Below are 56,374 nucleotides of genomic sequence, written 5' to 3'. Positions count from 1 at the left end.
CCGCCGCCCGCGGTCGTGATCGCGCCGGGCTGGTACGGCGATCGTTACTACGATGGTCGTCGCTATTGGGAGCGTCGCGAGTGGGAACGTCACCACGACGAATGGCGCGATGCACGCGGGCCGCATCGCGACTGGCACGACAACGACTGGCACGACAACGGCTGGCACGGTCACGGGCATGACCATTGATGGAAGCCAGGTGACGTTAATCGCGCCACCATGCCGCGCTTGCATTCGCGCCACCCCTTTGACAGGAGCGACGACGTGCTACGCAATGATCCGAGACGAGTAAGCGCGCAGGTCGACGGTGCGCACATCTGCGCCGAATACAGCGAGCTGACCGGCCAGCTGTGCCTGCGCCAGGACGGCACGCTCGTGCGCGAATGGTTTCCACCGCATTCGTGGATAGCGATCGCGTCGGTGGCCGGCGCGCGCCACTGGGGCACGCGGCCGACCGACGACGAATTGCTCGCGCTGCTGCACAACGAAATGGCGTTGCTGCGCGCGACCTGAGCGGTCGCGCATTGTTCGAGCGTAGCGGCGCCCGACGCCGGACTTCACTCGATCGCTATCGCGCTGACGTTGTCATCGACCGATGCGTGATCGAGCGGCTCGCGCCGCATCATCAGCACCACCCCGCCCGCCGCGATCACGGCCGGCACCGCGAGCAGGCTAAACACCGCGCCGAACTGCCAGCCGAGCCCCATCAACGCCGCGCCGACGAGCGCGCCCGCCACGCCGCCGACCCGGCCGATTCCCAGCATCCACGCCACGCCCGTCGCGCGCGCCCGGGTCGGGTAGAAACTCGCCGCGAGCGCCGACATCGACGTCACCGCGCTGGTCGCGACCGTGCCGGTCAGGAAGATCAGCGTGCCGAGCCAGACCTGATGGCCGACGCCCCGCCCGACCAGCAGCACGAGCGCGCCGACGAGCACATATGTGAACGCGATCACGCGATGGCCGGCGAAGCGATCCATCACCCAGCCGACGCACAGATTGCCGAGGATGCCGCCGAGCGGAAATAGCGACGTCATCAACGCGGCCTTTTCACCGGAGAAGCCGGTGTCCTTGAACAGCGTCGGCAGCCAGTTGGTCAGCAGGTAGTAAATCAGCAGCCCCATGAAATAGGCGAGCCACAGCATCAGCGTGCCGAAACGGTAGCGCGCCGACAGGATGATCGCGAGCGCCCACTGCGAGCGCGAGTCGGCGCTATTGCGGCGCACGTCGACCGCGAAGAAGCGGCATCCGTCGAAGCGGTCGTGAGGCGCGATGCGTTGCAGGATTCGCGCGATCCGTTGATCGGCCCGCTTGCGCACCGCGAGGAATTGCGCCGATTCCGGCAGCAGCAGAATCAGCAGCACGCTCAGCACGAGCGGGCCGATGCCGCCCGCGACCAGCACGCTCGGCCAGCCGAGATTCGGAATCAGCCATGCGGACGCGAAGCCACCGAGCGCGAGCCCGCCCGAAAAACCGCAGAACATCGCATTGACCGCGACCGCGCGAATCCGCGCGGGTGCGTACTCGGACATCAGCGTGACCGCGTTGGGCATTGCCGCGCCGAGACCGAGGCCGGTGAAAAAGCGCAGCGCGGTCAACGATTCGATCGACGTCGCGCGGGCCGCCGCGAGACTCCACAGCCCGAAGAAGAACACCGACAGCACCAGCACCGTCTTGCGTCCGATGCGGTCCGCGAACGGGCCGGCCGCGAGCGCGCCGATGCCCAGTCCGACCAGCGCCGCGCTCATCACCGGGCCGAGCGCGCTGCGCGCGATGCCCCACTGCTGCACGAGCGACGGCGCGATAAAGCCGACCGCGGCGGTGTCGAAACCATCGGCCGCGACGACCAGAAAACACAGCACCAGAATCGTCCACTGAAACGGCGAGAAACGCTGTCCGTCGATGAAGGCCTGCACATCTACACTGCGTTCGGAGCGGCTCATGTGCGTGCTCCTTTCTGCTTGGTCATTGCTATGTCTCCTTGAGATGAAGAGATATTTTCTTGTTGTTCGAATTGCCTGGTCGCCTGCCGCGCCGTAGGCGTGCGAGCTGCCATCGACGCTCGGGACCGCGCCCGTGATATGGCTGGCCGCGTCCGACATGAGAAAGCCGTTCGCATTGGCGATTGCTTCGGGATGCGCGAGGCGTTGCATCGGCGTGCGCTTCTCTGGATCATGCCGCGCGGACGGCATTCGGCCGCGTCTTCGATGGAAAAAAGTATAGCCACGCGCTTCGGCACGAAATTGGACAAAGGCAGCGCATCGCAGGACAATTCGAACATAGGAGACCAAACTGCATGAGAAATATCCCTAACTACGATCTGTACGGAGAGTCCGCGCGGCCGCCGTGGTACGACGCGTTCAATTTCGAATGGATCGTCGAGCGCAGTCGGCCGAACGACTGGCATATCTCCGCGCACCGGCACGATGCGTTGCTGCAGATTCTCTATATCCGCAGCGGTTCGGGCTACGTGCTGATCGAGAGCGAAAAGCTCACGATCAAAGCGCCATGCCTGATCCTGCTTCCGGCGCAAACGGTGCATGGTTTCGTGTTTTCGCCGGAGATCGACGGGCTCGTGATTACCGCCGCACAGCGCGCGTTGGAGACGATTTCGAAAGCGGTGTCGCCGGGCCTCATGCCGGTGCTGCAACGGCCCGCGCTGATTCCCGTGCGGGCCGCCATCGGCGAGCGCACGTTGATGCCGTTGTTCGGTTTGCTGGAGCAGGAATTTCGGGGCAGCGCGCGCGGCCATATCGCCGCGGGCATGTCGCTGATGATTGCACTTTTTGTGCAGGTCGCGCGTCTGACCGATGCCGCGTTAAGCGCGGGTGCGACCGTCAATGACCGGCGCGCCGCGCAGATCAAACGGCTGCGCGAACTGATCGCCGCGCACGTGCGCGAGCATCTGCCAATCGATTTTTATGCCGGAAAGTTGGGGGTGACCGCGGCGCAACTGGGCCGCATCTGTCGTGAGGAGCTTGGCCATTCGCCGCTGTCGCTCGTCAACGACCAGTTGATACGCGAGGCGCAACGCGACCTGGTTTACTCGGGTTCGAGTATCAAACAGATCGCGCATGCGCTCGGTTTCGAAGACGCGGCCTATTTCAGCCGCTATTTCCGCAAGCAGACCGGTGTCACGCCCAAGGAGTTTCAGGCGGCCGCGCATCGGGATCTGTCGATCAATTAGCGATCCAGATCATCGCGCGGTGCTTGCAGTGGCATTTACAGATTCGCCTGCATCTGCGCGCCCGCGGCGCCTACGTAGTTCTCCGCCAGTACCGTCGCGGCCGTGCGCGACGTCGTCACGTACTCGAGCTCGGCAACCTGCAACTGCTGCTCGAACGCCGAAGCGCCTTCGATACGGTGCAGCATGCTGGTCATCCAGTACGAGAAGTGCTCGGCGCGCCAGATGCGCTTGAGCGCGGTTTCGCTATAACGGTCGAGCAGATCGGTGCGGTTTTCCTTGTAGAACGCGTCGAGCGCCTTGCTGAGCACGTTCACGTCGGCGACCGCGAGGTTCAGGCCCTTCGCGCCGGTCGGCGGCACAATATGCGCGGCGTCGCCAGCGAGGAACAGGCGGCCGTACTGCATCGTCGTCGACACGAAGCTGCGCATACCGACGATATTCTTCTGGAAGATCTTGCCGTCGATGAGCTTATGGCCTTCGTCCGAATCGGCGCGCGCATGCAGTTCCGCCCAGATGCGATCGTCGGACCAATTGTCGACCGAGTCCTTCGGATCGCACTGGAAATACATGCGCTGCACGTTCGGCGAGCGCGTGCTGATCAGCGCGAAGCCGCGCTCGTGGCGTGCGTAGATCAGTTCGTCCGACGACGGCGGCCCTTCGCACAGAATGCCGAACCAGCCAAACGGATAGACGCGCTCGAAATCCTTGCGCAGCGCCTGCGGAATAGCCTGGCGCGACACGCCTTGCGAGCCGTCGCAGCCGATCACGAAGTCGCATTGCAGTTCGTGCTCCGCGCCTTCGTGGCGATAGCGGATCGACGGCTTATCGGTATCGATGCCGTGCACCGACGTATCCGACACGCCGAAACGCAGTTCGGCGCCCGCGGCGACACGCGCCGCGACGAGATCCTTGATCACTTCGTGCTGGGCATAAACCGTGATCGCCTGACCGGTGAGATCGGTGAGATCGATGCGGCGGCGCTTGCCGTCGAACGCGAGTTCGAAACCGTGATGCAGCGCGCCTTCGGCTTTCATGCGTTCGCCGACGCCGGTTTGCGTCAGCAGGTCCATCGTGCCCTGCTCGAGCACGCCGGCGCGGATCGTCGATTCGATCTGATCGCGGGTGCGCGTTTCTAGCACGACCGAGTCGATACCGCGCAGATAAAGCAGATGGGAAAGAAACAGGCCGGCAGGCCCTGCACCGATGATGCCAACTTGGGTGCGCATAGATGTCTCCTGAATGCGGTGATGAAATTTGCGGTCAGTGTGACGATCGTGACACCTATCCCGCAACGCGATATGGCGGATAGGCCGTATCGCGCTGCGCGATAGAAGGTGTGAGGCAGGAGCCGGTGCAGTGTCGCTGTATCGGCCGTAAACGCAAGAGTGGCGTGGCTTTCCGGGGATTTGGACGACACCCTGCTGGTTCTGCCGGCGGGGCACCCACTCAGGTAAACCCCGATCCGCTAAACAAGCTTCGACTAGCCGAGAAACAGTCGGTAGACAGGATTTTTCGTTTCTTCCCAGCACGGATAGCCGAGCGTTTCGATGAAGCGCTCGAACGCCGCGTGGTCGCTTTCGGGCACCTGAATGCCGATCAGAATCGAACTGTAGTCCGCACCCTGGTTGCGATAGTGGAACAGGCTGATGTTCCAGTTCGGCGCCATCGACGACAGGAATTTCATCAGCGCGCCCGGACGCTCGGGAAACTCGAAGCGGAACAGACGTTCATCGCGCGCGAGCGGCGAGCGGCCGCCGACCATGTAGCGGATGTGCTGCTTCGACAGTTCGTCGAAGGTCAGATCGACGGTCGCGAAGCCGTGCGCTTCGAATGCGCCGGCGATCTGCGCCGGTTCGCTGCGGTTGCGGATCTGCACGCCGACGAAGATATGCGCCGAGTTCGCGTCGGCGATCCGGTAGTTGAATTCGGTGACGCTGCGCGTGCCGACCAGTTCGCAGAAGCGCCTGAAGCTGCCGCGCTCTTCGGGGATCGTCACCGCGAAAACCGCCTCGCGGGCTTCGCCCACTTCGGCGCGTTCGGCGACGAAGCGCATGCGGTCGAAGTTCATGTTCGCGCCCGACGTGATCGCGATCAGCGTCTGGTTCTCGATGCCTTCCCGTTCGGCGTACTGCTTCGCGCCCGCCACCGCGAGCGAGCCCGCCGGTTCGAGCACGCTGCGCGTGTCCTGGAACACGTCCTTGATCGCCGCGCACAGCGCATCGGTGTTCACGAGCAGCACTTCGTCGAGATATTCGCTGCACAGGCGGAAGGTTTCCTCGCCGACGAGCTTCACCGCGGTGCCGTCGGAGAACAGGCCCACTTCGTTCAGCGTCACGCGCTCGCCCGCCTTCAGCGACGCGGCCATCGCGCACGAATCATCGGTCTGCACGCCGATCACCTTGATCTCCGGGCGCACCGACTTCACGTATGCGGCGACACCGGCCGCGAGACCGCCGCCGCCGATCGGCACGAAGATCGCGTGAATCGGCCCCTGGTGCTGGCTCAGGATTTCCATCGCGACGGTGCCCTGGCCGGCGATCACGTACGGATCATCGAACGGATGCACGAAGGTCAGGCCGCGCTCCTCCTGCAACTTGACCGCGTGACCGTAGGCATCGCTATACGATTCGCCGAACTGCACGACCTCGACGGTCGGCCCGCCATGCGTGCGGATCGCGTCGACCTTGACCTGCGGGGTTGTCACCGGCACGACGATGATCGCCTTCACGCCCATGCGTGCGGCCGACAACGCGACGCCCTGCGCATGATTGCCCGCCGACGCGGTGATCACGCCGCGACTGAGCGCTTCGGCCGGAATATGCGCCATCTTGTTGTACGCGCCGCGCAGCTTGAACGAGAACACCGGCTGGTTGTCCTCGCGCTTCAGATAAACCGGATTGCGCAGCCGCGCCGACAGGTTCGGCGCGCGTTCGAGTTCGGTCTCGCGCGCCACGTCGTAGACGCGCGCGGTCAGGGTCTTTTTCAGGTAGTCGTGAGACGGCGCGACGCGCCCGGCCGCTGCGGCGGCCTGTTCGAGTTCGGTTAACAGCACGGCAAGCTCCTGGGTGGCAACGTTCGATGCAACAACGAATCAACCGCGATCGACATCCATCGATGGCAATCGCAGCATGTTCGCCAGGAGGCAGATAGAGAATGAACCTGAAAGCGGACATAAAAAAACCCGCCTCGTTTGGCGGGTTATGTGTCACTGCAAGTCGACGCGCGCTAACCCACCATTCGATGAATGATGCTAATAATCAGCGCAATACGGATGTCGAGGCAGTTCATGCCGACGATCTTCGTCGACTTGGCAGGCTTTGTCAATCTCCGCGGACCACGGTTCCGGCCAGAACGGACCAGCAAAAAAACGGGGCGCGCCGTCAAGCGCGCCCCGCTGATACAGCCAACGCCGCAATCAATCGCGCACGCCGCTCTGCTTCTTGAATGCCGCGAGAATGCGTCGCTCCAGCGCGTTGTAATCGCGGCCGAAGTGATGGTCGCCGGAGGTGCGGATGACTTCTACACCGCTCTTGTCGAGCGCCGGACACAGCGTGTCGGTCTCGCTCTCGCCATAAAAGCATTGAACGATCGACGGCGGCACATGCGTCAACTCGGGCCGCACGTTCAGCGCCTTGTCACTCGCGGGCATGCCGAGCCAGCCGCCGACGCGGATCTGGAAGTCGGCGTCGGGCGCGAAGCCGAGCAGCGACATCAGCGACACCTTATCGCGCTGCGCCTGCGGCAGACGGTTATACGCAAACGGCATCACATCGGCGCCGAACGAATAGCCGATCAGCGCAACGTGCTGCGCGTGCCAGCGCTCGCCATAGGTTTGCATCACGCGCGCGAGATCGCGGCTCGTTTGCGCGGGCGGCTTCTCGCTCCAGAAATAGCGCAGGCTGTCCCAGCCGACCACCGACACGCCATCTTTCTGCAACGCCTGCGCGATCGTCTTATCGAGATCGCGCCAGCCGCCATCGCCGGAAATCACGATCGCCATCAGGCCGTTCGGATGCGCGGCCGGCAACTCGATCAGCGGCAGGTCGGAGACGTCGTCGGCACTCGTCGAGAGCGGCTGCAGATGCGGCGTCAGCAAAGCGACCAGACGCGCGCGATCGGCGTTGCCCGTGCTCGCCTTTTCGACGAAGCCCGGCACCTTGTCGCGGATCACGGTCGGGTCGGGCGGACACGGCTCGAAGCGCGCGTCGAGCGTGCGGTCGGCGTCGACCGACACCGCGCCCGCGATCGTATTGGACGGCGCCTGCTCGAGCACGTGCATCGCCAGCGTTGCGCCCTGCCCCGTACCCGCGACGATCGGCGCGAAGTAGCGGCTCGACTGCGATTGTCGTTCGAGCTGATGGCTAAGCGCCTCGGCATCGCCCACCAGTTGATGGCAGGTTTCTTTTTTCGCGGCAAGGTTGGCCTCGTAGCGCGCGGTATCGACGCCGACCGTCATTGCGCCCGCTTTCGCGAGCGCATCGGCGCTCTGCTGATCGGCCGCGCTCCAGCCGCTCGCCTGTGAATACAGTACGACGAAGCCGCGCAGCGGCCCCTCGGGCTGCGTGACGCGCACGTCGCCATAGCGGCCGCCCGGTACGGTGGTGGTGGCCGCGTGCGCGAGCGCGCCGCAACTCAGAACGCTCGCCGCGACGGCGAGCCGGAACAACGGATGCAATGTCATGAACGCCGGCCTCCTGCCAGCAGCGACAGGTCCGCGAGCGTGAAGAACACGCCCGAACCGGATGCCGCGAGATAACGCGGCTCCCAGCGCGGTTGGAACTTGCTCTTGAAAGCACGCAGTCCGCGGAAGTTATAGAAGCGGCCGCCGAAGCGCCACACGATGCCGGCCAGCCGATGCCAGCGCGACGCGAGCGGAGTCGGCTGCACGCCGGAGAGCGGCGCAATGCCGAGACTGAGCGAGCGGAAGCCCGCCTGCTTCAGATGCAGCGCGAGTTGCGTGAACAGATATTCCATCGCGTACGGCGACGCGCTTTCGACGTGACGCATCACGCCGACGGTCGCCTCGGTATTCATATCGGTCGTCATGAAGGTGACGAACGCGACCGGTTCGCCGTTCTGGCGCACCAGCATCACCGACTGCGCGGCGAGGTATTCGTCGTGGAAAGCGGCGACCGAGAAACTCTTCTCGCGCGCATCGTGGCTGCCGAGCCAGCCATCGGAAATGCCGCGCAGCGTTTCGAGCGACGCCGGCACGCGCGCCTGATCGATCACTTCGACGCTAAAGCCGTCGCGCTCGCCGCGCTTGAGCGCATAGCGCAGATGCGCGCGGTGCGAGCCCTTCAGATCGAAGTCGTCGAGCACGACGTGCGCTTCCTCGCCGAGCTTCATCAGCGTGAGGCCGGCGTCGAGATACAGCGGGAGCGCATTCGCGCGCACCTGGTAGAACGCGGCGCGACCGCCGTGCGCATGCGCGAGCGCGACGAACTTTTTGATGAGACCCGCCCACTCTTCGCGCGGCCCCACCGGATCGTGCAACGCGGCCCACGTGCGGCCGTATTTCGCGTACATCAGGAACGCCTCGCGCGATTCCGAAAACAGGAAGCTCTTGTCGCCCATCAACGCGAGACCGGCATCGCTGCGTTCCTGCGCGCGCACGATGCGCGCGGCGTCGAGCAGATCTTCGGGCGCCGGCTTCACGAAGCGGCCCGGCGCCGGACGTAGCAATTGCCAGAACGAAAAGGTCGCGGCGAACACGCTGGCGGCGAGCGTCGCGCGCAGCGCGCGCGGCGCGCGCTCGTCGAACGCGAATTGCCACCACAGGTCGCGCGTGTACGGCACGTCACGGAAAGCGAACAGCATGACCCACGTCGCGAACATCAGCACCATCGCGATCGACACGAGCCAGCCGGCCGTGAAACGCTCGGCGAACAGCGACGAATGACGGTTGAAACGCTTGCGCGTCGCGAGCAGCAGCACGATCAGCATGCCAAGCACACCAGCTTCGACGAATGCGAGACCCTTGGTCAGCGACAGCGCAAGGCTCAGCAATGCGAGCGCGAGCGTCATCCACCATGCCGCATCGAGCCGCCGCAGCAGCCCACGCGCGACGAACAACAGCAGCACGCCGAGCACGCTGCACAGCATCGCCGAGCTTTCGAGCACCCACAGCGGTACCACGTCGCGCAGCACATGAATGCGCTGCCAGAACGCCGGCGTCGCGCTCGAGATGACCAGCATGCCGCCGACCACGAACGTAACGAGGCTCAGAAACAGCGGCGCGAGTTCCGACACGCGCTGCGCCTGCAGCATCGACAGACGGTTCTTCAGCGCGCGCCCCTCGAAGCCCGCGAGCAGCGCCGCGGAGACGATCAGCGGCACGCCGAAATAGATCGCGCGATACGCGAGCAGCGCGGCGACCATCTGATGCATCGGCACGCTGCCGCTCAGCGTGAACACCATCGCCGCCTCGAACACGCCGACCCCGCCAGGCGTATGGCCGATCAGGCCGAGCAGCATCGCGGCCGCGTAGACGGTGATGAAGCCGATGAAGCTCACGTTCGCATGCGGCAGCAATGCCCACAGCGCGAGACCTGCGGCGACCACGTCGAGCACCGCCAGCGCGACCTGCGCGAGCAGATCACGGCGCGCGGGAATATCGAACGAGAGCCACTGCCAGCGCGTGCGAATCGGCCGCGTTTCGCGGCGGCACGCGGCGGCGGCGAGCGCCAGCGCGATCAGCAGCGCAGCGCCGCTCCAGCGCAGCGCGACCGGCGACAGATGCAGCATCGGCGCGAGCTGTGCGGCCATGCCGAGCATGCCCAGCGCGGTCATCAATACCAGGGCGAGTGCGAGCGACACGCTCGTGAACACGGTCATGCGGCCGATCTGCGCGGGCGTGATGTTCGCGACGCCGTACACGCGCGCGCGCACCGCTCCGCCCGTCAGCGCGCCGAAACCGGTCGCATTGCCGAGCGCCGAGCCGGCCGTCGCGCCGACCCACAGCGCCGCGCGCGGCACGCTCGCGCCGAGATAGCGCAGGCCGACCGCGTCGCGCCCGACCAGCGCGACGTAGCTAAGCGCGGTCGCGCCGAGCGCGCCGATCCACTCGCGCGGCGACAGCTCGCGCAGTTCGCGCATCACCGAACGGTAATTCACCGCCTCCGACAGATGCTGCAGCACGACCAACAGCAGCCCGCAAATAACGAGCGCGAGCACGGGCGACAGAAGTCCCCGGCTGCCAAGCACTTTCGCTGCACGGCCGGGCAGCGCGCGCAGGCGCTCGAAACTGTGTTGAAGTCGGTGGAACATGGTCAATGCGGGCCTTGCGAGAGCGGTCGCGGCGACGGGTGCGTCACGCGCGGTATCGCCTGTGGCGGCGATTACAAAGTGATAACGGCAAAACGTGCAAAAGGTTGACAGCAATAGCAATTTTGCTGTCAATTCACCTACGCGTCGCGCGTCAAAAGCGCGCGAGCGATATCTGGAAGGGAAACGGCGATGGCGGGCCAGAACTGGCCCGATGGGAGGGCTACTCTTTGGGGACTGATGTCGACGGCGCGGATGACGCGCTGAACGCGCCCTGCCTGGCGGGGCCAGAAAGCACAATGCCCGCTACGCGAGCGGGCATCGACACGGTTGGCGGGTCTTGCGCGGCCCGCGCGCGCAATACGCGCTTATTGCGGGCGACGATACGCTTCGGCGATCACCGCGCAGTTCTGCAGATGCAGGTTCAGCGCATGCAGCGCCAGCGCACGCAGCTTGCCGAAGAACGTGGTGGCGGCGGGGGTGGAACGGACGACAGTCGATGCGGTGTTCATGGCGGCTCCTGACTAAGGGTTTATACCTAAGCGATAACCCGATTATAGCCATCTCGTGCCGCAGCGCAACAAAAATCAATATTTATTGGCGGTGTCGCACCGCCGCCGTCGCGTGCCGGATACAGAAATAGGTGAAGGGGCGGCATCGGCCGCGCAGGTATTAACAATCCGCACCGTACAGGTGCAATAATGCCCCCTTTGCCTGCGACGCTTCGCCGCAGCCTCGCCGCCATGACCGTCGCCCAGACTCAGAAAGCTCTGATTGCGCCCCTTATCGTCGCGTGCGCGATGTTCATGGAAAGCGTCGACGCGAATGTGATCGTCACCGCGCTGCCGGCCATGGCGCGCGATTTCGCCCGCGACCCGGTCACGCTGAAAATCGCGGTCACGAGCTACGTGCTCGGGCTCGGCGTGTTCATCCCGGTCTGCGGCTGGCTCGCCGACAAGTTCGGCGCCCGCACGGTGTTCCGCACGGCGATCGGCATCTTCGTCACGGGCTCGCTGTTGTGCGCGGCGTCGAACTCGCTTGCCACTTTCACGGTTGCGCGTTTCATTCAGGGCGTTGGCGGCGCGATGATGGTGCCGGTCGGGCGGATCATCATCTTTCGCGTGGTGGAAAAAGCCGACTTCATCCGCGCGATGAATTATCTGAGCGTGCCCGCGATGCTCGGCCCCGCTGCCGGTCCGCTGCTCGGCGGCTTCATCACCACGTATCTGCACTGGCGTCTGATCTTCTTCATCAACGTGCCGATCGGCATTCTCGGCATTTATCTGACCAATCGCTATATCGCCAATACGCGAGAACCGGACCCCGGCCCGCTCGACTGGATCGGCTTCCTGCTGTCGGCGGCGGGCGCGGTGCTGCTGCTGCTCGGTTTGTCGCTGGTCGGCGGCGAACTGATTTCGAATACCGACGCGTTCGGCATGTGCGCGCTCGGTGCGATGCTGCTCGCGATCTACGTCGTGTACGCGCAGCGCGTCGCGCTGCCGCTGCTCGACCTGCGCTTTTTCAAGGTGCCGACTTTCCAGGCGAGCGTGCTCGGCGGCTCGCTGTTTCGCATCGGTCTCGGCGCGCTGCCGTTCCTGCTGCCGCTGCTGCTGCAGGAAGGCCACGGCATGAGCGCGTTCCAATCGGGGCTGATCACCTGCGCGTCCGCGTTCGGCGGCATGTTCATGCGCACGATCGCCTCCACCGTGCTGCGCCGCTTCGGCTTTCGCCAGGTGCTCGTGTTCAACGCGGCGCTATCGGGCATTTCGATCGCCGCGTGCGGACTCTTTTTCCCGCACACGCCGACGTGGATCATCTGGGTCGTCGTGCTGCTCGGCGGCTTCTTCCCTGCATTGCAATTCACCAGCCTCAATTCGCTCACCTACGCGGAGATTGCGAGCCGCGACATCGGCCGCGCGACGAGTCTCGGCAGCGTCGTGCAGCAGATGTCGCTCGGTCTCGGCGTGACGGTCGGCGGGATCGTGCTGCAGATTTCGCGCGCACTGAATGGGCATCCGAGCATCACGTGGTCGGATTTCTGGCCCGCGTTTCTGGTGGTCGGGCTGTGCTCGTTCGCGTCGATTCCCGTCACGCTGCGCTTGCCGCGCGGCGCGGGCTCGGAGATTTCGCGAGGCGGGCGCGGCTGAGCCGCGCGTCGAGCCCTTATAGCCCGCCCGCACAAACGCCCCGCCCTTCCCGCGTTCAGGCGCTCACTCGCGCTTGCGTATCACGCTCACCTCGCCATTGCGTTCGAGGATCGCGGCGGCCACGTTGTCCATCGAGCGCGAGCCGGTTTTCTGCCGCACGCTTTCCTCGATGTCGGTGCGCGTGATGAGCGCCGCGTGCATTTCGTTCGCGTGGAACTTGCCGTCGCTGAACACCTCGCGCTCGACGCCGCACACCAGCAGCTCGAAGCGGCGCGAACGTATGAACGCCCACGCGAGCACCCGGTGACATACGACGATCACCAGCGACGCGACCACGGTCGCGATGAACGGCGACGCCCCGACAATCGCGCGGCTCAGCATCGCGCCGAGCAGAATCACGACGACCAGATCGAACGGCGTGCGCTGACCGAACGAGCGCCGCCCCGATACGCGAATCAGCACGATCGCGATCACGAACACGACGATCGAGCGCAGCCCCATCTGCAACGGGTCGAGTTCCCTGCCCTGGCCGAATAGAACGAAAAGCGCGTCCATCATGTTCGTCCTCCCCGCGGCGTATTGCCGTGCCAATGCTCCGGTATCCGGATGGTTGCGAGCGAGACCAGCTCGCGGCGCAGCGCCGTCGCTCAGGCCAGCGCGCCATCCGTCGCCCATGCAATGAGCGTGTCGCCGAAACCGCCGCGCGCGCGGGCCGCGGTACGCGCGCTCGTGGTCACGCGCGGCGCGGCGCTCCACGCGATGCGCGCGCCCGTCGCGATCAGGCGATCGACGAGCGCAACGTCCTCGCTGCACTTGAGCGGCGGAAAGCCGCCCGCGCGCCGATAGGCTTGCGCGGATACGCCGAGATTCGCGCCGTGCACGTGACGATGTCCGTCGGCGTCGATATAGGTCTTGCGAAAATATTCGCGCACGCTGTGCGGATGCGCGCTCCAGTCGTCGACGGCGATCGAGCCGCACACCGCATCGGCGCCCAGCGCCAATTGCGCAGCGAGCCAATCCGGCGACACGCGGCTGTCGGCATCGGTAAACGCGAGCCAGCGCGCGCCGAGCGCGAGCAGCAGCGAGGCGCCCAGCGCCCGTGCGATCCCGACGTTGCGCGCCTTCAGCGTCAGCGTCTGCACGCCGTAAGCGCGCGCGATCGCTCCGCTGAAATCGCTGCACGCGTCGAGCGCGACGACGATCCGCACCTCTTCGCCGGCGAGCGCTTCATGTCGCGACGCTTCGAGCAAGGCCGCGAGGCACCCCGCGATCAACGCCTCTTCGTTATGCGCCGGGACGATCACGCCGATCATAGAAGCCCCTCTCGCTGCGCGACCGAACGTGCGTCGCGCGACCACACGTCGATCAGCAAGTCGGCTTCGTCGTGATGCGCGAGACGTGCGAGGCCGCAGCGCGAATCGAATAGCGCGTGCGCGCGGTCGGCCGATTCGCGCGCTTCGGCGAACGGCCGGCGCCAATGGCAGGCGAGCAGCGTGCCGTCGGTCGTCAGCGAACCAGCGATGCGCGCGGCCAGCGTTTCGAGCTCGGCCGCGTCGAGGTAGTACGCAAACTCGCTGATCACGATCAGATCGAACGGCCCGTGCTCCGTCGGCCATTCGCACGGCACGCTGCGCTGTTGGATCCGCACGTTCGGTGCGCCCGCGACGCGTTCGCGCGCGAGCTCGACGGCGCGCGGGTGCAGATCGGCAGCGAGCAGTGCGTCGCAGCGCGTCGCGAGCCCGGCCGTCAACTCGCCGTTCGCGCAGCCCGGTTCGAAGCCGTTGCGATAGCGCGGCCGCGGCAGCAGCGCGAGCGTCAGCGAACGCTTGCGGCGTTCGTACCAGCCTTCGCGCAAACGCCACGGGTCGTCGCTGCGTCGGTAAAGTTCATCGAAGTACGGCATCGGCGAGCTCATCGCAGCGATCCTCCGAAGGCTGGGGAATAAAGGTCATAGCGTCCACGATGTGAGTGTTTGCGACGACGCGTGATCCGATGCCGGCACTGCGGTCGTGTCAGCGCGCGCAACGAGCCGTTCGCCAAGCGCGGCGAGATCGCGTTGCGCGTGGCTTTGCCGCAGAAACACCGGCAGGTCGGCGAGCGCTCGCGCGAAGCGCGCGTCGCGGCACAACGGACCCGCGCCAAGCGCGCGCGTCGCATGATCGATGACGGCGCTCGCGGCCTGCTCGACGGCCAGACGCGCGCGCAACACGCGCGTCTGCGCATCATCCGAAGGTCGCGCGTCGATCCACGCGGCGGTTTCACGCAACACCGCGGCGGCCGACCGCAACGCGACATCGGTCGCGCCGAGATGAGCCAGCCGATGCGCATCCGCGCGCCGCGCGCACGCGTCGCGCAGCGTGCGGCCGATCTGCGCGGCCGCGCCGTACCAGCACGCGGCGATACCGGCGCCGCCATGCCAGAAGCCCGCGCGCCGCAGATATTCATGCGGCGCGCCGACGAGCGTCGCCACGGTGTCGTTGAACGTCACATCGGCGCTCGCGGTCGCCCTCATGCCGACGGCCTGCCACTTCGATGTGTCGATCGAGATCGAGTTCTGGTCCAGCGCGACGGCCGCGAGCACCGGCTCGTCATCGCGCCATGCGGTCACGAGCGCATGGGTGAGCGCCTGCGCGCCGGAGCACCAGGCTTTGGTACCGGACAGGCGCACCTGAGCGCCCTCGCCGGAAGCGTTCTGGATTCCTTCATTGACTGCGCGCACTCGCGCGTCCGGCGCTTCGGCTGCCCACACGCCCCAGCGGCTTGCCGGCGGCGGCAGCGGCCCGTTCAGCTCGGCGAGAATCGCGAGCGCATCGGTATGGCCTTCGAACAGTTTGACGAGACCGAGGTCGCACGCGGCAACGGCGGCCAGCGCGCGCCAGCGCACCAGCGTCTCGCCATGCCCCGGCAACGGCAAGCTCGGCACGCGATCGTAGCCGCGCTCGATAAGATCAGCGAGCAGTGCTCCGAGAGCAGCGGGATCGTTCGCATCGAAGCGCGCGTCGCGCAGGAAATCGTCGAGCGGCGGTGCGCGGCCGCCGTGTTGATTCGAGATCTGCCGTGACTGGGCCTTGAAGCTGGCCGCGTGGTCGCGCGTGTCGAGCATCGTGCCTCCCTGCACCGATTCGATCCGCGGCCCGCCGAGCGGCGGCGGACCGGAACGTATGCAGAGTCACAGCAAACATCGTGCCCCAGCTCACGGGGCAGCCGCGCAGCGAAAAAGCGCCTACGTCCCCCCGCTTCCGCTCAGTCGACCATCGGCCTTCGTGAGCAACGCGTCGAGGACCGCCATCTCGACCGGCTTCACCAGGTGCGCATGGAAACCCGCGCTGCGAGTGCGATCGAGATCGCTCGCATGACCGAAGCCCGTCATCGCCGCGTACATCGTGCGAGCCATCTCGGGCAGCGCGCGCATCGCCGCGAGCGTCGCATAGCCATCCATCTTCGGCATCGCCAGATCGATCAGCGCGAGATGCGGTGAGAAGCGCGGCGCGATCTGCAGCGCCTGCTCGCCCTCGTAGGCGATACGCACCTCGTGGCCCTTCAGTTCAAGCAGCATCGCGAGGCTGTCGGCCGAATCGCGATTGTCGTCGATGAGCAGAATCCGCAGCGGCTGCACGTGTGGCGCGGCATTGATCGCGCCGCTCTCCGCGGTGTCGGACTGCGCCGAGAGCGGCAGACTCAGAGTGAACGTGCTGCCGAGCCCCGGTCCTTCGCTGCTCGCGACGATGCTGCCACCATGCATTTCGACGAGCGACTTGCACAGCGTCAGGCCGATCCCAAGACCGCCCTCGCCGAAACTTTGCCCTTCCTTCTCCTGCGCGAACAGCTCGAAGATCTTGTCGAGCGAGCGCACCGGAATACCGCAGCCGGCGTCGCGCACTTCGAGCACCGCCATGCGAAAGTCGACACGTCCACGCATCTCGATCACGCTGCCGTGCGGGGAAAATTTCGACGCGTTGTGCAGCAGGTTTTGCAGCACCTGCACGAGCCGCGTCATGTCGCCGCGAATGCTCACGGGGGCGTTGGTCACCTGCGCGACCACGCGCTGCTCGCGCGAGTCGGTGAACGGCCGCGCCGCTTCGATCGCACGCGTGACGAGTTCGGTGAGGTCGACGCGCGCAATCCGCAGTTCGACCTTGTCGGACATAATTCGGCCGATATCGAGCAGATCGTCGACGAGTCGCGTCAGGTGCGTGACCTGGCGATCGATCAGATCGCGCGCACGCGCGACCACCGGGCTCAGATTGGCTTCCATCTGCATCGTGCCGACCGCGTTGCGCACCGGCGCGAGCGGATTGCGCAGTTCGTGCGCGAGCATCGCGAGAAATTCGCGCATGCGCTCACCGGAGCGCTCGAGCTCCTCGCGCCGGCGCCGCTCGGTCAGATCGCGCGTGACCTTGGCGAAGCCGCGCAAGCGTCGGGATTCGTCATAGACGGCCGTGATGATCACGTTGGCCCAGAACGTCGAGCCGTCCTTGCGCACGCGCCAGCCTTCGTCTTCGACGGTGCCGATCTGCCGCGCGATCGCGAGCTCGCGCGCGGGCTTGCCGGCCGCGGCCTCCTCGGGAACATAGAACTGCGAGAAGTGCCGGCCGACGATTTCATCGTGCGTATAGCCCTTGATGCGCGCGGCGCCCGAGTTCCAACTGACGACGAAGCCTTGCGGATCGAGCATGAAGATCGCGTAGTCCTTCACGCTATCGACCAGCAGACGGAAGCGCTCCTCGCTCTGGCGCAGCGCTTCGAGATATTCGCGCTGCGCGGTCAGATCGCGCGTGATCTTCGCGAAGCCGGTGACCTCGCCCTGCCCGTTGCGTATCGCGGTGATCACGACGTTCGACCAGAACGTCGTGCCGTCCTTGCGCACGCGCCAGTCCTCGATCTCGAAGCGGCCGGTGAGCGCCGCCTGTTCCAGCTCGTAGCCTGGCCAGCCGCGCGCGACGGCTTCCTCGGTGTAGAAGCGCGAAAAATGCTGGCCGACGATCTCGTTTTCCGTGTAGCCCTTCAGCTTCTGCGCGCCGGCATTCCAGCTCACGACGTGGCCTTTCGCGTCGAGCAGAAAGATCGCGTAGTCCGAGATCGCCTGCACGAGCGACCAATAATCGACGCCGACGAGCGCCGACGGCGCGGCCTCGGCCTCGGCCTGCACTCGAGCGGGCTCGCCGTGGACGCGGAGAGTAGAAGCATCAAGCTGGGTCATGGCGGACACGTAATTGGAATTGTTGTGTTTAGCAAGCCTCGCGCCTGGCCGGCGCCGAAGCCTTCGCGAAAACGGTTGCGCGGCCCACGCATGGGTCGGGATGCGTCGCGAAGGGCGCTCGCGCGCCGGCTCACAAAGCGCAAAGCTTATAACGGCAGGCCCCGCGATTGCTAGTCGGTCATCACGGAAAGCGTCGCCGCGCGGCGGTTTCGGCTTTCCGTTTTGCCCTTCGATAGCAAAAACAGGAGTGTCAATTGAAAAAGGTATTCACGACTTTCGCCATGAACTTCGCGGCCCCGTGTGCCCTCGCCGCCGCATTGAGCTTCGCATCCAGCGTCGTGCAGGCCGAAGGCTGCGCCAAAGGCGCGGTCGTGGGCGGGGTGACCGGGCACGTTGCTGGACATCATGGGACGGCGGGTGCGGCCGCGGGCTGCGCGATCGGCCACCATGAGGCGAAGAAGAAAGACAAGGCCGCGAGCGCCGCAGCCGCCGCGAGTCAGCCCGCTGGAAAATGATGCCAATGGCCGGTCCGGCTCGACATCGCTGCGCTTGCGCGCACGCCGTCAACCGGCCGCGCCGATCTTTTCCGCGAGCTTCGTGTCGTAGCTCGAATGGACATGCACGCGTTTCTTGTCGGGATACGCGTATGCATACGCCTTGCGCAGCGCGAGCGACGCCTCGTGAAAGCCTGACAGGATCAGCTTCTGCTTGTTCGAATAGTTCGCGATGTCGCCGACGGCGAAGATGCCCGGCCGCGAGCTTTCGTAGTTCGAGGTATCGACATCGATACGCCCGCCGTGAATCTTCAGTCCCCACTGCGCGATCGGGCCGAGATCCGCGACGAGTCCATACAGCGCGATCAGGTGTTCGGCTTCGAGCTGGGTCTCGCCATGGATCTGCCGCAGCGTCAGCGAACGCAGCGCGCCGTCTTCCACCTCGAGCGCCGCGATCGCGCCGATGATGAAGTCCATCTCACCCGCCTCGACCGCGCGCCGCATCAGCTCGACGCTCGAATCGGCCGCGCTGAAGCCGGCGCGCCGATGCACGAGGGTCACCCGCCGCGCGACCTTGCGCAATGCCAGCGCCCAGTCGAGCGCCGAATCGCCGCCGCCCGCGACGACCACGTTCTTGTCGGCGAAATCGGCGAGGCGCGCCACGCTGTAGTGCACATAGCGCTTTTCCAGCGGCACGGCCTCGGGGAGCCCGAGCTTTTGCGGGACGAACGCGCCATTGCCGGCGGCGAGCAGGATCGCCGCGACGTCGAACACGAGGCCGCGCTGGGTGCGCACGGTCCAGCGGCCGTCGTCGCGTTGATCGACCGTATCGACGCGCTGTTCGAGATGAATCGGCACATCGAACGGCTTGCATTGCGCGACCAGTCGCTCGACCAGTTCGCGCGAGGTGCATGACGGAATCGCAGGGATATCGTAGATCGGCTTGTCGGGATACAGCTCGATGCACTGGCCCCCGACCCTTCCGAGTATGTCGACGATCTGGCAGGTGAGGCCGATCACACCGGCCTCGAATGCCGCGAACAGTCCCACGGGACCGGCGCCGACGATCAGGACATCGGTGCGGATCGGCGAGGTGGACACAGAGGATGGGTCGGCGGCAACGGTCATGAGGCAGGTCTCCGGGTCACGGTGAAAGGCGCAAAGCAAGCGTCGATGACTCACCTTACCGAATCGGCCCGCACGCGGCAACGATGCCATCGTCGGCGGTAAGGATGCTATGCGGACCCGCTCAACGCCCCAAAGTGGCTACCTGAAAATACCTGGAATCGGCCATTTTGATGATCCAGATGACGGACTAAGCTAACACCTGTCCGATCCATCGCAGCGTCCCATCCACCCAGGAGCCCATCATGGAACAACGTCTCGACTTCTACAAAGCCAACCCTGCCGCGATCAAATCGCTGCTCGGCGTCGAAGAGCGCATCGGCAAGTCGGCGCTCGAAAAATCGCTGACCGAACTGGTGCGGCTGCGCGCGTCGCAGATCAACGGCTGCGCGTATTGCGTCGACATGCATACGAGCGACGCGCGCAAGGGCGGCGAAACCGAGCGGCGTCTCGCGACCGTCGTCGTGTGGCGCGAAACGCCGTTCTTCACGGACCGCGAACGCGCCGCGCTCGAGTGGACCGAAGCGGTGACGCTGGTGTCGCACGATCACGTGCCCGACGCGGTATGGCAGGCGGTGCGCCCGCACTTCAGCGACGAGGAACTGGTCGACCTGACACTGCTCATCTCGGCGATCAATGCCTGGAACCGCTTCGCGATTTCGTTCCGGAAGATGCCGGCCTGAGTGGCGGCATAAGCGGCGGCATGAGGTGATGCACTGCCCGCCTCACTCGCCGATCCACGACCCGCGCAGATCGCTGTCATGCAGCAACTGCAGCAGCGTGCCCGCCGGGCGGCTCAAGCGCTTCGCCGCCAGCGCAATGAATTCCACCGACGGCAACGTCGGCAACCCGGCCGCATTCAACGGCGGCGCGAGCCCGCGTGCGGCCAGATATTGTGGCCGCACGGTGATGCCGAGTCCGCCGCGCGCAGCCGCGATACAGCCGGAATGACTGCTGCTCGTGCAGACGATCTGCCAGCTCGCGCCGGCTTCGGCGAGCGCATCGAGCACGACCGCGCGCGTCACGCTCGGCTCGGCGACCAGAATCAGTGGCAGCGGCTGGCTCAGATCGACGAGCGTGCCGGTCCGCGCGAGCCATTCGAGCCGCCCGGTGAAAAGCGGCACGCCGCGCCGGTCGCCGAGCCGGCGCTTGCCGACCAGCAGATCGATCGCACCCGCGTCGAGCAGCTCGTAGAGCCTGCCGGTCATGCCGATCGTGATTTCGAGCTCGACGTCGGGATGCGCATTGCGAAACGCCGCCAGCACGGTGGGCAGCGGGCCGAGCGCGATGTCGTCCGACGAGCCGAGCCGCACGCGCCCCTTCAGACGCGGCGCGCGAAATTGCGACTCCGCGCGCGATAACGCCTGCAGGATCACGCTTGCATGCGCGAGCATCGCTTCGCCGTCGGGCGTCATCGCGAGCGAATGGGTGTCGCGCACGAACAGGCGCCGGCCCACGCTCTGTTCGAGGCGCCGGATATGTTCGCTGACGCTCGACTGCGTCAGGTCGAGCCGCCGCCCCGCCTCGGTGAAGCTATGGCAGGCTGCGACGGTCGAGAAGGTCTTCAGCCAGATCGGATTTAGCATGCGTGATTGTCGCGCTGCTTATCGGCATTGTCGATAACAGTCAGCGAGCTTAGTGGGGTTCCCGATTGACGGGGATGCCAATAAGATGACGGAATTCCGCCTGTCCCCGCTTCGGTGGCGCTTTGCCGCCGCGCCCGCTGTCGAAAACATGACCAAGCATTCGTCTCAAACCGCTCTACTGTGGATCGTCGCCGCCGGCTTCTTCATGCAGTCGCTCGATACGACGATCGTCAACACCGCGCTGCCGTCGATCGCGAACAGCCTGCACGTCGCGCCGCTCGCGATGCAACCGGTCGTCGTCGCCTACACGCTGACGATGGCGATGCTGACGCCCGCCTCCGGCTGGCTTGCCGACCGCTTCGGCACCCGCCGCGTCTATTTCGCCGCGATTCTCGTGTTCGTGCTCGGCTCAGTCTGCTGCGCGAGCGCGCACACGCTCGGCGAGCTCGTGATGGCGCGGGTGCTGCAAGGCCTCGGCGGCTCGATGCTGCTGCCGATCGGACGTCTCGCGGTGCTGCGCAGCGTGTCGGGCGAGCAATATGTATCGGCGCTCGCCTTCATTTCGATCGCGGGCCAGCTCGGGCCGATCGCCGGGCCGACGCTCGGCGGCTGGTTCGTGCAGGCGATCACATGGCACTGGATCTTTCTGATCAACGTGCCGATCGGCGCGCTCGGCCTGTACGCGGTGCACCGCTTTCTGCCGTCGCATGACGAGACGCAGGCGCCGCCCTTCGATGTGATCGGCTGCGCGCTGCTGTCGCTGTGCATGATCGCGTTTTCGCTCGCGATCGACGCGCCGGTCCCGTCGCATCGCGCGGCGTGGTCGGCGGGGCTGTTCGCGTTGGCGGTCGCCTGCGCGCTCGCCTACATTCCGTACGCGAGAAACCGCGGCAATCCGCTATTCAGGCTGTCGCTGTTCGGCGAGCCGAATTTCAGCGTCGGCCTGATCGGCAACCTCGTATGCCGGGTCGGTTCGAGCGCGGTGCCGTTCCTCGTGCCGCTCCTGCTGCAGTTGCAGCTCGGCTACTCGCCGCTGCACTCCGGTCTGATGATGCTGCCCGCGGCGCTCGCCGGCACGCTCGCGAAACGCTGGATCGCGCCGCTCGTGCGCCGCTACGGCTACGACACGTTCCTGCTGGTCAACACGATCATCGTCGGCTCTGCGATCGTCGCGTTCTCGCTGATTTCGCGCGGCACACCGCTCGTGGTCGAAATCGCGATTCTCGCGGTGTTCGGCGCGGCCAACTCGATGCAGTACGCGGCGATGAATAGCATCACGCTGAAGGACCTGTCGCACGAAGACGCGGGCATGGGCAATAGCCTGTTCTCGATGGTGCAGATGCTGGCGATCGGGCTCGGCGTGTCGATCGGCGGCGGGCTCGTCAATCTGTTCGCGGATCAATGGGGCTCGGCGGAACTCGGCTTCCGGCTCGCTTTCGTGTGCGTCGGCGTGATCACGCTGGTGTCCGCGTGGATCTTCCGTCATCTCGACGCCCCGTACGGTACGCGCGTGATTCGCGGCCAGGCTGCGCAGAGCGCGGGGCGTTGACCCGCGACGCGTTTGCTCGCGTGTCAACGCATGAATTCGAAAGGTCTTCGCGTTAGCATGTCTGGCATCCATGGCTACCCGGCAGGTACCCCCGATGCCATTCGATGAGCGCGTGCTGAACGGCATGGGCGTGCTGATGGCGATCGTCGATTGCGGCAGTTTCGCGGCCGCGGGCGAAGCGCTCGACATGTCGCAATCGGGCGTAAGCCGCTCGGTTGCCCGGCTCGAAGCACGCCTCGGCATTCGCCTGTTCGACCGCACCACGCGCTCGGTTACGCTGACCGACGAAGGCCTGAGCGCAGAATTGCTGTTTGCCGGCCGCCGGGGTCCGCATCTTGCTATCGGAGCCTTGTCTTCCCTCCAGGAGAGCAGCGATGAGCAAGACGACGGAAAAACCCCAAGGCGAAACCAAAAACCCGGGCGAAAACGAAACGAAAAGCGAGGCCGGCACGCAGACCGAGGATTTAGCGCATCCGCACCACGCCGTGCATAGCGACAATGCGAAGAGCAAGATGCCCGAGCGCCACGGCGAGGGCCACAAGCAGTCCCCGGCGGACCGTCCGGGCAAACAGCGCGGCGACGACGAACCGTCGGTCGGTTGAAAAAACCCCGTACCACGGCGGCCTGACTGCTTCATGCATTCAGGCCGCATCACTTTTGCCTTCCCGTGCCTTTCTGTAAGCAAACATTTCTTCCTCATTTTTACCGAATATTTTTTCAGCGCCTTGGACTATTTTGCTGCTAGCAGCGAAGTGTGCGCCCTCCGAACCGGCCGCTCCCCTTTGCGCCGGTTCGTGCCGCTTCCGATCGTTAAAAGGCGTCATTCATGTCCAACGCGTCCAGTACTCGCCTCGCCCGTGCGGCCATCGCCCAAGTGTCCATCTGTGTGCCGACCTGCAATCGTCCTGAGCTGCTCGTCGAGTGCGTCGACTCGTGCCTCGCGCAAAGCTATCCGCATGTGGAAATCGTGATTGGCGACGATTCGACGGACTCCCGCTCACGGCAACTGATCTTGCAGCGTTACCGCGACGAGCCGCGCGTGCGCTACGAAAAGCACGAGCGGCCGCTTGGCCAGGCGCGCAATGTGTCGAGCCTGTTCGAGCGGGCGCGCGGCGACAAGATCCTGTTGATCCACGACGACGATCTGCTGACGAGCGACGCCGTCGGCAAACTCGTGTCGCTCTGGCAGTGCTATCCGGGGCTCGATGCGGCATTCGGCGCCCAGTACGAAGCGGATCACGACGGTGCGATCGACCTCGCCGCGAGCGAGCGCCTGAACGCGGCGTTCCGGCGCACCCAGGCCAATGAGGGTCTGCAGCCGCTCGCCGGCCGCACCGGCCTGATCCAGATGTTTCCGAACAATGGCTGGATGGCCGACGCGCGGCTCGTGAAGCGGATCGGCTACGACGATCGGTACGGCGTCTGCTGCGACTACGTGTTCGGCACCGAGCTATGCCTTGCCGCGCGCGAGGTGTTTTATCTGCACGACTACGTGTCGGTGTATCGGAAGACCGCGACGTCGATTTCGCACAGCACGCGCGGCACGAGCACGGCAGCGCCGTTGAGCGCGTATGGGTTCGTGAAGTCGCTGCGTCTGCCGGCGCGGCTCGAAGCGTCGCGGCGGCAGGCGCTGCGGCGGCTCGTGCCGATCGTCGTGTCGATTCACGCGAGAAACGGCGACGCGCGCGCGGGCTGGCGGATCGCGCGCACGCATCTGTTCGCCTACGACTACGGCTTTAGCGCGCGGCTTTACTACCACCTGCTGATGCTGGCGCGCGCGGCCTGGCGCGCACGTCTGCCGACGGCGAGCGCGGCGGCCGATGCTGCCGCCCGCGGGACGGCGCCGTCGATGGCGACGGTCGCCGCGCATGAGGCCGCGAGGGTCGAAGAGTTCGTCGACAAGCTGGTCGATGAATTCGTCGGCGACCGCTCGAAGCCGGTGTGAACAGCGAGAAGCGCGTCGCGAACCTGACGGAGCGCGAGCGCAAGCCGATTTTCTGCTAAGCATTCCCTGCTTAGCAAACGTGTATTCGTTACTTGGTCCCGAGCGCGCCGCTGATTACGATGTGCACGACCCGTCATCGCAGAGGTGCTTCGCCATGTCAGACAATGCGTGTTTCAGACCGCGCGTGATCGAACCGGTCGTCGAAGATCAACCCGAAGGACTCGGCCTCGCGGTCGAGCTATGGTTCGCCCAACCGATCGACGGCATCGCGGGGCGTGCGGTGCAGATTCATCTGCGCAGCGGCGCGAGGATGGAACAGGCCGAGAGCTTGCGCGACCTGCTGCATGCGTGGGGGACACGGATCGTCGTCAGTTGAGCGGAGTGCGCTGCTGCCAGTTCGCGTAGTGGCGCGCGAACGTCGATGCGATGAAAAACGGCGGCCCGGTTGCCCCGGAACGCCGCTCGAATGCTTCACCGCGGCACGACGTTTCGCCGTGCCCGGCTAGCGGCTCACGGCTCGTGCCGCAGATACCCTTCCGTCGATGGATCACGCATGCGCAGCGACACGACACCCGCGAGTGCGCACAGCGCCGTTACATACCAGAAGAACATCGTCTCGACGCCGGCCGACTTCAGCCACAGCGCGACATATTCCGCCGAGCCGCCGAAGATCGCATTGGCGACCGCATACGACAGCCCCACGCCGAGCGCACGCACTTGCGGTGGGAACATTTCCGCCTTGATCAGGCCGCTGATCGACGTATAGAAGCTGACGATCGCCAGCGCGACGACGACGAGCGCGAACGCCGCGACCGGACTCGTCACGTCCTTCAGCGCATGCAGCAGCGGCACCGTGCCGAGCGTCGCGAACAAACCGAAGCACAGCATCGAATTGCGTCGGCCGATCCTGTCGGACAGCGCGCCGAACGCCGGCTGCATCAGCATGTAGACGAACAGCGCGGCGGTCATCACCGAACTCGCGGTCTTCGCGTGCATGCCGGCCGTGTTGACCAGATATTTCTGCATATACGTGGTGAACGTATAGAAGATCAGCGAGCCGCCGGCCGTGAAGCCGAGCACCGTCATGAACGCGCCCTTGTGCTCCCACAAGCCGCGCAGCGTGCCCGCTTCCTTGCGCTGACGGGTCGCGGCGGTGGTGGTTTCGTCGAGCGATTTACGCAGATAGAGCGAGATCAGCGCAGCGATCGCACCGATCGCGAACGGCACGCGCCAGCCCCACGCCTTCAGTTCGTCGGTCGTCAGCATCTGCTGCAGGATCACCAGCACGAGCAGCGCGAACAGTTGACCGCCGATCAGCGTCACATACTGGAACGACGCGAAGAAGCCGCGCCGGCCCTTTAATGCGACTTCGCTCATATAGGTCGCGCTGGTGCCGTATTCGCCGCCCACCGACAGGCCCTGGAACAGCCGCGCGATCAGCAGCAGCGCCGGCGCGAGCGCGCCGATCTGCGCGTACGTGGGCAGCATCGCGATCACGAGCGAGCCGCCGCACATCATGAAGACCGACACCATCATCGCGGTGCGGCGGCCACGCTTGTCGGCGAACCGGCCGAAGAACCAGCCGCCGATCGGGCGCATCAGGAAGCCGGCGGCGAACACCCCGGCCGTGTTGAGCAACTGCGTGGTGGTGTTGCCGCTAGGAAAGAACGACGGCGCGAAATACAGCGCCGTGAACGAATACACGTAGAAGTCGAACCATTCGACAAGATTGCCCGATGAAGCGCCGACGATCGCGAAGATGCGGCGCCGGGTGTCGTCCGGTTGTGCGACGACGGGTTGGTCGGTTAGATCGTTCATGCTGATGTCGGTCCTTTTTGCTCTAAACGAGGATGACGCTCGTGACGCCGCCTTCATGCGCGTCGCGGACAACCGCACACGCGCGCGCGGCGAATTTTACATAAGTGAAAAGTTCAGATGGGGTTTTGTCTGCGGAACTGCAGGAAAGCCCTGGGTACGGGCCGGCGGCGAATTAGAACCGCAACGAAAAACGAACCCCCGCCAGCCGGGAGGCTGCGGGGGCTTCGGGTGATCGACGCGGACCGCCCGGGCGGTTACGAACCGTCGCCGCGCTCGGAGGGAGACGTCAGACTCTCACCGAGGGCGGCACGTACCGGCAGTCGTAGCGCTTTCTGACGGTACCGTTTTCGTCGACGCTTTCGAGGTACACATCGAATTGCCACAAGCGCGCCATGTGCTTGAGCACTTCGTCGCTATCCGACGACAGGTGCCGGTTGTCGCTCATGAAATGCCGCAACGTCAGGCTGCGATCGCCACGCGTATTGACGGCCCATACCTGAATGTTCGGCTCGCGGTGATGCATGTCGTACTGCCGCGACAGCGCCTGGCGCACGTACTGGTAGCCGCTGTCGTCGTGAATCGCCGACACCTCCAGCGCGTCGCGCATGTCGTCATCGAGCACCGAGAACAGGCGCATTTCGCGGATCAGATGCGGCGACAGGTACTGCGCGACGAAGCTCTCGTCCTTGAAATTGCGCATCGCGTAGTGCATCGAGGGCAGCCAGGGACTGCCGGCCAGATCAGGAAACCACTTGCGGTCTTCGTCGGTCGGCGCCTCGCAGATGCGGCGGATGTCGCTCATCATCGAAAAGCCGAGCGCATACGGATTGATGCCGCTGTAATACGGCTTCGTGACCGGCGGCTGATAGACGACGTTGCTGTGCGAATGGAGGAACTCCATCATGAAGCCGTCTTCCAGCTTGCCCTGGTTGTACATCGTGTTTAGCAGCGTGTAGTGCCAGAACGTCGCCCAGCCTTCGTTCATCACCTGGGTCTGCCGCTGCGGATAGAAATACTGACCGATCTTGCGCACGATGCGGATCACCTCGCGCTCCCACGGCTCGAGCAACGGCGCGTTTTTCTCCGCGAAATACAGCAGGTTTTCCTGCGGCTCGGGCGGATAGCGCTCCTCGACCTCTTCGGGCAGCGGCGTATGGCGCGTGGGCAGGGTGCGCCACAATTCGTTGACCTGCGACTGCAGATACGCCTCGCGCTCGCGCCGCGCGGCGAACTCCTTCTCGAGCGACAGCTTCTGCGGGCGCTTGTAGCGGTCCACGCCGTAATTCATTAGCGCGTGGCACGAATCGAGCAATTCCTCGACGCGATCGAGCCCATAGCGCTCCTCGCATTCCGCGATGTAGTTCTTCGCGTAGACGAGGTAGTCGATGATCGCGTGCGCGTCCGTCCACAAGCGGAACAGATAGTTGCCCTTGAAGAACGAGTTGTGACCATACGCCGCATGCGCGATCACGAGCGCCTGCATCGTCATCGTGTTCTCTTCCATCAGATACGCGATGCAGGGGTTCGAATTGATGACGATTTCGTACGCGAGCCCCATCTGGCCGCGACGATAGCTTTTTTCGGTAGAAAGAAAGTGTTTGCCGAACGACCAGTGACGGTAGTTCACCGGCATACCGACGGACGCGTAGGCGTCCATCATTTGTTCGGCGCTGATGAGTTCGAGCTGGATTGGATACACGTCGAGCTCGTATTGCTCCGCAACACGGGCAATATGCGAGTCGTACTCTTCGATCAATTCGAAGGTCCAGTCGGACGGGCACGGCAGAGGCCGTCTATCGGCTACGTTCATACGGACTTCCCTTTGCCCCTCGTTGGGCGTTCCGGTGTGTCCCGTGCTGCAGCACTGCGGACTGCTCCGGCGCGAGCGGCTGCCGTGCTAGCCGCTCCTGCCTCGGCATGCCCCGACAGTTGCTGCGGCACGCCTTTGTTGCGCTGCGGCGCAGTCGTACGACGGCTTGCCTCAAGTCGTACGATTCATCGCACGCGTCGTGATCCAGATGCTTGGAGCGCAATCAGCGTTCCATCACGAAGTCGCCGCCTGCTTCTCGAACAGCTCGCGAAACACCGGATAGATATCGGCCGCGGTTTCGACCTTCTTCATCGCCATATGCGGTTGCGATAGCGCCAGTTGCGCGTATTCGAGCCACAGATTCTGCTCTTCGGGCGTCACCTGAATATACGCAAAATACCGCACCTTCTCCAGGATGTCATCCGAGAGTATCTTGCGGCACTTCGGCGAATCGTCGGTCCAATTGTCGCCGTCCGAAGCCTGCGCCCCGTAAATGTTCCATTCAGTTGGCGAGTAGCGTTCCTCCATCACCTTGCGCATCAGTTCGAGCGCGCTCGACACCACCGTGCCACCGCTTTCGGTCGAGTGGAAGAACGTATCTTCGTCGACTTCCTCGGCGCGCGTGTGGTGGCGAATGAACACCACTTCGATGCGCTCGTAGTTACGCTTCAGAAACAGGTACAGCAGGATGAAAAAGCGCTTCGCGAGATCCTTGCGCTGCTCGTCCATCGAGCCGGACACGTCCATCAGGCAGAACATCACTGCCTGACTCGACGGCGTGGGTTGCTTCACGCGATTCACGTAGCGCAGATCGAACGGATCGATGAACGGAATCCGCCAGATGCGTCCTTTCAGATGGTGGATGTCGTCTTCGAGCAGTTTGATCTCTTCGCGGCGATCGGCGGGATCTGCCTTCAGCTCTTCGAGCTGCCGCTCCATTTCGTGCAACTGGTTGACGAGCGGCGCGCCGAGCGCGATGCGCCGGCCGAGCGCGCTGCGCAGCGAACGGACCACGTCGATGTTGTTCGGCGTGCCCTCGGCGGCCCAGCCCGCGCGAATGCTTTTCCACGTCGGCACGGCCATCAGATGGGTTTTGACGAGACGCGGCAGTTCGAGGTCGTCGAAGAAATACTGCATGAACTCTTCGCGGCTCAGCTCGAACACGAAGTCGTCCTGACCCTCGCCCTCGTTGCTGGCCTGACTGCCTCCGCCGCCCCCACCACCGCCTTGCGGGCGCTGGATCTTGTCGCCGCGGATGTAGTCCGAGTTGCCGGGATGCACCATCTCGCGCCGGCCGCCCGGTCCGTGACGGAACGACGGCTCCGCGATGTCCTTGCGCGGAATGGTGATGCTTTGGGTGTTCTGGATATCCTTGATGCTGCGGTCGCGCACCGCTTCCGAAACGGCGCGACGGATATAGTTTTTGACGCGGCGCAAAAAACGCTCGCGATTCGCAATACTCTTGTTCTTCCCTGCCAACCTGCGGTCGATGATTTGATGAAGCACGCCCGGTCTCCCGTCCGTGCAACCGCGTTTCCGCTGCGGCCGCACTAATATTTCCGGTGCGCGAGACGCCCGCCGCGCAGTGCATGCTATGCGGCTTGCGCCTCGCCGGTTGCCCGCACGGTCGAACCGTACGGGCGGCACATCATGAGTATCATGCGCGCATCACGATGACTTGCGCACGCGCAGATACCAGTCGCACAACAAGCGCACCTGTTTCGGCGTATAGCCCTTCGCCACCATGCGATTGACGAAGTCTTCGTGCTTGCGCTGCTCTTCGGCCGAGCCCTTCGCGTTGAACGAGATCACCGGCAACAGTTCTTCCGTATTCGAGAACATCTTCTTTTCGATCACGACGCGCAGCTTCTCGTAGCTGATCCACGCGGGGTTCTTGCCCGCATTCGCAGCCCGCGCGCGCAGCACGAAGTTCACGATCTCGTTGCGGAAGTCCTTCGGGTTGCTGATGCCCGCCGGCTTCTCGATCTTCTCCAGCTCGGCGTTCAACGCGGCACGGTCGAAGCTCTCGCCGGTGTCGTGGTCGCGGAACTCCTGATCCTGGATCCAGAAGTCCGCATACGTGACGTAGCGGTCGAAGATGTTTTGACCATACTCGGAGTACGACTCCAGATACGCGGTCTGAATCTCCTTGCCGATGAACTCCGCATAGCGCGACGCGAGCACGTCCTTGATGAAGGACAGATACTTCTGCTCGGTTTCCGGCGGGAACTGCTCGCGTTCGATCTGCTGTTCGAGCACGTACATCAGATGCACCGGATTGGCCGCGACCTCGGTCGAGTCGAAGTTGAACACGCGCGACAGAATCTTGAACGCGAAGCGGGTCGACACCCCGGTCATGCCTTCGTCGACGCCCGCGAAGTCGCGGTACTCCTGGTACGACTTCGCCTTCGGGTCCGTGTCCTTCAGATTCTCGCCGTCGTAGACCTGCATCTTCGAGAACAAGCTCGAGTTTTCCGGCTCCTGCAAACGCGTGAGCACGGACATCTGCGCCATCATCTTCAGCGTGCCAGGCGCGCAGACCGCGTTGGCCAGCGACGAGTTGCGCAGCAGCTTCTCGTAGATCTTGACCTCTTCGCTATAGCGCAGGCAGTACGGCACCTTGACGACGAAGATCCGGTCGAGCAGCGCTTCGTTGTTACGGTTGTTGCGGAACGCCTTCCACTCCGACTCGTTCGAGTGAGCGAGGATGATGCCGTCGAACGGGATCGCGCCGAAGCCTTCCGTGCCCTTGAAGTTGCCCTCCTGGGTCGCGGTAAGCAGCGGGTGCAACACCTTGATCGGCGCCTTGAACATTTCGACGAACTCGAGCAGGCCCTGATTGGCGAGGCACAGGCCGCCCGAGTAGCTGTACGCGTCGGCGTCGTCCTGAGCGTACTGTTCGAGCTTGCGGATGTCGACCTTGCCGACCAGCGACGAAATGTCCTGATTGTTCTCGTCGCCCGGTTCAGTCTTCGAGATAGCGATCTGACGAAGGATCGACGGATAGCGGCGCACCACGCGGAACTTGCGGATGTCGCCGTTGTACTCGTGCAGGCGCTTGACCGCCCACGGACTCAGGATGCCTCGCAGGTAGCGGCGAGGAATGCCATATTGCTCTTCGAGGATCGGACCGTCTTCCTCGTAATCGAACAGACCGAGCGGCGATTCATTGACGGGCGAGCCCTTGATCGCATAGAACGGTACGCGCTCCATCAGTTGCTTCAGCCGTTCCGCGATCGACGACTTGCCGCCGCCGACCGGTCCTAACAGATACAGTATCTGCTTCTTTTCTTCGAGCCCCTGGGCCGAATGCCGGAAGTAGGCGACCACCTGCTCGATCACCTCTTCCATTCCGTAGAACTCTCGGAATGCGGGGTATACCTTGATGACCTTGTTCGCGAAGATACGCGATTGACGCGGATCGTTGCGCGTGTCGATCTGTTCCGGTTCTCCGATTGCCGTCAACATGCGTTCGCCTGCAGTGGCGTACGCGGCGGGATTGTCTTTGCAGAGCGCGAGATACTCCTCGAGCGAGAGTTCATCCTCCCGTGTTTTCTCGAAGCGGGTCGCGAAACTGCTGTAGATATCCATGCTACCTCCTCGCCGAAGTCTGGGGCGATGTCGTGCGCGGCGCGCTATTCGGAAACGACATCGCTCGAATTCATCCTAAACCCTTTTAAATTTTTTTTCACGGACTACGTTGCGAAAATCGCTCCGTAACCGCGAAGCTACAGTCCTCACTTGGAAACAAAGAATCGACCACCTACAATTTTTCACTCACGCCGCAACGAATCAAATCATCCGCTGCTCCGCTGTACCGTTACTTTCCTCAGCACCGCATCGCTATTCAGTGCTCCTGCACGACTTCGCTTTACCGCTGCATCGCGCCATGACGTCGCGTTGCTAATGCACATCCCGTACCTGCACCGTCGACCCTTCACAAAAATGCGGCTGTCTGCGCACGCACACTTCGTCACCAAAAGCAGACACACCCCTGATCCGTATGACTGGATGACGGCAGCCGCTCGCGCCGCTCTCATAGGTGTATACGGAAAGAAGCGGCAAAGTTGCAACAAATGGATTCGAACAGGCTAACGATTCAAAGACTGCCACCGTTTCGAATTCGCCAAAATAAAAACGGCTGCACGCGGCAGCCGTTTGGACTGGATGAAGCGTTGTAATTTGCGGTTACAACCGCCGCAGCATCGATCAGGTCAGTTCAATTTCCACTTCACCCAATCCATCGATATGTCCACGCACGATGCCGGGCTCGTCGATCTTGTGCGCGCCGACGTATGAGCCGGTGGTCAGGGTCCAGTCGCGCTCGATCGTGATCCCCATCGCCGCGCAATGGTTGACGAACCAGACGAGCAGCTCGCGCGGATCGCCGGCCGGATTGCCGGTCACTTCCGGTATCAGCGAGCGGCCGTTGAAGCTCAGCTCCAGTTCCGGCGACACGAAGTCGAAGCCGCGCGCGAGGCTCGCATAGACGGCCGGATGGCCAGTGATCAGCGCGCCGTTGTTCTGCGCGTCGGCTAGCTGCGCGAGCGGCGCGACGTTGGGCCACTCGGTGAAGCGGCTGTCGACGATCTCGATGGCCGGCAGCACGGCGCCGAGCTTGGACAGCACCTCGTCGCGCGCATAGGCCTGGGCGCGCGGCTCGATCGTCACGTCGAAGCGAAACGCGATCTCCAGCTCGACCAGCACGCGAAAGAATCCGTCATGCGCGAGCCGCGCCGGCGACGGCACCACCAGCGAGGCCGGAATCGGCGCGCCCGACGCGGCGCCGCCCGGGGACTTCGCGCCGATCTTCCACGCGCCGGTCGATTCGCCCAGCCCCGCGATCACCGCCTGCTGGATCGCGTAGGCGGTCGCCGCGTCGGGCGGCAGGCTGTCGGGGGCGGGCGCGTCGATCGGCAGGTGCTGCCGGCGTGCCTCGACGAGGTGTTGCGCAAGATCGTAACGCGTCATGTCGGTTCTTTGTGGCTGGCGCATGGCAGGTTCGCAGGACGTAGCAATAAGTGGGAACCACCTGTTGAAGGTGCGGGCAGCCGCGCGCCGCGCACGCGGATCGGGCCGTGCCCGTCAATGTACCGGATCGCGACAGGCGCCGGTGAAAGCCAGGCCGCGCGCAAACGTTATTTCTTGCGCGAGCCGAAAAAAAACCGCACCTGGGGACCCAGGCGCGGCTTTTCGCGAAGCGATCGTCGTTCGTACGACGCGGATGCCAGACAGCCAGCGAGCGGACGGGAACGGATGTTGCGACGAACGGCGCGTGTTCAATCACCTAACGCGCGACAGCGCCGCCGCCCATGTACACGTGAAGCCGAGCCCTCTCAGAAGGTCTCCCAATCCTGATCACCGCCCGCCGTCGCCGCGGACCTGGCCGGCGCGCGGGTGGGCGCGGGCGCGGCGGCAGCCTGCGGCGCGACACCGGCCACTGTCGCTGCCTTCGCCGGCATCGCCGCCTGCGCCGTAGCCGGCGTGAGCTTGCGTGCGCGCGCGGCGACCGGGCTCGTGGACACCGGGCGCTTCGGCGCCGCAAGCGCGGACGCCCCGTCGTGACCGCCACGGCCGCTGTCGTCGAGCTGGAACACCGCGACCACGTTGCGCAACCGGGCGGCCTGCTGCTCGAGCGACGACGCCGCGGCGGCCGCTTCCTCGACGAGCGCCGCGTTCTGCTGCGTAACCTCGTCCATCTGCGTGACCGCGCGCGCAACCTGGTCGATGCCGCCGCTCTGCTCTTCGGACGCCGACGCGATCTCGCCCATGATGTCGGTCACGCGCTGCACCGCGCCGATGATTTCGCTCATCGTGCGGCCGGCCTCGTCGACCAGCGCCGAGCCCGACTGCACGCGCTCGACCGACGTATCGATCAGCTCCTTGATCTCCTTGGCCGCCGCCGACGAACGCTGCGCGAGGCTGCGCACCTCGCCCGCGACGACCGCGAAGCCGCGCCCTTCCTCGCCGGCGCGCGCCGCCTCGACGGCTGCGTTCAGCGCGAGGATGTTGGTCTGGAAGGCGATGCCCTCGATGATCGAGATGATGTCGGCGATCTTCGCCGAACTCTGGTTGATGTCACCCATCGTGCCGACCACCTGGCCGACCACCGCGCTGCCCTTATTGGCGATCTCCGACGCGCTGGCGGCCAGCGCGCTCGCCTGTCGGGCGTTATCGGCGTTCTGGCGTACGGTGCCGGTCAGCTGCTCCATGCTCGACGCGGTTTCCTGCAGCGCGGACGCCTGCTCTTCAGTGCGCGACGACAGATCGACGTTGCCCGCCGCGATCTGCTGCGTCGCGGTCGCGATCGACTCGCTGCCGCCGCGCACGCTGCGCACCGTTTCGGTGAGGCTGCGCTGCATTCTGGCGATTCCTTCGAGCAGTTGCCCCATTTCGTCGCGCGAAGTCACGACCACCGGACGACGCAGATCGCCGGCCGCGATCGCCTCGAAGTGGCCGAGCGCTTCGTCGAGCGGCCGCGCGATCGCGCGGCTCAGCGTCAGATACGACAGCGCCGCCGCCAGCACGCCGAGCACCAGCGCGCCGATGCTGACCATCCGGAACACGTGGAAACTGTTCTGCGCCGAATCGAAGCCCTGCTTCGCCGAATCGAACTGATATTTGCGCAGTGCGTCGTCGGCGCCGACGAGGTCATTGAAGACGGCCTGCAGATTCTTCGCGTGCTCAACCAGCTTGCTCTGATCGTTCGCCTCGATTGCCGTCGCGAACGCTTCGAGCTGCTGATGCAGCGTGTTGCGCTTCGCGGCGACGTCCTGCGCGAGCCGGTCTTCGTCCGCGTCGCGCGGCAGATCGAGATATTTTTTCCACCACATGTCCGACGTGCTGCCGAGCATGCGCGCACGCTCGATCGTGGATGCCGCTTCCGGCGTGCCGACGAGGAACGCGGCGCGGTCGAGCGCGAGTCGCTCGCGCGCCGCGTACATTTCCGCGTTGCCGATGTTCACGGCGCTCGGCATCGCATCGGTGAAAGTGGCTTCATGGGCGTCGTTCGAACGGCCCATGCCGAACAGACCGAAAACGCCGATCGCAACCAGCAACGCGGCGAGGAACGCCATCGTGAGTCCAATTCGCGCCTTGATCGTGATGCCTTTATTCAACATGCTTGGTCCTGTGTGCTGTACTCGATGAGAGACTGCTGCTTGCGCAGCGTGGGGGCGGCGTGAGTTTGGGTCCGGCGCTGTTTTTGAGTCATTGCTCTAACTACCGTTTACGGCAGCGCGTTCATAGACTTGAAGCAATTAAAAGGTATGAACAAAGACGATGTAAGACGTTGAAAGCGAGTTGACGGCAGACGTGTGGGCTCGCGTCGCGTTGGGGAAACGCGACGGTATTCGTCAAAGCACCACTTTTGACGTTTGAACGGCGGGGAATTGGGCGGATTGCGAGCCGTACGGAATCGCCCGAAGCGATCGCAGCACAGCGCCGTCAGGCGGCTCGCGGGGGCGCTAAAGCCGCGATGGCATCAGCCCAACGCGTCGACTTCGGCGCGCGTCGGAATCGACGGCTGTGCGCCCGCGCGCGTCACCGAAAGCGCGGCGGCGCGTTGCGCGAAGCGGATCGCCGCTTCGACGCTCGCACCCTGGGCGAGCTGCGCCGCGAAGCCGCCGATGAAGGTGTCGCCGGCCGCGGTCGTATCGACCGCCTCGACGCGCGGCGCGTCGTACAGCGTCGCGGCCGCGCCTTCGAGCGCCGCGTGCACGCCGCGCGCACCGAGCGTGACCAGCACGTTGCGCACGCCGGCCGCGCGCAATGCGGCGGCGGCTCGCGCGGCGTCCGCGGGCGAGTCGACGGCGACACCGCTCAGCGCGGCGGCTTCGAGTTCGTTTGGAATCAGGTAATCGATCAGCGGCAACCAGGCGGCCGGCAATGGGCCGGTAGCCGGCGCCGGGTTGAGGATCACGATCTTCCCGAGGCGCCGCGCCGCGGCCAGCGCCGCATGCACCGATTCGGGCGGGGTTTCGAGCTGGCAGATCACGACGTCGGCGGCGGCGAGCGCCGCTTCGTGTCGCGCGATGCTGGCCGGCGTGAGCTCGCCGTTGCTGCCCGCGACGATTACGATCGTGTTCTGGCTCGCATCGTCGACGACGATCAGCGCCACGCCGCTCGGTTCGCTGCCGGTTTCGAGCGCCGCACAGTCGATGTGCTCCGCTTCGAGGCCCGCGCGCAGTTGCGCGCCGTTCGCATCGGTACCGACGCAGCCGAGCATCGACACCTGCGCGCCGAGCCGCGCGGCGGCGACCGCCTGGTTGCCGCCCTTGCCGCCCGCGACCTGCGCGAAGCCGCGGCCGGCCAGCGTTTCGCCCGGCTGCGGCAGGCGCGGCGAGCGCACCACGAGGTCCATGTTCAGACTACCGACCACCGTGACGCGTGAACGCGTTGGGTTGCTTGCCACTCGTGTGCCCTCCATTGCGCGACGTGTCGCGTTGCTATCGCGGGCGCGTCAGGCCGCCAGATTCCGCCGTGCGTCTCCCGCCCATGTCGCGGTGGACTCGCGCACGATCAGCCGCGGCGACACCACCCGCCGGCGCGCCGGGCTGCGCGCGGTGCTGTTCGACGGCGCCTCGGCGATCCGGTCGATCAGCGTCTGCGCGGCCGTGTCGCCAAGCGCGCGCACCGACTGCCCGACCGTCGACAGCGACGGGAACGTGAAGCGGCCCAGCTCGATATCGTCGAAACCGATGATCGAGCAATCGCGCGGCACGCTGATATTGCGCTCCGCCGCCGCGCGCAACGCGCCGATGCCCATCATGTCGTTGACCGCGAAAATCGCCGACGGCCTGACCGTGTCGAACAGCTGCGCGGCCGCGCGGTGGCCGCCCGTCCCCGAAAAATCGCTTTCGACGATCGCATCGGCGGCAATCTCGATGCCGCGCTCGGCCATCGCGCGAATGAAGCCGTGCACGCGCATCGCGCCGACCGCGGTCTCCACCGGCCCCGTGATGCAGCCGATCCGCACATGCCCGAGCTCGAGCAGATGACGGGTGGCGAGGTAAGCGCCCTTCTCGTGATCGATCTGCACGAGGTCCGCGTTGACCCCCTCGATGTTGCGGTCCACCACGACGAGCGGCTCGCGCGAGTCGGCGAGCGTCTGCGCGAGCACGGCGTCGTCACCGGCCGACGCGACGATCAGCCCGTCGATGCGCTTTTCCTGCAACACGCGCAGATAGTTGCGCTGCTTCGCGGGGTCATCGTCGGAGTTGCAGAAGAACACGCAGTAGCCGTTGCGCGCGCAGCCGTCCTCGATGCCGCGCGCGAGCTCCGCGAAATACGGGTTGGTGCTGTTCGGCACCACCAGTCCGATCGTCGCGGTCGCGCGCGCCTTCAGCGAGCGCGCCACCGCCGACGGCACATAGTGCAGTTGACGAATCGCGTGCTCGACTTTCGCGCGCACATCGGCCGACACCGGCCGCGAGTTGTTCACGACGTGCGATACCGTCGTGAACGACACGCCCGCCACGGCCGCTACATCCTTGATCGTCGCCATAACCTGTTGCTCTCCTACTGCCTGTTGTTCCCGCCGGATGCGCCGCCTGGCGACCCGCGGACGTCTTCATCGAAGACACACCACACTGATTCATCGTTGCGCCGCGGCGCACCCCTCAGCCGCGTTTGCGGTGACTGCGGTAGGTATCGAGCACCACCGCCACCACGATCACCGCGCCGGTGATCATGCGCTTGGTCGGCTCGTTCGCGCCGATCTGCGCGAGGCCCGCCGCCAGCACCGAAATGATCAGCACGCCAAAGAACGTGCTGATCACCGAACCACGCCCGCCCATCAGACTCGTGCCGCCGATCACGACCGCCGCGATCACCTGCAGTTCGAGGCCGACGCCCGCATTCGGATCGGCCGCCTCGAGCCGCGAAATCTGGAACAACGCCGCGAGTCCCGACAGCGCGCCCATCAGCGCGAATACGATCACCTTGTACGGCCGCGGATTGACGCCCGCGAGCCGCACCGCTTCCTCGTTGGTGCCGATGCCGACCAGATAGCGCCCGAACACCGTGCGCGTCAGCACCAGTTGCGCGATCACCATCACCGCGACCGCGACCAGAAAGGCCGGCGAGATGCCGAGCGCGATCGGGTTCGACAGAAAATCGAACGCGTCGCCGATATACGCGGTGCGCGAATTGGTCATCTGGTACGCCATGCCGCGCGCCGCCTCGAGCACCCCGAGCGACACGATGAACGACGGAATCCGCCAGCCCACCGTCACCGCGCCGGTCACGGTGCCGGTCAGCGCCGCGACCGCGACACCGAGCAGCGCCCCCGCGGCCGGCCCCCAGCCCCACTTCAGCGTCACCACGCTGACTACCGACGCCCCGAGCGCGAGCACCGACCCGACCGACAGATCGATCCCCGCGATGATCAGCACGAAGGTCATGCCGACCGACATCACGACGAGATCCGGAATCTGGTTCGCGATCGTGCTGAACGTGTCGTAGGTCAGAAAGTGCGAACTCAGCAGCGAGAACAGCACGATCATCGCGAGCAGCGCGCCGGCGAGGCCCAGGTAGTTCGAAAAGCCGAGCCGCGTGCCGGCCGGCTTGCCGCTCGCAAGCGGCGCCGACGGATCGGCCGGCGGTGTCACGACGGGCGCGTCCGGCGCGCCGGCTGGCTTTTCGCCTGGCTTGCCGCCCTGCTGGTCACCCTGCTTGTCGCCCCGTTTGTCGCCCTGCTTGACACCCGCCGCCTCGCGCCACGGTTGATCGGTCATCACAGACTCCCTGCTTCGTTGACGCCGTGCGTGTGCAGCAGCGCCTCGCGGCCGCGGTAGCCGGCGAACGCGGCCGCGAGCAGCGCATCCTGGCTCCAGTTCGCGCGCTCGAACACTCCGGTCATGCTGCCCGCCGACATCACGCCGATCCGGTCGCAGATCAGCATCAGCTCGCGCAGATCGCTCGACACCACGACCAGCGCGCGGCCGTCGCGAGCGAGCGCGCCCATCAGGCCGTAGATATCGAACTTCGCGCCGACGTCGATGCCGCGCGTCGGTTCGTCGAACAACAGCACGCGGCAGTCGCGCGCGAGCCAGCGGCCGATCACGACCTTCTGCTGATTCCCGCCCGACAGCTCGCCGACGATCTGCGCGGGCCCCGAGCTGCGAATCCGCATCGCGGCGATCTGCTTGTTCGCCAGCGCGTTCTCGCGCTTCGCGTCGACCACGCCATGCCGCGCGACGCTGCCGAGATTGCCGAGCGACAGGTTGGCCGCGATCGGCTGCGGCAGCAGCAGGCCTTCGCCTTTGCGGTCCTCGGTGATCAGCGCGATGCCCGCGCGCACCGCGTCCGCCGGCGAGTCGATCTGCACCGGCGTGGGCGGCGCGCCTGGCGTCGCGGCGAGCGACACGCTGCCGCCGTCCTTGCGGTCGGCGCCGTAGATGAGCCGCATCAGCTCGGTGCGGCCCGCGCCGATCAGCCCGCTGACGCCGAAAATCTCGCCCGCGCGCACCTCGAACGACACGTCGCGCACGACCTTGCCGCGCGCGAGCCGCTCCACTTTCAACAGCGGCGCGCCGATGTTGCGCGCGCCAAGATCGATATGCTCGCCGAGCTCGCGGCCGACCATCCACGTGACGATCTGCTCGCTCGTCAGATTCGCCATCGCGTCGACATGCACGAGGCGGCCGTCGCGCAGCACCGCGACCCGTTCGGCGACGCGCGCCAGCTCTTCGAGCCGATGCGAGATATAGACGAGCCCGACGCCGCGCGCCTTCAACCGACCGATCTGCTCGAACAGCAGATCGACCTCGCGCGCGGTCAGCATCGCGGTCGGCTCGTCGAGTATCAGCACGCGGCAGTCGCCGATCAGGTTACGGGCGATCTCGACCATCTGCTGATGACCGATACCGAGTTCGCCGACCAGCGTGTCGGGATCGATCGCGTCGAGCCCGACCTGCGCCATCGCCTCGCGCGCGTTCTCCCGCAGCTTGCCGCGATCGATCCAGCCGAAGCTGAACGCGCCCGCGCGCGGCAGCCGGTTCAGGAACAGGTTCTCGGCGACCGACAAGGTCGGCAGCAGATTCAACTCCTGCATCACCATGCGCACGCCGAGCGCCTCGGCCTCGGTGCGGCTCGCGGGCGCGTACGGCGCGCCGGCGAGCTGCATCGTGCCCGCGCTCGGCTCCACCAGCCCGCCGACGATCTTCGACAGCGTGCTCTTGCCCGCGCCGTTTTCGCCGGTCAATGCCAATACCTCGCCTGCTCGCAGCGACAACGATACGTCGGCGAGCACCGGTTCGGCATAGGTCTTGCCGATGCCGCTGACGCTCAGCACGACAGGCAAGGCGTCGTGGTCGGTCGAATCCATCGCGCTCCTGATTGCATGGCGCCTCTGGCGCCTTCGTGACACCCTGGCGCTGGTCCGCTGCGCTTGCCGCACAGCACATCGCTCCTGGCTGCCACGAGTCATGCCGGCCCACTGCGCGGAATGCGCAGGCGCTCACGGCCGCGCTTCTCTCATCGCGCGAGCCGCCGTCATGACGCTTATCTCTGGAATTAACGGCGGCCGGGCGGAATTCTTGAGCGTTCGTTGAATAAAAGCGGATCGGCGGGTTGCCGCATTGCCGCTGAAGCGAGCGATGCGCGCTTCGCGGCGACATTGGCGGTTTCCGCGAGCCTGTCCGGCCGCGCCCGGCTCGCGCTCGACGCCGGGCGCGCCGCGCTTACTTCAGCGTGTCCTTCGTCACCAGCACGACCGGCGTTTCGACGACGCCCGACAACTCCGACTGCTTCCTGTTTTCGCTCAACGCCTTCAGCGCGGTATCGATGCCGAACACGGCCTGCTTCGCCGCGAACTGGTCGGCGGTGGCGAGCACGCGGCCGTCCTTCAGCATCGGATGGATCGCGTTGATGTTGTCGTAGCCGACCACCTGCACCTTGCCCTGCTTGCCGGCCGCGCGCACGGCCGACACCGCGCCGATCGCCATGTTGTCGTTGCCGGCGAGCAGCGCCTTCAGGTTCGGATATTCATTCAGCATCGCCGACGCGACCGCGTTGCCCTTGTCGATTTCCCACTCGCCCGACTGCACCGACACGATCTTCGCGCCGACTGCCTGCATCGCGTCCTTGAAGCCCGCGGTACGCTGCTGCGCGTTGGTGGTGGTCGATACGCCTTCGAGGATGCCGACCTCGTCGCCGGCCTTCAGCCGCTTCGCGAGGTAGTCGCCGACGAGCCGCGCGCCCTTGCGGTTGTCGGGGCCGACGAACGGCACGTTCAGGTCTTTCGACTTCAGCACGTCCTGATCGAGCCGGTTGTCGATGTTGACGACAATGATGCCCGCGTCGACGGCCTTCTTGACGACCGGTACGAGCGCCTTCGAATCGGCCGGCGCGAGCACGATCGCGTCGACCTTCGACACGATCATCTGCTCGACGATGCGGATCTGGTTGGCGGTGTCGGTTTCGTCCTTGATGCCGTTGGTGATCAGGTCGAACTTGGCCGGGTTCTGCTTCTGATAGTCCTTCGCGCCGGTCTCCATGGTCAGGAAGAACTCGTTGGCGAGCGACTTCATCACCAGCGCGACCTTGGGTTTATGAGCCGGGGCGTTCTGCGCGTGGGCGACGGAAAATGGCAGGACGGCGGAGGCGGTGGCGAGAACTGCGGCGGCAAGAATGCGACGACGGGTTCGATGGCTCATGCGTATCTCCAAGGTTGTCAGGCTCGCGGGCGAGCCGTATTTTTTGTGATGCGCAAACGTTTGCGAGGCCTATTCTCAACGCTAGCTTTTCGGAATGTCAACGATTCGCAGTGTTGCAACGCACCGGCGCGCAGCATGTGCGGCGCCGCGATGCGCTCGATCGATCCGGGCAGCGTGTGGCAAGGTCCCCTCGCTCAGTCCGTGCAGTCGAGAACGCCGATGCATCGCGTGCGGCGCGACACACCGGCCGCTTATGCTGGCCTGGTATTGCGCGCGCTGCAAGCGAAACCGCGAGGATCTTGAAAGGCGTGCCGGCTACAGCCAGCCGGCTTTGCGAAAGCGCCGGTACAGCACGAAGTCGATCGCCAGCATCACGATCAGCACGACCGGATAGCCGAACTTGAAATGCAGCTCGGGAATGCGCTCGAAGTTCATCCCGTAGATACCGGCGATCATCGTCGGCACCGCGAACAGCGCCGCGAACGAGCCGAGCCGCTTGGTGATTTCGCTCTCGGCGAGCGAGATCATGCCGAGGTTCACCTGCACCGCTGTGACGACGATTTCGCGGCGCCCCTCGATGGTTCTGACGATCCGGTCGAGGTGGTCGTAGACATCGCGGAAGTACGCCTGCATGCCGGAGCAGATGCTCGGAATGCGCCCGCCGGTCAGTTTGCCCACCGCTTCGCGCAGCGGCAGGATGTGGTGTTGCAGGGTCACGAGCCGGCGCTTCATCGTGTACAGGTCCTGCACGATCGCGCGCGAGGCGGCCGAATCGTTCTTCTCGAAGATGCGGTCCTCGAGCGCTTCGAGCTCGGTGCTCATCGCCTCGACGATCGGGAAATAACGGTCGACCACGTCGTCGATCAGCGCATACAGCACGAACGCCGAGCCTTCCTTCAACAGATGCGGCTCGTGCTCGCAGCGCGTTCGCACGCTCTGAAAACCGGCGCGCGTGCCGCGCCGCACCGACAGCACATAGTTGTTGCCGACGAATACGGCGACTTCGCCGATCACGAACTCGCCGTTCTCGTCCATCTCGACCGTGTGCATCACGGTGAACAGCGAATCGCCGTACTCCTCGATCTTCGGGCGCTGATGGCCGTGTTGCGCATCTTCGATCGCGAGTTCGTGCAGATTGAACTCCTCTTTCATGACCGCGAGTTCGTCGGGGCTCGGGTCTTTCAATGCGACCCAGACGAAGCACTCGGGCCGCGCGACGTAGTCGCTGATGGCGTCGATATCGATGTCGGCGAGCTTACGGCCGTCCTGATAGGCGGCGCAATTGATCAGCATGTTCGGATTACCCTGGAAACGAAAACAGACCGGGCCGCCCTCTCGCGTAAGCGTTGCGTAAGACGGGCGACCGGTCTCGCGTGAACGGACAAGCACGCTTTCAGCAGGCTTGGATCAGCCGCCATGTTAAGGCGCGCTGCGTAAGGCGCGCGTTTCGAATTGTTAATGCCCGGCCGCATTGCTACTGCGGCTACCGCGGCTACTGCGCGACCCGCTGCAGGCCGATGCGGTGATCGTCGTTGAACGTGACCGACGCGCGGTTCGTGTAGCGCGGGTCGGCCGTCACGATGAAGTTCAGTTCGACGACCGGATCGAACTGCGTCGATACACCGATCCGATGCGTGCCGGGCGGCAGATAGAACACCACGTGCTCGCCGTTCATCAGGTCGGTCACGCGCTCGCCGTCGATATAGACGAGCGCATCGCGGAACCGCACGATAACGTCGCGCGAACGCTCGCGCCGCACGTCCACCGCGACGAGGCCGGGGCCCGGCTGCGTATAGCCCTGTCTGACGATGCGCTCGGCCGGCACCGATTTGAACGGCACCGGCTCGGCCGGCGTCGACGCGCAGCCGGCTAGCGAGAGCACGCTGAGCACGCTGAGCACGCTGAGCGCGACGCCTGCGGCCAACGCGGCGCGGCGTGCGGCCCGGCCGCGGCAAGACAGGCGCATCGGCATGCTGGTTCTCCCGTGTGCTCTCGACGTTGGGCCGAGTTTGTGACTGCGCGGTGCGGGTCTTACGCATGACTGTCCCGCATCATAGCAACGCGCGCGGAACTCGGGCGCCGCGCCCTCTTGCATGGCGCGGCGTTCTTCTTCATGATCGTTGAAGGCGGCCGCGCTCATGGCAGGCCGTCGTGGGTAACTGGCAAGCCTGTCGATTGGCGTCGCCGGACGCACGATCAAGGAGACTGCGATGTGGTATTTCACCTGGATTCTCGGCGTGGGTGTGGCGCTCGGCTTCGGCATCATCAACGTGATGTGGCTCGAGACCAACGGCAAGTTCGCGCGCGACCCGCGCCCCGATGCGGCCGCCGCGCCGCGTGAGGACAAGCCTGCGTGACTTCTCTGGTTTTCTTTTGCGGTCATGCGGGCACGGGCAAGACGACGCTGGCGAAAAAACTGTTCGGCCCGCTGATGAAAGCGAGCGGCACCCCCTTCTGCCTGCTCGACAAGGACACGCTGTACGGCGGCTATAGCGCGGCCGCGATGGCGATGGTGACCGGCGATCCGAACGATCGCGACAGCCCTCTTTTCCTGCAGCATCTGCGCGACCCCGAATATCGCGGCCTCATCGATACCGCGCGCGACAATCTCGAACTCGGCATCAGCGCATTGGTCGTCGGCCCGCTGTCGCGCGAGGTGCGCGAGCGGCGACTGTTCGATCATGCGTGGCTCGGCGTCGAGCCGGACGTGAGATTGCGTGTCGTGTGGGTGCGGACCTCGGAGGACGTGGCTCGGCAGCGGATCGTCGCGCGCGCGAATCCCAACGATGCGTACAAGCTCGCGCAGTGGGACGATTACCGGCGGCGGCGCTTCGAGCCGAGCGGCGCGAGCCGCGAGGGTCTGCTGATGTTCGACAATACCGCGCCCAGTTCGGCGGACTATCAAGCGCTCGTTGCGCAAATCGTGGCTGGGTGACGGCCACGCGAGTGCGGTGCAGCGCAGCCCCGCTGACCGGCTGAAAAACGAAAAATCCCCGTACGTCAGTGACGTACGGGGATTTTCATTTGGCGCGAGCTATTCGAACCTCAAACCGTCACCGCCGCCTCCAGTGCCTGCCCTTCGTACAGCTTGCCGAAGCGGTTTGCGAGGAAATCGCCAAGCGACACCTGCTCCTGCCGCACGAAGCCCTTTTGCGGCAGCTTGCGCTCGCGGAACAGATCGAGCACCGCGCACATCGCGCCGGCGGTGGTGATCTGGATCGCGCTCATCGGCACGCCGCACACGGTCTTCGCGAAGATCTTGCGCGTGAATACCTCCTGCACGAGCTGACCGTCGCGCATGCCGCTCACGGTGATGAACACCAGCACGACGTCCTGCGCGGTCGATGGCACCGAGCGGCGCATGATGGTCTTCAAGGTATCGCGGTCGCTCGACAGACGCAGGTCTTCCAGCAGGAACTGCATCAGGTTGCGATGTCCCGGATAGCGCACCGACTTGTAGTCGAGCGATTCGACGCGGCCCGCCAGCGTCTCGCACAGCGTGCCCAACCCGCCCGACGTGTTGAACGCTTCGTACTCAGTGCCGTCGAGCGAGAAATGCTCGAGACCTTCGAGCGGCTGCACCCACTGCGTGCGGCCGTCGCGGATCGCCTCGCACGGCTGGCAGTACTCGTTGATCAGGCCGTCGACGCTCCACGTCAGGTTGTACTTCAGCGCATTGGTCGGAAACTCGGGCAGCGCGCCGACGCGCATCTTCACGTCGCGGATTTCCGTGAAGCGATTCGCAAGCTCGTGCGCGGCAATGCCGATGAAGCCCGGCGCGAGACCGCACTGCGGCATGAACGCGTGATCGGCATCGTCTGCGATCGCGCGGATCGCGTGCGTCGCGCGCACGTCCTCGGTCAGGTCGAAGTAATGGACACCCGCGCCCTTCGCGGCCGATGCGACGTTCACCGCGAGGTAGTACGGCAGCGCGTTGATCAGCACGTCGAAGCCCTGGATCGCGGCGCGCAGCACGGCGGCGTCGGCGGAATCGATGCGGCGGGTCGGAATGCCCTGGGCGGCGAGCTTGTCGAGTGCGTGCTGATCGCGGTCGAAGGCGACGACTTCGTAGTCGCCCGTCTCGCGCAGCATATGAGCAATGGTGTGACCGATCAGACCTGCGCCAACGATAGCTACTTTCATCTGCTTCTCCTTGTTATCCATGTGCTGTCTCTGAGCTTGGGAAGTGCGCCGCGTATTGCGCGCGGCGCCTGCGGGCCGAACCCTTGAACGACAGTGTAGGAAGAAGCAAAAACAGTTCATACGCGCAAAATGCTGCGGTATGACCACCAGATTCGACGTTCCGACGAACTTCTCAAACGATTCGTCGAAAACGCGTAAAAAACGCGTATACGACGGACCGTCGAAGCATTCGCGAAGAGGTTACGCCGCGCGCCGACTCACACCGTGCCGCGGTCGATCTTGCGCGCGAGAATGATCGACGTCGTGGTCCGCTCGACACCTTCGAGCCCGCCGATCTGATCGAGCAGATCGTTGAGCCGCTCAGGCGAATCGGCACGCAGCCATGCCACGTAGTCGTACTCGCCGCTGACCGCGCACAGCAGTTGCACCTCGGGCATCTTGCCGAGGCGCCTCTGCACGGCCGGCCCGTGCTTCGGCGCGATGATGATGCCGACATAAGCGACGATGCTCGAATCGAGAACGTCCTGGCCCAGCCGCACGCTGTAGCCGGCGATCACGTTGCTGCGTTCGAGCCGCGCAATGCGCGCGATCACGGTCGTGCGCGCGACGCCAAGTTGTCGTGCGAGATTCGCGACGCTCTCGCGCGCGTTGGCTTGCAGCAGTGCAACGAGATTACGGTCGAGGTCGTCGAGCTGGTCGAGGCGCGGAGGTCTCATCGAAGGGGCGGGAAGTTGATATGGAACGTCGCGGATTATCGCGCGTCTGCGCGGGCAGCGGCGCTGTGTGACGGTGTGCGCTCACCGCTGCCCGGCACACTGGGGGGCGTCTTCGGCGCGGCAGGTCGGCGCACTTGTCCCTCAGGCGCGAGCCGTTTCCCGTTCGTTTCGGTTGTAAGCGTTTGTCGCACAGGAGCCGTATTGTACGGATATCGTGTTACTAATAGCGGCGACGGGCGAATGCGGCAGCTGGTTGCGGCGCGCCGCTATTCGTCGCTGGCGCGAGGCGATACGCACGCCGCGCGCCGAGTCTCAATACGAACAGACATCAGGAGTTTCGATGAAAAAAGCACTCGTTATGCTGGCTACGGCCGTTTCGATGGGCGGCGCGTTCGCTCAAACCGCCGCGCCGGCCTCGGCCTCGGCACCGGACACCACGGCAACGGCTTCCGCGGCCAAGGCCGGCCATGAACGCAACGTCGAAGACCGCATCGCTTATCTGCATTCGCAACTGAAGATCACGCCCGCGCAGGAAACGCAATGGAAGGCATTCGCCGACGTGATGCGCAGCAATGGCGAAACGATGGGCCAGCTGTTCGAGCAGCGCAAAGCCGCCACCAACGTGAGTGCGCTCGACGACATGAAACAGTACGCAACGATTGCGCAGGCGCATGCGGACGGCATGAAGAAGCTCGTCGATGCGTTCGAGCCGTTGTATGGCAGCCTGTCGCCGGAGCAGAAGAAGCTCGCCGATGCGACGTTCCACCATGGCGGCCCCGAGGGTCATCAGCGCGGCCACCATGGCAAGGCCAGCAAGCCCGCGGCCGAAGCCGCGAGCGACGCGGCCGTCAAGCCGTAATGAAAGAGCACCCGCGGCGGGGGGGTGCCCCGTTGCGGGCATCTGGCATGATTCGGGTTCGCAAAGCGGCGAGTCTCGCCGCAACGCCCACCCCCTAATCTCCCACCCGCTTCATGACCGAACTCAGGAATCTCGATCTGCGTGACGATCCGCACGCCCAACGCGTCGTCAAGGACGAAACGGTAAGCGTCGAATTCGCCGCCTCCGAAGGCCAATTGATGAGCCTCGAAGGCCCGAACCGCTATGTGCGCGGCGATGCGCTGATCACCGGCTCGACCGGCGACCGCTGGGTCGTGTCGCGCGAGCGCTTCGACGCGAAGTACCTGCCCGCCGATCCAGCGCTCGCGCACGGCGAAGCCGGCGCCTATCGCAACATCCCGGCAGTCGTGCTTGCCCGCCGGATGGACGAGCCCTTCTCGCTCGCGCGCTCGGCCAGCGGCGGCGACGTGCTGCACGGCGCGGCCGGCGACTGGGTCATGCAGTACGCGCCCGGCGACTATGGCGTCGTGCAGGCCGCGCGTTTCGCGAAGGTCTATCGTCTCGCGGATTGAAGCAGATTCACCTACGCTTCATTTGCGCATCACCCGCGCTTCATGCGAACTCGTCGCCGAGCTCGACCGTGACTTCGCGCGGCACCGCCTCGCCGTTCGCGTATATTTCTTCGAGCGAGCCCAGGCTCGCTTCGACGTACGCGCGCAAAACCGCGAAGCTGCGGCCACGCAGCCGCGCCGGCATCGCGCGATAGCGCGCGAGCGCCGCCGGCGCGATCGCGACCGTCATCTCGATGCGCCTCGCGGTCGAGCCGAAGCGCATCGCTACCCAGTGAATCGTCAGTGTGGGCGCGCCATTGTCGGCGGCACGCTCGATGAACTGCGTCTGCTCGGGAAACAGATCGCTGATGACGCGCGCGAGCTCGCCGAACTCCGGATGCGCGCAGTCGTATTGGTAAGCTTCCATGAAGGCTGCCGGGAAAAGAAGATCCTGAAACGTAGGCGCATTTTAGAGAAACGCTGAAGGGATGGCGAGGCGCCTGCGATCCAGCGGTTCATTCGCTCACGCCGCCGCTGGCCACCGGTAACTGCGGATCAACAGTCCCGCGACGAACACCGCCGCCACCGCATAGATCGTATCGACCGCCGCGAGCGGCAGCAGCCGCGCCTGCGTCATCGCCGCGGGCGTGTCGATCAGCGCGTGCACCACGATCGCGAGCGGCAGGATGGTGAGCGAGCCGGCTCGCACGCCCCGCCACATCAGCACCGACAGGCCGATCTGGAACACCAGCGCGGCGACGCGTTCGAGCGCGAAAATGCCGGCCAGTTGCGGCGTCAGGCTTGCGAGAATCAGATGCACGCGCATCACTGCTTCGGCCGGCAGATTGCCGAGGTAATCGCCGAGCTGGCCGCGGTTTTCGAGGACCGCGAACACGAGCCACTGGAACTGCACGAGCACGCCGACCATCCACGCTTCCGCGCCGCCGTGGCCGAGGCCGTAGCTCAGCGCGGCGCCATCGTCGGCGCGCAAGGCGGCGGTGCGGGTGTCGGCGTCGGCGGTCGGGCTGGCGGCGGCGTTGGCGCCCGCGCTTGCAGCGACGCCGGTGGGCGCTTCCACGCTCGACTTTTTGCGCACGGCCGGCCGCGTCGCCGCCCGCTTCATCAGCAGCCGCATGCCGAAGAACCGCCCCACTTCCTCGCAAACGCCCGCGACCAGCGCTCCATAGACGACGAACGCGAGCGGCTGCGACAGGAACGCCGCCGTCGCCGCGTTACCGCGCAGCAGATAGTCGTTCAGCGCCCGCTCGATCACCATCGCGAACAGCGCGAACACCGCGACGCCGGCGATCGCGTCGCGCGGCCTGAGCGCGAGCGGACGGCGCAACTGCCGGTAAAGCAGAAAAGGTAAAGCGGCGACGACGAGGGTGGCGAGCGCGAGGCTCGCGAGGGTAAGCGGTGGCACGACCATGAGTATCCTTGCGGGGTTCCTTGCAATCCCCGGCGCGCAACCGCTGCGCGCCGCAGCCCCGAATGATCGCAGATTGACCGGAAATCAGCGCGCGGTCGACGCACGCACGATCAGCTCGCCCGGCAGCAGGCAGTCGCGCGCGCCCATCTGCGCGCCTTCGATGCGCTCGTGCAGGAATTCGACCGCGCGATAACCGATGTCATAGGTCGGCTGACGGATCGTCGTGATGCCGGCGAGCTCGGCCCAATCCGGATCGTCGATGGAAAGCAGCGCGACGCGGCTCTGCCAGTGCGCGCCGTAACGCGCGTTCAGGTGCAGCGCGAGGCGCAACGCGACCGGCGCGTTGGCCGCGAACAGCGCGACGCGTGGGGCGGTGCCAGCCCCGCCCGGCGAGTCGATCGCACAATCCAACTGCGCAAGGGCGCGCTCGACAGCAGTTTCATCGGCGAGATCGAGTACTAGCGTACGACCGCGCGCGCGGCCTTCATCGCGCATCGCGCGATCGAACGCGTCGACGCGTTGCCGCCGCGAGCTGACCCGCTCGAACGGCTGCACGACGAACCAGATATGCTCGAAGCCCCGTTCGAGCAGGTGCCGCGTCCCAAGCTCGGCGGCCGCGCCATTGTCGAGACCGACCATGTCGGCGACGAGCCCCTCCACGCGCCGATCGACCAGCACCGCCGGAATCCCGCCATCGCCGACCGGCCGCAGCGTCTCCTCGCGCACGCCGAGCGCGTTGACGATCACGCCTTCCACGCGATACGTGGTCAGCAGTTGCAGGTAACGGCGCTCCATCTCGACTTCGTTCGCCGCGTGGCAGATCAGCGGCATCAAACCGAGCGCGTGGCACGCGGCCTCGACGCCTTGCAGCACTTCGACCGAGTACGGATTGGTCAGGTCGGCGACCAGCATGCCGATCAGCCGGTTGCGGCCGCGCTTCAGGCCGCGCGCCATCTGATTCGGCTGGTAGTCGAGCCGCGCGATCGCGGCTTCGATACGCGCGCGCAGCTCGGGCGACAGCGCGCTGAACTCGCCGTTCAGATAGCGCGAGATGCTGGTCTTGCCGGTGCCGGCTTCGCGCGCGACATCGGTGATCGTCGCGCGGCGCGTCGGCGCGGACGGCGGACTGGGTGGCGTGGCGGGCGGGGTCGTGCTCATTCGCTGATCGCTCGTGTCGGTCGGAGGGCGGCAGCTTGCGCGCCACCCTGCGATTCACTTCGCCAGGACTTCACGGTTGACGATGTTGGTCGTCAAGGTGCCGTCGAGCGCGGCGACCAGGTTCTCCGCCGCGTTGAGCGCCATCGCATGACGGGTCTCGTGCGTCGCCGAACCGATATGCGGCAGCGCGACCACGTTTGGCATCGACAGCAACGGCGAGTCGGCCGGCAAGGGTTCGGTGTCGAACACGTCGAGGCCCGCACCGTGAATCGTGCCGTTCTTCAATGCCTCGATCAGCGCCGCTTCGTCGACGGTCGCGCCGCGCGACGCGTTGATCAGGATCGCGCTCTTCTTCATCGCGCGCAGTTCGGCCGGGCCGATCAGATGCCGCGTTTGCGGCGTGAGCGGCACCTGCAGACAGACGAAATCGGACTGCGCGAGCAATTCGGCCAGTTCGACGCGCCGCGCGCCATACGCCGCTTCCGCCTGGCGGTTCGCGCTGCGGTTCGTGTACAGCACCTTCATGTTGAAGCCGAGCGCAGCGCGCCGTGCGACCGCGCCGCCTATCCGCCCCAGGCCGACGATGCCGATCGTCTTGCCCTGCACATCGACCCCGAACTGCGCGGGCCCGATGCTCGTGCGCCACTGGCCCGCCTTGACCCAGTCGGCCAGCTCGACCACGCGCCGCGCGGACGCGAGGATCAGCGAGAACACGGTATCGGCGGTCGATTCGGTCAGTACGTCCGGCGTGTGCGCGAGCACGATGCCGCGGCGCGTGAGGTCGTCGACGTCGAACTGGTCGTAGCCGACCGAGATCGTCGACAGCGCCTTAAGCCGGCTCGCGCCTTCGAGCATCGCCGGCGCGATCTTCACGCTTGCGCCGATGCCGCCGTCGGCGTCGCGCAACGCGGCGACGAAAGCATCATGCTGTGACGGATCGACCTGCACGACCTGCGCATGCTGTTGCAGATAGGCGAGCACATCCTCGGGCAGCGACTTCCAGGCGACGATCTTCTTCATCAGCTAATTTTCCTTGCGACGGTGGGACGAGCGGGGTCGCGTCGTTCGGCGGCGGCCGGCTTGACTGCGAGCGTCAGGATCACCGCGGCGACGAGCGCCACGCTCATGAACGCATACGATGCCGCGGGCGAGCCGGTCGCGCCGTTCAGATAGCCGACCACGTACGAGCCGACGAACGAACCGAGCGCACCCATGCTGTTGATCAGCGCCATCGCGCCACCCGCGACGTTCTTCGGCAGCAGTTCGGGCACGATCGCGAAGAACGGGCCATACGGCGCGTACATGGCGGCGCCCGCGATCACGAGCAGCGCATACGAAATCCAGAAATGCGCGGAGCCGAGCCCGTACGACGCCGCGAACGCAATCGCGCCGACCAGCAGGAACGGCCACACGAACACCTTGCGGCGGTTGAGTTTATCCGATGCCCACGAAGCTGCAAGCATCGCGATCGTCGCGGCCGCATACGGCAGCGCAGACAGCCAGCCCGTCTCGACCATGCCGATCGACGAGCCGTTTTTCAGGATCGACGGCAGCCACAGCACGAAACCGTACACGCCGATGCTCCAGCAGAAATACTGCGCGCACAGCTTGATGACCGCGGGCGTGCGAAACGCCTCGCTGTAGTTGCGCACCGGCTTGATCGCGGCCTGCTCGGCGCGCAAGGTCTGCGCGAGCGCATCCTTTTCCTGCTGCGTGAGCCACGACACCTGCTCGGGCTTGTCCTTCACGAGGAACCACCAGCACACCGCCCAGAGGATCGCGGGCGCGCCCTCGGCGATGAACATCTGCCGCCAGCCGAACGAATGCACGAGATAGCCCGACACGACCGACATCCACAGCACCGTGACCGGGTTGCCGAGAATCAGGAACGTGTTCGCCCGCGAGCGTTCGCTCTTCGTGAACCAGTTGCTGATGAAGATCAGCATCGCCGGCATCACCGCGGCTTCGACGATGCCGAGCACGAAGCGGATCGCCATCAGCGATGGAATGTTGCTGACCATGCCGGTCAACGCCGCGCAGCCGCCCCACAGGATGAGGCTCCAGAACACGAGCTTCTTCACACTGCGGCGCTCGGCGTAGATCGCGCCCGGAATCTGGAAGAAGAAATAGCCGAGGAAAAACAGCGCGCCGATCAGCGACGCGAGCCCCTTGCTGATGCCGAGATCCTGGTTGATCCCGGCCGCCGCCGCGAAGCCGAAATTCGCGCGATCCAGATACGCGAGGCTGTAGGTGATGAACACGATCGGCATGATCGTCCACCAGCGGCGAATCGCAAGTGATGAGGTCATGAAAGTCTCCTTGGACGGCGTCGTCCCGAATCAATGATGAAAAAAACTTGGCGCGCTGAGGGCGCTCTTGTTGTCGTGTGGATGCTGGTCGTGTATGCATCGCTATCGACGCAGTCCGAGCCGCGTCAGGCCGCGCTTGCGATGCCCGGCACCTCGGCCAGTTCCAGCGCGTCCAGTTCGGCGCGGCTCGGCAAACCTTCCGAATCGCCGATCACCTGAATCGCGAGCGCGCCGATCCGGTTGCCGCGCGCGACCGCCTGCGCGAGCGTGCGGCCTTCGAGCAGCGCGCTGATTACGCCGACCGCGAAACCATCGCCGGCGCCGACCGTATCAACGACGTTCGCGACCGGCCGGCCGGCGATCGTCGCGGCATCGGTCGCGGTGCGGTAATACGCGCCCTGCGCGCCGAGCTTGACGATCACGCCGCGCGCGCCGCGCTCGAGGTAGAACTGCGCGATGTCCTCCGGCTGCGTGTAGCCGGTCAGAATCTCACCCTCGCCAATGCCGGGCAGCACCCAGTCGGCGAGTGCCGCGAGCGCGTTCAGGCCTTCGACCATCGCCGCGCGCGACGGCCACAGCGTCGGGCGCAGGTTCGGGTCGAACGAGATCGTCCTGCCTGCCGCACGCATTTCACGGGCCAGATGGAACGCGAGTTCGCGCGAACTCGCCGAGATCGCCGGCGCGACGCCGGTCAGATGCAAATGACGCGCGGGCAGCACGTAGTCGGCGACGTAGTCGTCGCGCGACAGATGGCTCGCCGCCGAGCCTTTGCGGAAGTATTCGACCGCCGGATCGCTGCCGTCGTCGTTCTTCGACTTCAGCTGGAAGCCGGTCGGATAGCGCGCGTCGGTGCTCACGCATTGCTGGTCGATGCCCTCCTTCGTCAGCGTGTCGCGCACGTACTGGCCGAACGAATCGTCGCCGACGCGGCTCATCCAGCCCACCCTGAAGCCGAGTCGCGACAAGCCGATCGCGACGTTCAGATCCGCACCGGCGATGCGCTTCGTGAAGTGTCCGACGCCTGCCAGCGGGCCGGTTTCGGTGGCGACGAACATCGCCATCGCTTCGCCGTAGGTGATCACGTCGAGGGCGGGGTACGGGTGGATCATGCTGGGCTCCTGGTGGTGCATCCGATGCCGATGATTCAGGTTGCGTTGCGTTGTTTGCTGCCTTGCTTGCCGCGTCGCGGTCTATACCCGCGCTAGCCAGTTCACATAGTGCGCGGCATCAGCATCGATCCGGCTCGGGTCGAACGGAAACTCGATGCCACGCGGCACATCGCGCGGCAGCTGGTCGAGGACCGCGCGGAATGGCGCGTCATCGTCGGCCGGCGCGGTCGCGAAGCGCCGCGCGCCCTCGCCCGTCGTGCTCTTGCAATGGATGTACTCGACGTACGGCGCAAGCTGCGGCGCGATCTGGAGCGGCGCGACGTCGAGCCACGCCCAGTTGCCGGTATCGAAAGTCATACCGAGCGCGTCCGCGTGGCCTTCACGCGCGAGCGCGTCGAACAGCCCGACGAACTGCGCGGGCGAGCCGCCCTGCGCCAGTTGCCCGTTTTCGACGACGAGCCGTGGCTGCGCGCCGTCCGTGGTGCCGCAGCCGCTCGCCACCTGCGCGACGAGCGCCGCACCGTGAGCCTCCCCCGCGAAGCCGCCGAGTTGCAGCTTGACGAAGCGCGCGCCGAGCGCGGCCGCTTCGTCGAGCGCCAGACGCAGCGCGTCGGTATCGAGCTGGCCGTTCGCGGCGTACAACGATGCCGGCGTCGAGAACACCGGCCACAGCCCGAGATCGGCCAACGCCGCGCCGAGGGCGCGCAGCCGTTGCGGGTCCGCGTCCGCGTCGCTCGCGAACAGCTCTCGACGCACTTCGAAACCCGCCGCGCCGGCTCGCTTTGCCGCCTGCGCGCATTTCAGATGGCCGTCGGCCCGCACGGCGTTCACACCGAACGCGCTGGCGACGACCACGATCTCAACTGCATCAGCCATGTCCAACTCACTCGATCCTGACACGAAACCGTTCTTGGAACCGGTTCCAATCACACTTCGAAAAAAAGCGCCGAGGCGCTGCGATGTGCGAATAGTGCGCGGGACGGCCATCGCGCACCATAGAGGAAATCCCCAGGCGCGCCGGCCGCACGCCGCCAGCGCTGCAGTCAGCCGCCGTCCGCGATACACATCGCCAGAAACTGTTCGACAACCCGCGACGGCGCGCTCGCATGGGGCACCAGAATCGACAGCCGCCGCATCAGCGGCTGCGGGCTCAGCGACATCAGACGCAGCGCACCGTTCTCATGCCGCATCGACATCGCCGACACGAAGCCGACGCCCATGCCGGCTCGCACCGCCTCCTTCACGCCTTCGACCCCGGCGATCTCGAGTGCCACGCGCATCGGCACGCCCGCGCGAGCGAATTCGCGCTCGACCGTCTGCCGCACGCCCGAGCCTTCCTCGCGCAGCACCAGCGGATAGGCGCCGAACGCGGCCAGCTCGATGCGCTCGCCGTTGTCCGCCTGCGCGAGCGGGTGCGAGCGCGGCATGATCGCGACGATTTCATCCTCGCGCCACGCATGGACGACCGTATCCGGCGGCAGATCGGCGCCGGCGGGGCCCTCGATCATCGCGATGTCGACCGAGCCGAGTGCGCCGACGATCTCGGCCGTATTGCCGTTGGCGGTATGCACGGTCACGTCCGGATAGCGGCGATGGAATTCGGCGATCAGATACGGCAGCAGATAGCTCGCCGGCGTCGTGCTCGCGCCGATCCGCAAAGTGCCCTGCTCCAGACCGCGCAGCGCGTCGCGATACGCATGCGCCTGCCGCCAGATGTCGCGCAGCCGCGCCGCATAGCTGGCGAGCTGCTCGCCGGCCGGCGTCAGCCGTACGCCGCGGCCATCGCGCTGGTACAGAGGCTCGCCGAACTCGTCCTGCAATTGCCGTAGCTGTCCGGACACCGCCGGCTGCGACAGATGCAGCGCCACCGCCGCCCGGCTGATGTTGCGATGCTCAGCGACGGCAGCAAACGTTATAAGTTGATCCGGGGTCATCTCGATGAAATATTGGTTGGGCCGATACTTCACATTCTAAATCACGATTTTTCATATCGTTATATCTAATTTAGGATTAGCCCCGTTGCTGCTCATGCAGTTCTGTGCAAGTTCGCTACGAAGTCAGGCACCCGATCATGTCCACACCCACCGTCCCGCTCACTGCCGCCTCCCCCGCGCTGTCCACTCGCGGCCAACTCAATGGCGTGCTATTCGTCGCGCTGTTCGCCGCCGCCGTCACGCGCATCGCGGCGATTCCGGCGGTTGCCGGTCTTGGCCTGAGTCCGCTGATCGTCGGCATCGTCGCCGGTGCGATCTATGGCAACGCGCTGCGCGACAGCATGCCGGCCAGCTGGGCGGCGGGCGTCAACTTCTCGGCGCGCAAGCTGCTGCGCATCGCGGTCG

Annotated in this window: 52 protein-coding genes and 2 pseudogenes (2 of these 54 only partly in view); 17 read left to right on the top strand and 37 right to left on the bottom strand. The window is 65.3% G+C overall.

The features are described from left to right. Together AB3X96_RS04460 and AB3X96_RS04455 are read left to right on the top strand one after the other, a co-directional pair. Positions 1-189, top strand: the end of a protein-coding gene (locus AB3X96_RS04460) for a hypothetical protein (protein ID WP_176369194.1). The gene continues 198 nt to the left of window position 1, outside the view; only the last 189 of its 387 coding nucleotides appear in the window; its start codon lies off the left edge, out of view; the stop codon is at positions 187-189. Between the two features lie 75 nt (positions 190-264). After that, positions 265-513: a hypothetical protein gene (locus AB3X96_RS04455; protein ID WP_026228520.1), complete on the top strand. Its 249-nt coding sequence runs from the start codon at positions 265-267 to the stop codon at positions 511-513. Between the two features lie 44 nt (positions 514-557). Here the strand turns inward: AB3X96_RS04455 and AB3X96_RS04450 are convergent, their stop codons facing one another. Next, positions 558-1,940, bottom strand: coding sequence for an MFS transporter (locus tag AB3X96_RS04450; RefSeq protein WP_368589062.1), 1,383 nt, complete (start codon positions 1,938-1,940; stop codon positions 558-560). A 120-nt stretch (positions 1,941-2,060) separates the two neighbouring features. Beyond that, a pseudogene (locus AB3X96_RS04445) lies at positions 2,061-2,189 on the bottom strand (SDR family oxidoreductase); the annotation flags it as partial. 104 nt (positions 2,190-2,293) lie between these two features. Here AB3X96_RS04445 and AB3X96_RS04440 point away from each other — a divergent pair. Next, positions 2,294-3,184 (top strand): helix-turn-helix domain-containing protein, encoded by an 891-nt coding sequence (locus AB3X96_RS04440; protein ID WP_368588738.1) that lies wholly within the window; start codon positions 2,294-2,296, stop codon positions 3,182-3,184. A gap of 35 nt (positions 3,185-3,219) precedes the next feature. Here AB3X96_RS04440 and AB3X96_RS04435 read toward each other — a convergent pair whose 3' ends face one another. Beyond that, positions 3,220-4,410 (bottom strand): 4-hydroxybenzoate 3-monooxygenase, encoded by a 1,191-nt coding sequence (locus AB3X96_RS04435; protein ID WP_368588737.1) that lies wholly within the window; start codon positions 4,408-4,410, stop codon positions 3,220-3,222. 254 nt (positions 4,411-4,664) lie between these two features. Beyond that, positions 4,665-6,236, bottom strand: a complete 1,572-nt coding sequence (ilvA, locus tag AB3X96_RS04430; protein ID WP_368588736.1) for a threonine ammonia-lyase, biosynthetic — start codon at positions 6,234-6,236, stop codon at positions 4,665-4,667. A 101-nt stretch (positions 6,237-6,337) separates the two neighbouring features. Between ilvA and AB3X96_RS04425 the strand changes: the two genes are divergently transcribed. Beyond that, complete coding sequence (locus AB3X96_RS04425; RefSeq protein WP_368588735.1) at positions 6,338-6,628, top strand: hypothetical protein; 291 nt, start codon at positions 6,338-6,340, stop codon at positions 6,626-6,628. Here the strand turns inward: AB3X96_RS04425 and AB3X96_RS04420 are convergent. The 3 genes from AB3X96_RS04420 to AB3X96_RS04410 all read right to left on the bottom strand — a co-directional run bounded on the left by AB3X96_RS04420 (position 6,600) and on the right by AB3X96_RS04410 (position 10,962). Then, positions 6,600-7,865: a virulence factor family protein gene (locus tag AB3X96_RS04420; protein WP_368588734.1), complete on the bottom strand. Its 1,266-nt coding sequence runs from the start codon at positions 7,863-7,865 to the stop codon at positions 6,600-6,602. The two genes, AB3X96_RS04425 and AB3X96_RS04420, sit on opposite strands and share 29 nt — an antisense overlap. Continuing rightward, on the bottom strand, positions 7,862-10,453 hold the full coding sequence (gene mprF, locus AB3X96_RS04415) for a bifunctional lysylphosphatidylglycerol flippase/synthetase MprF (RefSeq protein WP_368588733.1): 2,592 nt from the start codon (positions 10,451-10,453) through the stop codon (positions 7,862-7,864). The genes AB3X96_RS04420 and mprF overlap by 4 nt, the downstream gene beginning before the upstream one ends. 365 nt (positions 10,454-10,818) lie before the next feature. After that, entirely contained in the window at positions 10,819-10,962 is a 144-nt protein-coding gene (locus tag AB3X96_RS04410; protein ID WP_013089588.1) for a hypothetical protein, read from the bottom strand. Positions 10,963-11,193: 231 nt separating this feature from the next. Between AB3X96_RS04410 and AB3X96_RS04405 the strand changes: the two genes are divergently transcribed. Then, a complete protein-coding gene (locus AB3X96_RS04405) occupies positions 11,194-12,597 on the top strand; it encodes an MFS transporter (protein ID WP_368589061.1) in 1,404 nt (467 codons plus the stop codon). Positions 12,598-12,660: 63 nt separating this feature from the next. Here the strand turns inward: AB3X96_RS04405 and AB3X96_RS04400 are convergent, their stop codons facing one another. From AB3X96_RS04400 to AB3X96_RS04380, 5 genes are all read right to left on the bottom strand, one after another. After that, complete coding sequence (locus tag AB3X96_RS04400) at positions 12,661-13,155, bottom strand: DUF421 domain-containing protein (RefSeq protein WP_368588732.1); 495 nt, start codon at positions 13,153-13,155, stop codon at positions 12,661-12,663. Positions 13,156-13,244: 89 nt separating this feature from the next. Beyond that, positions 13,245-13,910, bottom strand: a complete 666-nt coding sequence (locus AB3X96_RS04395; protein WP_368588731.1) for a glycosyltransferase family 2 protein — start codon at positions 13,908-13,910, stop codon at positions 13,245-13,247. Then, positions 13,907-14,512, bottom strand: a complete 606-nt coding sequence (locus AB3X96_RS04390; RefSeq protein ID WP_368588730.1) for an SAM-dependent methyltransferase — start codon at positions 14,510-14,512, stop codon at positions 13,907-13,909. Before AB3X96_RS04390 ends, AB3X96_RS04395 begins: the two co-directional genes overlap by 4 nt. A gap of 33 nt (positions 14,513-14,545) precedes the next feature. Continuing rightward, entirely contained in the window at positions 14,546-15,700 is a 1,155-nt protein-coding gene (locus tag AB3X96_RS04385) for an acyl-CoA dehydrogenase (protein WP_368588729.1), read from the bottom strand. Positions 15,701-15,820: 120 nt separating this feature from the next. Further along, positions 15,821-17,797 carry a PAS domain S-box protein gene (locus AB3X96_RS04380; RefSeq protein ID WP_368588728.1) on the bottom strand — a complete coding sequence of 659 codons (1,977 nt, stop codon included), beginning with the start codon at positions 17,795-17,797 and terminating at the stop codon, positions 15,821-15,823. Positions 17,798-18,078: 281 nt separating this feature from the next. On the opposite strand from AB3X96_RS04380, the gene AB3X96_RS04375 reads away from it, so the two are divergent. Continuing rightward, complete coding sequence (locus tag AB3X96_RS04375; RefSeq protein ID WP_368589060.1) at positions 18,079-18,312, top strand: hypothetical protein; 234 nt, start codon at positions 18,079-18,081, stop codon at positions 18,310-18,312. A 48-nt stretch (positions 18,313-18,360) separates the two neighbouring features. Here the strand turns inward: AB3X96_RS04375 and AB3X96_RS04370 are convergent, their stop codons facing one another. Then, a complete protein-coding gene (locus AB3X96_RS04370) occupies positions 18,361-19,419 on the bottom strand; it encodes an NAD(P)/FAD-dependent oxidoreductase (RefSeq protein WP_368588727.1) in 1,059 nt (352 codons plus the stop codon). Between the two features lie 242 nt (positions 19,420-19,661). On the opposite strand from AB3X96_RS04370, the gene AB3X96_RS04365 reads away from it, so the two are divergent. Beyond that, positions 19,662-20,099, top strand: coding sequence for a carboxymuconolactone decarboxylase family protein (locus tag AB3X96_RS04365; RefSeq protein WP_176108382.1), 438 nt, complete (start codon positions 19,662-19,664; stop codon positions 20,097-20,099). Between the two features lie 42 nt (positions 20,100-20,141). Here the strand turns inward: AB3X96_RS04365 and AB3X96_RS04360 are convergent, their stop codons facing one another. Continuing rightward, the gene (locus AB3X96_RS04360; RefSeq protein WP_018435610.1) at positions 20,142-21,002 is read right to left on the bottom strand and encodes a LysR family transcriptional regulator; all 861 of its coding nucleotides are present in this window, start codon (positions 21,000-21,002) and stop codon (positions 20,142-20,144) included. A gap of 85 nt (positions 21,003-21,087) precedes the next feature. Between AB3X96_RS04360 and AB3X96_RS04355 the strand changes: the two genes are divergently transcribed. The 5 genes and pseudogenes from AB3X96_RS04355 (at position 21,088) to AB3X96_RS04335 (ending at position 24,872) form a co-directional block, all read left to right on the top strand. Next, entirely contained in the window at positions 21,088-22,551 is a 1,464-nt protein-coding gene (locus tag AB3X96_RS04355) for a DHA2 family efflux MFS transporter permease subunit (RefSeq protein ID WP_368588726.1), read from the top strand. A gap of 94 nt (positions 22,552-22,645) precedes the next feature. Next, a pseudogene (locus AB3X96_RS04350) lies at positions 22,646-22,840 on the top strand (LysR family transcriptional regulator); the annotation flags it as partial. An 85-nt stretch (positions 22,841-22,925) separates the two neighbouring features. Beyond that, positions 22,926-23,153 (top strand): hypothetical protein, encoded by a 228-nt coding sequence (locus AB3X96_RS04345; RefSeq protein ID WP_368588725.1) that lies wholly within the window; start codon positions 22,926-22,928, stop codon positions 23,151-23,153. Between the two features lie 224 nt (positions 23,154-23,377). Further along, positions 23,378-24,496 (top strand): glycosyltransferase family 2 protein, encoded by a 1,119-nt coding sequence (locus AB3X96_RS04340; protein ID WP_368588724.1) that lies wholly within the window; start codon positions 23,378-23,380, stop codon positions 24,494-24,496. Positions 24,497-24,650: 154 nt separating this feature from the next. Next, positions 24,651-24,872 carry a hypothetical protein gene (locus tag AB3X96_RS04335; protein ID WP_176108377.1) on the top strand — a complete coding sequence of 74 codons (222 nt, stop codon included), beginning with the start codon at positions 24,651-24,653 and terminating at the stop codon, positions 24,870-24,872. A gap of 134 nt (positions 24,873-25,006) precedes the next feature. Here the strand turns inward: AB3X96_RS04335 and AB3X96_RS04330 are convergent, their stop codons facing one another. From AB3X96_RS04330 to AB3X96_RS04270, 13 genes are all read right to left on the bottom strand, one after another. Then, on the bottom strand, positions 25,007-26,314 hold the full coding sequence (locus tag AB3X96_RS04330) for an MFS family transporter (protein ID WP_368588723.1): 1,308 nt from the start codon (positions 26,312-26,314) through the stop codon (positions 25,007-25,009). Positions 26,315-26,600: 286 nt separating this feature from the next. Then, positions 26,601-28,124 carry a SpoVR family protein gene (locus AB3X96_RS04325; protein ID WP_368588722.1) on the bottom strand — a complete coding sequence of 508 codons (1,524 nt, stop codon included), beginning with the start codon at positions 28,122-28,124 and terminating at the stop codon, positions 26,601-26,603. A 234-nt stretch (positions 28,125-28,358) separates the two neighbouring features. Continuing rightward, entirely contained in the window at positions 28,359-29,630 is a 1,272-nt protein-coding gene (locus tag AB3X96_RS04320; RefSeq protein WP_176108374.1) for a YeaH/YhbH family protein, read from the bottom strand. A 162-nt stretch (positions 29,631-29,792) separates the two neighbouring features. Beyond that, on the bottom strand, positions 29,793-31,715 hold the full coding sequence (locus AB3X96_RS04315) for a PrkA family serine protein kinase (protein ID WP_176108373.1): 1,923 nt from the start codon (positions 31,713-31,715) through the stop codon (positions 29,793-29,795). Between the two features lie 618 nt (positions 31,716-32,333). Then, positions 32,334-33,095 carry a 2-keto-4-pentenoate hydratase gene (locus AB3X96_RS04310; protein ID WP_176110574.1) on the bottom strand — a complete coding sequence of 254 codons (762 nt, stop codon included), beginning with the start codon at positions 33,093-33,095 and terminating at the stop codon, positions 32,334-32,336. 365 nt (positions 33,096-33,460) lie between these two features. Further along, positions 33,461-35,245: a methyl-accepting chemotaxis protein gene (locus AB3X96_RS04305; RefSeq protein ID WP_368588721.1), complete on the bottom strand. Its 1,785-nt coding sequence runs from the start codon at positions 35,243-35,245 to the stop codon at positions 33,461-33,463. A gap of 362 nt (positions 35,246-35,607) precedes the next feature. Then, positions 35,608-36,537 carry a ribokinase gene (gene rbsK / locus AB3X96_RS04300; RefSeq protein WP_368588720.1) on the bottom strand — a complete coding sequence of 310 codons (930 nt, stop codon included), beginning with the start codon at positions 36,535-36,537 and terminating at the stop codon, positions 35,608-35,610. Between the two features lie 48 nt (positions 36,538-36,585). Beyond that, on the bottom strand, positions 36,586-37,629 hold the full coding sequence (locus tag AB3X96_RS04295; protein ID WP_368588719.1) for a LacI family DNA-binding transcriptional regulator: 1,044 nt from the start codon (positions 37,627-37,629) through the stop codon (positions 36,586-36,588). Between the two features lie 115 nt (positions 37,630-37,744). Beyond that, a complete protein-coding gene (locus tag AB3X96_RS04290) occupies positions 37,745-38,860 on the bottom strand; it encodes an ABC transporter permease (RefSeq protein WP_176108369.1) in 1,116 nt (371 codons plus the stop codon). Then, positions 38,860-40,452: a sugar ABC transporter ATP-binding protein gene (locus AB3X96_RS04285; RefSeq protein WP_368588718.1), complete on the bottom strand. Its 1,593-nt coding sequence runs from the start codon at positions 40,450-40,452 to the stop codon at positions 38,860-38,862. Before AB3X96_RS04285 ends, AB3X96_RS04290 begins: the two co-directional genes overlap by 1 nt. A 355-nt stretch (positions 40,453-40,807) precedes the next feature. Beyond that, complete coding sequence (locus tag AB3X96_RS04280) at positions 40,808-41,782, bottom strand: sugar ABC transporter substrate-binding protein (RefSeq protein ID WP_176108367.1); 975 nt, start codon at positions 41,780-41,782, stop codon at positions 40,808-40,810. Positions 41,783-42,097: 315 nt separating this feature from the next. Continuing rightward, positions 42,098-43,075, bottom strand: a complete 978-nt coding sequence (gene corA, locus AB3X96_RS04275; protein WP_368588717.1) for a magnesium/cobalt transporter CorA — start codon at positions 43,073-43,075, stop codon at positions 42,098-42,100. Positions 43,076-43,274: 199 nt separating this feature from the next. Next, positions 43,275-43,754, bottom strand: coding sequence for a hypothetical protein (locus AB3X96_RS04270; protein WP_368588716.1), 480 nt, complete (start codon positions 43,752-43,754; stop codon positions 43,275-43,277). Between the two features lie 238 nt (positions 43,755-43,992). Here AB3X96_RS04270 and cydX point away from each other — a divergent pair, with 238 nt between their 5' ends. Both cydX and AB3X96_RS04260 read left to right on the top strand, forming a co-directional pair. Further along, positions 43,993-44,139: a cytochrome bd-I oxidase subunit CydX gene (cydX, locus tag AB3X96_RS04265; protein ID WP_026228716.1), complete on the top strand. Its 147-nt coding sequence runs from the start codon at positions 43,993-43,995 to the stop codon at positions 44,137-44,139. Continuing rightward, positions 44,136-44,717 (top strand): AAA family ATPase, encoded by a 582-nt coding sequence (locus AB3X96_RS04260; protein ID WP_368588715.1) that lies wholly within the window; start codon positions 44,136-44,138, stop codon positions 44,715-44,717. The genes cydX and AB3X96_RS04260 overlap by 4 nt, the downstream gene beginning before the upstream one ends. 110 nt (positions 44,718-44,827) lie before the next feature. Here AB3X96_RS04260 and AB3X96_RS04255 read toward each other — a convergent pair whose 3' ends face one another. Both AB3X96_RS04255 and AB3X96_RS04250 read right to left on the bottom strand, forming a co-directional pair. Continuing rightward, the gene (locus AB3X96_RS04255) at positions 44,828-45,925 is read right to left on the bottom strand and encodes a saccharopine dehydrogenase C-terminal domain-containing protein (RefSeq protein WP_368588714.1); all 1,098 of its coding nucleotides are present in this window, start codon (positions 45,923-45,925) and stop codon (positions 44,828-44,830) included. Positions 45,926-46,182: 257 nt separating this feature from the next. After that, positions 46,183-46,641: an Lrp/AsnC family transcriptional regulator gene (locus tag AB3X96_RS04250; protein WP_368588713.1), complete on the bottom strand. Its 459-nt coding sequence runs from the start codon at positions 46,639-46,641 to the stop codon at positions 46,183-46,185. A gap of 340 nt (positions 46,642-46,981) precedes the next feature. Here AB3X96_RS04250 and AB3X96_RS04245 point away from each other — a divergent pair, with 340 nt between their 5' ends. Together AB3X96_RS04245 and AB3X96_RS04240 are read left to right on the top strand one after the other, a co-directional pair. Continuing rightward, positions 46,982-47,500 (top strand): Spy/CpxP family protein refolding chaperone, encoded by a 519-nt coding sequence (locus AB3X96_RS04245; RefSeq protein ID WP_368588712.1) that lies wholly within the window; start codon positions 46,982-46,984, stop codon positions 47,498-47,500. 113 nt (positions 47,501-47,613) lie between these two features. Continuing rightward, positions 47,614-48,051 (top strand): PGDYG domain-containing protein, encoded by a 438-nt coding sequence (locus AB3X96_RS04240; RefSeq protein WP_176108360.1) that lies wholly within the window; start codon positions 47,614-47,616, stop codon positions 48,049-48,051. 40 nt (positions 48,052-48,091) lie between these two features. Here the strand turns inward: AB3X96_RS04240 and AB3X96_RS04235 are convergent, their stop codons facing one another. From AB3X96_RS04235 to AB3X96_RS04200, 8 genes are all read right to left on the bottom strand, one after another. Continuing rightward, positions 48,092-48,457 carry a DUF3022 domain-containing protein gene (locus tag AB3X96_RS04235; protein ID WP_368588711.1) on the bottom strand — a complete coding sequence of 122 codons (366 nt, stop codon included), beginning with the start codon at positions 48,455-48,457 and terminating at the stop codon, positions 48,092-48,094. Positions 48,458-48,553: 96 nt separating this feature from the next. Next, positions 48,554-49,459, bottom strand: a complete 906-nt coding sequence (locus tag AB3X96_RS04230; protein ID WP_368588710.1) for a YhfC family intramembrane metalloprotease — start codon at positions 49,457-49,459, stop codon at positions 48,554-48,556. Between the two features lie 84 nt (positions 49,460-49,543). Continuing rightward, positions 49,544-50,617 carry a LacI family DNA-binding transcriptional regulator gene (locus AB3X96_RS04225; RefSeq protein ID WP_368588709.1) on the bottom strand — a complete coding sequence of 358 codons (1,074 nt, stop codon included), beginning with the start codon at positions 50,615-50,617 and terminating at the stop codon, positions 49,544-49,546. 54 nt (positions 50,618-50,671) lie between these two features. Continuing rightward, positions 50,672-51,637 (bottom strand): 2-hydroxyacid dehydrogenase, encoded by a 966-nt coding sequence (locus tag AB3X96_RS04220; RefSeq protein ID WP_368588708.1) that lies wholly within the window; start codon positions 51,635-51,637, stop codon positions 50,672-50,674. After that, positions 51,637-52,926, bottom strand: a complete 1,290-nt coding sequence (locus AB3X96_RS04215) for an MFS transporter (protein ID WP_368588707.1) — start codon at positions 52,924-52,926, stop codon at positions 51,637-51,639. Before AB3X96_RS04215 ends, AB3X96_RS04220 begins: the two co-directional genes overlap by 1 nt. A gap of 125 nt (positions 52,927-53,051) precedes the next feature. Further along, a complete protein-coding gene (locus tag AB3X96_RS04210; protein ID WP_368588706.1) occupies positions 53,052-54,035 on the bottom strand; it encodes a sugar kinase in 984 nt (327 codons plus the stop codon). A gap of 81 nt (positions 54,036-54,116) precedes the next feature. Further along, positions 54,117-54,911, bottom strand: a complete 795-nt coding sequence (locus AB3X96_RS04205; RefSeq protein ID WP_368588705.1) for a sugar phosphate isomerase/epimerase family protein — start codon at positions 54,909-54,911, stop codon at positions 54,117-54,119. A 167-nt stretch (positions 54,912-55,078) separates the two neighbouring features. Further along, complete coding sequence (locus tag AB3X96_RS04200) at positions 55,079-55,969, bottom strand: LysR family transcriptional regulator (RefSeq protein ID WP_368588704.1); 891 nt, start codon at positions 55,967-55,969, stop codon at positions 55,079-55,081. 137 nt (positions 55,970-56,106) lie between these two features. Here AB3X96_RS04200 and AB3X96_RS04195 point away from each other — a divergent pair, with 137 nt between their 5' ends. Continuing rightward, a protein-coding gene (locus AB3X96_RS04195) for a YeiH family protein (RefSeq protein ID WP_368588703.1) crosses the window boundary here: on the top strand, positions 56,107-56,374 show its start. 812 nt of this gene lie beyond the right edge of the window; 268 of the gene's 1,080 nt are visible here — the first part of the coding sequence; the start codon lies at positions 56,107-56,109; its stop codon lies off the right edge, out of view.

The organism is Paraburkholderia sp. BR13439 (assembly GCF_040948805.1).
GTDB classification, from domain to species: domain Bacteria; phylum Pseudomonadota; class Gammaproteobacteria; order Burkholderiales; family Burkholderiaceae; genus Paraburkholderia; species Paraburkholderia youngii.
This window is presented reverse-complemented; position numbering and strand designations above follow the sequence as displayed.

Coding starts and splice junctions, on each gene's coding strand:
- AB3X96_RS04315 (WP_176108373.1), bottom strand. CDS start 31,715: ATGGATATCTACAGCAGTTTCGCGACCCGCTTCGAGAAAACACGGGAG.
- AB3X96_RS04425 (WP_368588735.1), top strand. CDS start 6,338: ATGAACCTGAAAGCGGACATAAAAAAACCCGCCTCGTTTGGCGGGTTA.
- AB3X96_RS04420 (WP_368588734.1), bottom strand. CDS start 7,865: ATGACATTGCATCCGTTGTTCCGGCTCGCCGTCGCGGCGAGCGTTCTG.
- AB3X96_RS04280 (WP_176108367.1), bottom strand. CDS start 41,782: ATGAGCCATCGAACCCGTCGTCGCATTCTTGCCGCCGCAGTTCTCGCC.
- AB3X96_RS04360 (WP_018435610.1), bottom strand. CDS start 21,002: ATGCTAAATCCGATCTGGCTGAAGACCTTCTCGACCGTCGCAGCCTGC.
- AB3X96_RS04380 (WP_368588728.1), bottom strand. CDS start 17,797: ATGACCCAGCTTGATGCTTCTACTCTCCGCGTCCACGGCGAGCCCGCT.
- AB3X96_RS04355 (WP_368588726.1), top strand. CDS start 21,088: ATGACGGAATTCCGCCTGTCCCCGCTTCGGTGGCGCTTTGCCGCCGCG.
- AB3X96_RS04240 (WP_176108360.1), top strand. CDS start 47,614: ATGACCGAACTCAGGAATCTCGATCTGCGTGACGATCCGCACGCCCAA.
- AB3X96_RS04435 (WP_368588737.1), bottom strand. CDS start 4,410: ATGCGCACCCAAGTTGGCATCATCGGTGCAGGGCCTGCCGGCCTGTTT.
- AB3X96_RS04220 (WP_368588708.1), bottom strand. CDS start 51,637: ATGAAGAAGATCGTCGCCTGGAAGTCGCTGCCCGAGGATGTGCTCGCC.
- AB3X96_RS04390 (WP_368588730.1), bottom strand. CDS start 14,512: ATGAGCTCGCCGATGCCGTACTTCGATGAACTTTACCGACGCAGCGAC.
- AB3X96_RS04205 (WP_368588705.1), bottom strand. CDS start 54,911: ATGGCTGATGCAGTTGAGATCGTGGTCGTCGCCAGCGCGTTCGGTGTG.
- AB3X96_RS04295 (WP_368588719.1), bottom strand. CDS start 37,629: ATGGCGACGATCAAGGATGTAGCGGCCGTGGCGGGCGTGTCGTTCACG.
- AB3X96_RS04245 (WP_368588712.1), top strand. CDS start 46,982: ATGAAAAAAGCACTCGTTATGCTGGCTACGGCCGTTTCGATGGGCGGC.
- AB3X96_RS04395 (WP_368588731.1), bottom strand. CDS start 13,910: ATGATCGGCGTGATCGTCCCGGCGCATAACGAAGAGGCGTTGATCGCG.
- AB3X96_RS04375 (WP_368589060.1), top strand. CDS start 18,079: ATGAACTTCGCGGCCCCGTGTGCCCTCGCCGCCGCATTGAGCTTCGCA.
- AB3X96_RS04270 (WP_368588716.1), bottom strand. CDS start 43,754: ATGCCGATGCGCCTGTCTTGCCGCGGCCGGGCCGCACGCCGCGCCGCG.
- AB3X96_RS04365 (WP_176108382.1), top strand. CDS start 19,662: ATGGAACAACGTCTCGACTTCTACAAAGCCAACCCTGCCGCGATCAAA.
- AB3X96_RS04370 (WP_368588727.1), bottom strand. CDS start 19,419: ATGACCGTTGCCGCCGACCCATCCTCTGTGTCCACCTCGCCGATCCGC.
- AB3X96_RS04290 (WP_176108369.1), bottom strand. CDS start 38,860: ATGACCGATCAACCGTGGCGCGAGGCGGCGGGTGTCAAGCAGGGCGAC.
- AB3X96_RS04310 (WP_176110574.1), bottom strand. CDS start 33,095: ATGACGCGTTACGATCTTGCGCAACACCTCGTCGAGGCACGCCGGCAG.
- AB3X96_RS04410 (WP_013089588.1), bottom strand. CDS start 10,962: ATGAACACCGCATCGACTGTCGTCCGTTCCACCCCCGCCGCCACCACG.
- cydX (WP_026228716.1), top strand. CDS start 43,993: ATGTGGTATTTCACCTGGATTCTCGGCGTGGGTGTGGCGCTCGGCTTC.
- AB3X96_RS04225 (WP_368588709.1), bottom strand. CDS start 50,617: ATGAGCACGACCCCGCCCGCCACGCCACCCAGTCCGCCGTCCGCGCCG.
- AB3X96_RS04305 (WP_368588721.1), bottom strand. CDS start 35,245: ATGTTGAATAAAGGCATCACGATCAAGGCGCGAATTGGACTCACGATG.
- AB3X96_RS04450 (WP_368589062.1), bottom strand. CDS start 1,940: ATGAGCCGCTCCGAACGCAGTGTAGATGTGCAGGCCTTCATCGACGGA.
- AB3X96_RS04210 (WP_368588706.1), bottom strand. CDS start 54,035: ATGATCCACCCGTACCCCGCCCTCGACGTGATCACCTACGGCGAAGCG.
- mprF (WP_368588733.1), bottom strand. CDS start 10,453: ATGTTCCACCGACTTCAACACAGTTTCGAGCGCCTGCGCGCGCTGCCC.
- AB3X96_RS04340 (WP_368588724.1), top strand. CDS start 23,378: ATGTCCAACGCGTCCAGTACTCGCCTCGCCCGTGCGGCCATCGCCCAA.
- AB3X96_RS04215 (WP_368588707.1), bottom strand. CDS start 52,926: ATGACCTCATCACTTGCGATTCGCCGCTGGTGGACGATCATGCCGATC.
- AB3X96_RS04335 (WP_176108377.1), top strand. CDS start 24,651: ATGTCAGACAATGCGTGTTTCAGACCGCGCGTGATCGAACCGGTCGTC.
- AB3X96_RS04235 (WP_368588711.1), bottom strand. CDS start 48,457: ATGGAAGCTTACCAATACGACTGCGCGCATCCGGAGTTCGGCGAGCTC.
- AB3X96_RS04250 (WP_368588713.1), bottom strand. CDS start 46,641: ATGAGACCTCCGCGCCTCGACCAGCTCGACGACCTCGACCGTAATCTC.
- AB3X96_RS04255 (WP_368588714.1), bottom strand. CDS start 45,925: ATGAAAGTAGCTATCGTTGGCGCAGGTCTGATCGGTCACACCATTGCT.
- AB3X96_RS04230 (WP_368588710.1), bottom strand. CDS start 49,459: ATGGTCGTGCCACCGCTTACCCTCGCGAGCCTCGCGCTCGCCACCCTC.
- AB3X96_RS04440 (WP_368588738.1), top strand. CDS start 2,294: ATGAGAAATATCCCTAACTACGATCTGTACGGAGAGTCCGCGCGGCCG.
- AB3X96_RS04285 (WP_368588718.1), bottom strand. CDS start 40,452: ATGGATTCGACCGACCACGACGCCTTGCCTGTCGTGCTGAGCGTCAGC.
- AB3X96_RS04325 (WP_368588722.1), bottom strand. CDS start 28,124: ATGAACGTAGCCGATAGACGGCCTCTGCCGTGCCCGTCCGACTGGACC.
- AB3X96_RS04200 (WP_368588704.1), bottom strand. CDS start 55,969: ATGACCCCGGATCAACTTATAACGTTTGCTGCCGTCGCTGAGCATCGC.
- corA (WP_368588717.1), bottom strand. CDS start 43,075: ATGCTGATCAATTGCGCCGCCTATCAGGACGGCCGTAAGCTCGCCGAC.
- AB3X96_RS04345 (WP_368588725.1), top strand. CDS start 22,926: ATGAGCAAGACGACGGAAAAACCCCAAGGCGAAACCAAAAACCCGGGC.
- AB3X96_RS04400 (WP_368588732.1), bottom strand. CDS start 13,155: ATGATGGACGCGCTTTTCGTTCTATTCGGCCAGGGCAGGGAACTCGAC.
- AB3X96_RS04385 (WP_368588729.1), bottom strand. CDS start 15,700: ATGCTCGACACGCGCGACCACGCGGCCAGCTTCAAGGCCCAGTCACGG.
- AB3X96_RS04330 (WP_368588723.1), bottom strand. CDS start 26,314: ATGAACGATCTAACCGACCAACCCGTCGTCGCACAACCGGACGACACC.
- AB3X96_RS04405 (WP_368589061.1), top strand. CDS start 11,194: ATGACCGTCGCCCAGACTCAGAAAGCTCTGATTGCGCCCCTTATCGTC.